This is a genomic window from Nostoc sp. NMS2 (assembly GCF_017115105.1).
In the GTDB taxonomy this organism is placed as follows: Bacteria; Cyanobacteriota; Cyanobacteriia; order Cyanobacteriales; family Nostocaceae; genus Nostoc.
In genome coordinates, this window is record NZ_JABXKH010000105.1 from 1 (window position 1) to 57,671 (window position 57,671).

At 40.1% G+C, this 57,671-nt stretch carries 55 protein-coding genes, 1 tRNA gene and 1 pseudogene (1 of these 57 running past the window's edge); 14 read left to right on the plus strand and 43 right to left on the minus strand.

Translation table 11 applies throughout. From position 1 onward, the window contains the following. Window positions 1–408: 408 nt before the first annotated feature. The 5 genes from HWQ36_RS19000 (at window position 409) to HWQ36_RS19020 (ending at window position 5,825) form a co-directional block, all read left to right on the plus strand. A complete protein-coding gene (locus HWQ36_RS19000) occupies window positions 409–681 on the plus strand; it encodes a hypothetical protein (protein WP_012410874.1) in 273 nt (90 codons plus the stop codon). A 13-nt stretch (window positions 682–694) separates the two neighbouring features. After that, window positions 695–1,372, plus strand: a complete 678-nt coding sequence (locus tag HWQ36_RS19005; RefSeq protein WP_292705234.1) for an ABC transporter ATP-binding protein — start codon at window positions 695–697, stop codon at window positions 1,370–1,372. 340 nt (window positions 1,373–1,712) lie between these two features. Continuing rightward, window positions 1,713–2,264, plus strand: coding sequence for an NYN domain-containing protein (locus HWQ36_RS19010; RefSeq protein ID WP_114082779.1), 552 nt, complete (start codon window positions 1,713–1,715; stop codon window positions 2,262–2,264). A 144-nt stretch (window positions 2,265–2,408) separates the two neighbouring features. Continuing rightward, window positions 2,409–2,480: transfer RNA gene (locus HWQ36_RS19015), tRNA-Asn, on the plus strand. 351 nt (window positions 2,481–2,831) lie between these two features. Then, window positions 2,832–5,825: a C2 family cysteine protease gene (locus HWQ36_RS19020; protein WP_292705235.1), complete on the plus strand. Its 2,994-nt coding sequence runs from the start codon at window positions 2,832–2,834 to the stop codon at window positions 5,823–5,825. A 199-nt stretch (window positions 5,826–6,024) separates the two neighbouring features. On the opposite strand, the gene HWQ36_RS19025 is transcribed toward HWQ36_RS19020, so the two are convergent. Further along, a complete protein-coding gene (locus HWQ36_RS19025; RefSeq protein WP_292705315.1) occupies window positions 6,025–6,864 on the minus strand; it encodes a M56 family metallopeptidase in 840 nt (279 codons plus the stop codon). Next, window positions 6,864–7,283: a BlaI/MecI/CopY family transcriptional regulator gene (locus HWQ36_RS19030; RefSeq protein WP_292705236.1), complete on the minus strand. Its 420-nt coding sequence runs from the start codon at window positions 7,281–7,283 to the stop codon at window positions 6,864–6,866. Before HWQ36_RS19030 ends, HWQ36_RS19025 begins: the two co-directional genes overlap by 1 nt. A gap of 335 nt (window positions 7,284–7,618) precedes the next feature. Between HWQ36_RS19030 and HWQ36_RS19035 the strand changes: the two genes are divergently transcribed. Further along, window positions 7,619–8,353 (plus strand): 2-phosphosulfolactate phosphatase family protein, encoded by a 735-nt coding sequence (locus HWQ36_RS19035; RefSeq protein WP_292705237.1) that lies wholly within the window; start codon window positions 7,619–7,621, stop codon window positions 8,351–8,353. A 186-nt stretch (window positions 8,354–8,539) separates the two neighbouring features. On the opposite strand, the gene rfbD is transcribed toward HWQ36_RS19035, so the two are convergent. The 26 genes from rfbD to HWQ36_RS19165 all read right to left on the minus strand — a co-directional run bounded on the left by rfbD (window position 8,540) and on the right by HWQ36_RS19165 (window position 37,015). Beyond that, window positions 8,540–9,430, minus strand: coding sequence for a dTDP-4-dehydrorhamnose reductase (gene rfbD, locus HWQ36_RS19040; RefSeq protein ID WP_292705238.1), 891 nt, complete (start codon window positions 9,428–9,430; stop codon window positions 8,540–8,542). A 120-nt stretch (window positions 9,431–9,550) separates the two neighbouring features. Continuing rightward, entirely contained in the window at window positions 9,551–10,096 is a 546-nt protein-coding gene (gene rfbC, locus HWQ36_RS19045; protein WP_292705239.1) for a dTDP-4-dehydrorhamnose 3,5-epimerase, read from the minus strand. Between the two features lie 116 nt (window positions 10,097–10,212). Next, entirely contained in the window at window positions 10,213–11,289 is a 1,077-nt protein-coding gene (locus HWQ36_RS19050) for a glucose-1-phosphate thymidylyltransferase (RefSeq protein WP_292705240.1), read from the minus strand. A 312-nt stretch (window positions 11,290–11,601) separates the two neighbouring features. After that, window positions 11,602–12,672 carry a glycosyltransferase family 1 protein gene (locus tag HWQ36_RS19055; protein WP_292705241.1) on the minus strand — a complete coding sequence of 357 codons (1,071 nt, stop codon included), beginning with the start codon at window positions 12,670–12,672 and terminating at the stop codon, window positions 11,602–11,604. An 18-nt stretch (window positions 12,673–12,690) separates the two neighbouring features. Then, window positions 12,691–13,608 (minus strand): glycosyltransferase family 2 protein, encoded by a 918-nt coding sequence (locus HWQ36_RS19060; protein ID WP_292705242.1) that lies wholly within the window; start codon window positions 13,606–13,608, stop codon window positions 12,691–12,693. Beyond that, window positions 13,605–14,633 carry a glycosyltransferase gene (locus HWQ36_RS19065; protein ID WP_292705243.1) on the minus strand — a complete coding sequence of 343 codons (1,029 nt, stop codon included), beginning with the start codon at window positions 14,631–14,633 and terminating at the stop codon, window positions 13,605–13,607. The genes HWQ36_RS19060 and HWQ36_RS19065 overlap by 4 nt, the downstream gene beginning before the upstream one ends. 55 nt (window positions 14,634–14,688) lie before the next feature. Then, window positions 14,689–15,603: an NAD-dependent epimerase/dehydratase family protein gene (locus HWQ36_RS19070; RefSeq protein WP_292705244.1), complete on the minus strand. Its 915-nt coding sequence runs from the start codon at window positions 15,601–15,603 to the stop codon at window positions 14,689–14,691. A gap of 28 nt (window positions 15,604–15,631) precedes the next feature. Next, on the minus strand, window positions 15,632–17,077 hold the full coding sequence (locus HWQ36_RS19075) for a glycosyltransferase (RefSeq protein WP_292705245.1): 1,446 nt from the start codon (window positions 17,075–17,077) through the stop codon (window positions 15,632–15,634). A gap of 13 nt (window positions 17,078–17,090) precedes the next feature. Further along, window positions 17,091–17,282: a hypothetical protein gene (locus HWQ36_RS19080; RefSeq protein WP_292705246.1), complete on the minus strand. Its 192-nt coding sequence runs from the start codon at window positions 17,280–17,282 to the stop codon at window positions 17,091–17,093. A 168-nt stretch (window positions 17,283–17,450) separates the two neighbouring features. Continuing rightward, window positions 17,451–18,209 (minus strand): class I SAM-dependent methyltransferase, encoded by a 759-nt coding sequence (locus HWQ36_RS19085; RefSeq protein WP_292705247.1) that lies wholly within the window; start codon window positions 18,207–18,209, stop codon window positions 17,451–17,453. 29 nt (window positions 18,210–18,238) lie between these two features. Further along, window positions 18,239–20,488: a hypothetical protein gene (locus HWQ36_RS19090; protein ID WP_292705248.1), complete on the minus strand. Its 2,250-nt coding sequence runs from the start codon at window positions 20,486–20,488 to the stop codon at window positions 18,239–18,241. A gap of 98 nt (window positions 20,489–20,586) precedes the next feature. Beyond that, window positions 20,587–21,408, minus strand: a complete 822-nt coding sequence (locus HWQ36_RS19095; protein WP_292705249.1) for a class I SAM-dependent methyltransferase — start codon at window positions 21,406–21,408, stop codon at window positions 20,587–20,589. 312 nt (window positions 21,409–21,720) lie between these two features. Further along, the gene (locus HWQ36_RS19100) at window positions 21,721–23,061 is read right to left on the minus strand and encodes a glycosyltransferase (protein ID WP_292705250.1); all 1,341 of its coding nucleotides are present in this window, start codon (window positions 23,059–23,061) and stop codon (window positions 21,721–21,723) included. Next, window positions 23,052–24,401 carry a glycosyltransferase family 4 protein gene (locus HWQ36_RS19105; protein ID WP_292705251.1) on the minus strand — a complete coding sequence of 450 codons (1,350 nt, stop codon included), beginning with the start codon at window positions 24,399–24,401 and terminating at the stop codon, window positions 23,052–23,054. Before HWQ36_RS19105 ends, HWQ36_RS19100 begins: the two co-directional genes overlap by 10 nt. Then, window positions 24,398–27,532 (minus strand): glycosyltransferase, encoded by a 3,135-nt coding sequence (locus tag HWQ36_RS19110; RefSeq protein WP_292705252.1) that lies wholly within the window; start codon window positions 27,530–27,532, stop codon window positions 24,398–24,400. The genes HWQ36_RS19105 and HWQ36_RS19110 overlap by 4 nt, the downstream gene beginning before the upstream one ends. Before the next feature lie 5 nt (window positions 27,533–27,537). Then, on the minus strand, window positions 27,538–27,999 hold the full coding sequence (locus HWQ36_RS19115; protein WP_292705253.1) for a hypothetical protein: 462 nt from the start codon (window positions 27,997–27,999) through the stop codon (window positions 27,538–27,540). A 1-nt stretch (window position 28,000) separates the two neighbouring features. Further along, window positions 28,001–29,101, minus strand: coding sequence for a DegT/DnrJ/EryC1/StrS family aminotransferase (locus tag HWQ36_RS19120; protein ID WP_292705254.1), 1,101 nt, complete (start codon window positions 29,099–29,101; stop codon window positions 28,001–28,003). After that, entirely contained in the window at window positions 29,101–29,514 is a 414-nt protein-coding gene (locus HWQ36_RS19125; protein WP_292705255.1) for an FdtA/QdtA family cupin domain-containing protein, read from the minus strand. Before HWQ36_RS19125 ends, HWQ36_RS19120 begins: the two co-directional genes overlap by 1 nt. After that, a complete protein-coding gene (locus tag HWQ36_RS19130) occupies window positions 29,511–30,557 on the minus strand; it encodes a GNAT family N-acetyltransferase (protein WP_292705256.1) in 1,047 nt (348 codons plus the stop codon). Before HWQ36_RS19130 ends, HWQ36_RS19125 begins: the two co-directional genes overlap by 4 nt. Further along, the gene (locus tag HWQ36_RS19135; RefSeq protein ID WP_292705257.1) at window positions 30,535–31,446 is read right to left on the minus strand and encodes a hypothetical protein; all 912 of its coding nucleotides are present in this window, start codon (window positions 31,444–31,446) and stop codon (window positions 30,535–30,537) included. The genes HWQ36_RS19130 and HWQ36_RS19135 overlap by 23 nt, the downstream gene beginning before the upstream one ends. Window positions 31,447–31,450: 4 nt before the next feature. Further along, a complete protein-coding gene (locus tag HWQ36_RS19140) occupies window positions 31,451–32,128 on the minus strand; it encodes an acetyltransferase (RefSeq protein WP_292705258.1) in 678 nt (225 codons plus the stop codon). A gap of 8 nt (window positions 32,129–32,136) precedes the next feature. After that, window positions 32,137–32,835: a class I SAM-dependent methyltransferase gene (locus HWQ36_RS19145; RefSeq protein WP_292705259.1), complete on the minus strand. Its 699-nt coding sequence runs from the start codon at window positions 32,833–32,835 to the stop codon at window positions 32,137–32,139. 91 nt (window positions 32,836–32,926) lie between these two features. Continuing rightward, entirely contained in the window at window positions 32,927–34,291 is a 1,365-nt protein-coding gene (locus HWQ36_RS19150) for an ABC transporter ATP-binding protein (RefSeq protein ID WP_292705260.1), read from the minus strand. A gap of 46 nt (window positions 34,292–34,337) precedes the next feature. After that, the gene (locus HWQ36_RS19155; RefSeq protein ID WP_292705261.1) at window positions 34,338–35,183 is read right to left on the minus strand and encodes an ABC transporter permease; all 846 of its coding nucleotides are present in this window, start codon (window positions 35,181–35,183) and stop codon (window positions 34,338–34,340) included. A 161-nt stretch (window positions 35,184–35,344) separates the two neighbouring features. Then, window positions 35,345–36,205 (minus strand): Uma2 family endonuclease, encoded by an 861-nt coding sequence (locus tag HWQ36_RS19160; RefSeq protein WP_292705262.1) that lies wholly within the window; start codon window positions 36,203–36,205, stop codon window positions 35,345–35,347. An 18-nt stretch (window positions 36,206–36,223) separates the two neighbouring features. Continuing rightward, window positions 36,224–37,015, minus strand: a complete 792-nt coding sequence (locus tag HWQ36_RS19165) for a Uma2 family endonuclease (protein WP_292705264.1) — start codon at window positions 37,013–37,015, stop codon at window positions 36,224–36,226. 171 nt (window positions 37,016–37,186) lie between these two features. Here HWQ36_RS19165 and HWQ36_RS19170 point away from each other — a divergent pair, with 171 nt between their 5' ends. From HWQ36_RS19170 to HWQ36_RS19185, 4 genes are all read left to right on the plus strand, one after another. Then, on the plus strand, window positions 37,187–37,375 hold the full coding sequence (locus HWQ36_RS19170; RefSeq protein WP_292705266.1) for a DUF2862 domain-containing protein: 189 nt from the start codon (window positions 37,187–37,189) through the stop codon (window positions 37,373–37,375). Window positions 37,376–37,496: 121 nt separating this feature from the next. Then, window positions 37,497–38,597 (plus strand): ArsA family ATPase, encoded by a 1,101-nt coding sequence (locus HWQ36_RS19175; RefSeq protein WP_292705268.1) that lies wholly within the window; start codon window positions 37,497–37,499, stop codon window positions 38,595–38,597. Between the two features lie 262 nt (window positions 38,598–38,859). Beyond that, entirely contained in the window at window positions 38,860–39,906 is a 1,047-nt protein-coding gene (gene chlG / locus HWQ36_RS19180) for a chlorophyll synthase ChlG (RefSeq protein WP_292705317.1), read from the plus strand. Between the two features lie 335 nt (window positions 39,907–40,241). Continuing rightward, window positions 40,242–40,529: a hypothetical protein gene (locus HWQ36_RS19185; RefSeq protein WP_292705270.1), complete on the plus strand. Its 288-nt coding sequence runs from the start codon at window positions 40,242–40,244 to the stop codon at window positions 40,527–40,529. A gap of 98 nt (window positions 40,530–40,627) precedes the next feature. Here HWQ36_RS19185 and HWQ36_RS19190 read toward each other — a convergent pair whose 3' ends face one another. From HWQ36_RS19190 to HWQ36_RS34400, 5 genes are all read right to left on the minus strand, one after another. Continuing rightward, on the minus strand, window positions 40,628–41,584 hold the full coding sequence (locus HWQ36_RS19190; protein ID WP_292705271.1) for an alcohol dehydrogenase catalytic domain-containing protein: 957 nt from the start codon (window positions 41,582–41,584) through the stop codon (window positions 40,628–40,630). 39 nt (window positions 41,585–41,623) lie between these two features. Then, window positions 41,624–42,196: a hypothetical protein gene (locus HWQ36_RS19195; RefSeq protein WP_292705273.1), complete on the minus strand. Its 573-nt coding sequence runs from the start codon at window positions 42,194–42,196 to the stop codon at window positions 41,624–41,626. 220 nt (window positions 42,197–42,416) lie between these two features. Continuing rightward, window positions 42,417–43,223 carry an inositol monophosphatase family protein gene (locus tag HWQ36_RS19200; RefSeq protein WP_292705274.1) on the minus strand — a complete coding sequence of 269 codons (807 nt, stop codon included), beginning with the start codon at window positions 43,221–43,223 and terminating at the stop codon, window positions 42,417–42,419. 69 nt (window positions 43,224–43,292) lie between these two features. After that, a complete protein-coding gene (locus tag HWQ36_RS19205; protein WP_292705276.1) occupies window positions 43,293–44,777 on the minus strand; it encodes a BCD family MFS transporter in 1,485 nt (494 codons plus the stop codon). A 156-nt stretch (window positions 44,778–44,933) separates the two neighbouring features. After that, window positions 44,934–45,020: a tetratricopeptide repeat protein gene (locus tag HWQ36_RS34400; protein ID WP_366829300.1), complete on the minus strand. Its 87-nt coding sequence runs from the start codon at window positions 45,018–45,020 to the stop codon at window positions 44,934–44,936. Between HWQ36_RS34400 and HWQ36_RS19210 the strand changes: the two are divergent. Continuing rightward, window positions 44,988–45,251: pseudogene (locus HWQ36_RS19210) on the plus strand (hypothetical protein); the annotation flags it as partial. The gene HWQ36_RS34400 and the pseudogene HWQ36_RS19210 sit on opposite strands and share 33 nt — an antisense overlap. 459 nt (window positions 45,252–45,710) lie before the next feature. On the opposite strand, the gene HWQ36_RS19215 reads toward HWQ36_RS19210, so the two are convergent. From HWQ36_RS19215 to HWQ36_RS19225, 3 genes are all read right to left on the minus strand, one after another. Further along, a complete protein-coding gene (locus HWQ36_RS19215; RefSeq protein WP_292705321.1) occupies window positions 45,711–45,890 on the minus strand; it encodes a hypothetical protein in 180 nt (59 codons plus the stop codon). Window positions 45,891–45,932: 42 nt separating this feature from the next. Beyond that, entirely contained in the window at window positions 45,933–48,785 is a 2,853-nt protein-coding gene (gene leuS / locus HWQ36_RS19220; protein ID WP_292705278.1) for a leucine--tRNA ligase, read from the minus strand. Between the two features lie 360 nt (window positions 48,786–49,145). Continuing rightward, the gene (locus tag HWQ36_RS19225) at window positions 49,146–49,523 is read right to left on the minus strand and encodes a hypothetical protein (protein WP_292705280.1); all 378 of its coding nucleotides are present in this window, start codon (window positions 49,521–49,523) and stop codon (window positions 49,146–49,148) included. Between the two features lie 128 nt (window positions 49,524–49,651). Here HWQ36_RS19225 and HWQ36_RS19230 point away from each other — a divergent pair, with 128 nt between their 5' ends. Together HWQ36_RS19230 and HWQ36_RS19235 are read left to right on the plus strand one after the other, a co-directional pair. Next, the gene (locus HWQ36_RS19230) at window positions 49,652–49,840 is read left to right on the plus strand and encodes a hypothetical protein (protein WP_292705282.1); all 189 of its coding nucleotides are present in this window, start codon (window positions 49,652–49,654) and stop codon (window positions 49,838–49,840) included. Between the two features lie 217 nt (window positions 49,841–50,057). Beyond that, the gene (locus HWQ36_RS19235; protein ID WP_292705284.1) at window positions 50,058–50,513 is read left to right on the plus strand and encodes a gamma-glutamylcyclotransferase; all 456 of its coding nucleotides are present in this window, start codon (window positions 50,058–50,060) and stop codon (window positions 50,511–50,513) included. 16 nt (window positions 50,514–50,529) lie between these two features. On the opposite strand, the gene HWQ36_RS19240 is transcribed toward HWQ36_RS19235, so the two are convergent. From HWQ36_RS19240 to HWQ36_RS19250, 3 genes are all read right to left on the minus strand, one after another. Beyond that, complete coding sequence (locus HWQ36_RS19240) at window positions 50,530–51,144, minus strand: transcriptional regulator (protein ID WP_292705286.1); 615 nt, start codon at window positions 51,142–51,144, stop codon at window positions 50,530–50,532. A 157-nt stretch (window positions 51,145–51,301) separates the two neighbouring features. After that, complete coding sequence (locus HWQ36_RS19245; RefSeq protein ID WP_292705288.1) at window positions 51,302–51,958, minus strand: sigma-70 family RNA polymerase sigma factor; 657 nt, start codon at window positions 51,956–51,958, stop codon at window positions 51,302–51,304. A 369-nt stretch (window positions 51,959–52,327) separates the two neighbouring features. Continuing rightward, on the minus strand, window positions 52,328–52,480 hold the full coding sequence (locus HWQ36_RS19250) for a hypothetical protein (RefSeq protein ID WP_167306191.1): 153 nt from the start codon (window positions 52,478–52,480) through the stop codon (window positions 52,328–52,330). Between the two features lie 678 nt (window positions 52,481–53,158). On the opposite strand from HWQ36_RS19250, the gene HWQ36_RS19255 reads away from it, so the two are divergent. Beyond that, complete coding sequence (locus HWQ36_RS19255) at window positions 53,159–53,797, plus strand: L,D-transpeptidase (protein WP_292705319.1); 639 nt, start codon at window positions 53,159–53,161, stop codon at window positions 53,795–53,797. 94 nt (window positions 53,798–53,891) lie between these two features. On the opposite strand, the gene HWQ36_RS19260 is transcribed toward HWQ36_RS19255, so the two are convergent. The 4 genes from HWQ36_RS19260 to devC form a co-directional block, all read right to left on the minus strand. Beyond that, window positions 53,892–54,431, minus strand: coding sequence for a late competence development ComFB family protein (locus HWQ36_RS19260; protein ID WP_292705292.1), 540 nt, complete (start codon window positions 54,429–54,431; stop codon window positions 53,892–53,894). Between the two features lie 122 nt (window positions 54,432–54,553). Then, window positions 54,554–55,489, minus strand: a complete 936-nt coding sequence (locus HWQ36_RS19265; protein WP_292705294.1) for a M23 family metallopeptidase — start codon at window positions 55,487–55,489, stop codon at window positions 54,554–54,556. A 711-nt stretch (window positions 55,490–56,200) separates the two neighbouring features. Then, window positions 56,201–56,899: a DevA family ABC transporter ATP-binding protein gene (locus HWQ36_RS19270; RefSeq protein WP_292705296.1), complete on the minus strand. Its 699-nt coding sequence runs from the start codon at window positions 56,897–56,899 to the stop codon at window positions 56,201–56,203. 88 nt (window positions 56,900–56,987) lie between these two features. Then, window positions 56,988–57,671, minus strand: the 3' portion of a protein-coding gene (devC, locus tag HWQ36_RS19275; protein WP_292705298.1) for an ABC transporter permease DevC. It continues 489 nt past the right edge of the window; 684 of the gene's 1,173 nt are visible here — the last part of the coding sequence; the start codon falls outside the window, past its right edge; its stop codon occupies window positions 56,988–56,990.

Here is a 57,671-nt window from a genome sequence, read left to right on the forward strand (position 1 = left end):
CGTCTAGAACGTCAAACCACCCTCTACTGGGCGCACGTCCAACTGCGATGGTCATTAGAGCAAATCTCCAAATGTTTATAAGTACAGGTTGTATCTGTATTATAGATGGCTATATAAAAGCCTTCCATAAGCAGAAAGTTAACCGGGTTGTTAACCAAGTTTACAATTTTTTACACACCTTTAATCATATTAGGTGTAAATCGCTAATTTTTCTAGGGGTTTTGTCATAAAAATTAATTTTTGACTCAGATGAGGTAGATAAAGCAGGGGAGCAGAGGGGAAAGAGGTAATTTGAATTCTCCCCCTTGCTCTCTGCACCCTGCCCCTCTGCCTCTTCCAATGCCCATTTCCCTAGAATCAGTCAGCTGACGCTAAAATGAGTCCACAGTTAAATTTGATTATTGCTAAATGTTTACCATCGATTTAAGCATCAGAAACACTGCTTTCCCTATCTCGGTACAACGTAAGTCAGCAGAGGATGCTGAGGCTGTCTATCAGCTAATTTTGGCAGCAATCCGTTCTGGGAACCCTGACATTGTGGAACTCAAGTGTGAGGGCAAGACAGAGAAAAAAATTGCTGTCCGCGCTAGTGAAATTTCTGGGGTGCAGATTGTTCAAAAAGATGGTACAACCCCTGGTGGTGGCAGACCACCTGGATTTTTCGCTGTAGCTGCTGAGTAACCAAGGTTGACAAATGGCTCAAGTGGGCATTGAGGTCAAGGATTTAAATTTCAGTTGGCCAAATGGAGAGAAAGTTATCAAATCTTGCTCTTTAGAAGTACCCAAGGGTGAGTTTTGGATGCTCTTGGGGACAAATGGCAGTGGAAAATCAACGTTACTTAGACTGCTGGCGGGGTTATTGGCTCCTGAATCTGGCGAAATTAGGGTTTTGCACCCCGTTGGCTTTGTCTTCCAAAATCCAGATCATCAACTGGTGATGCCAACGGTTGGTGCTGATGTGGCTTTTGGATTGGTGGAAGAAAAGTTGCCACCTGCTGCTACTAGAGCCAGAGTTGAGGAGGCGCTTGGAGCGGTGAATTTGCTTACCCTCCAACGACGACCGATTTATGCACTCTCTGGGGGACAGAAACAACGAGTGGCGATCGCAGGTGCGATCGCCCGTCGCTGTGAAGTCTTATTATTAGATGAACCCACTGCCTTATTAGATCCAGATAGCCAGCTGGATTTAGTTGCTAGTGTCCGTCGCCTTGTCAAAAGTAGAGGAATCACAGCCCTGTGGGTAACACATCGATTAGACGAGTTAAATTACTGTGACGGCGCTTTTTTGCTAGAAAAAGGCTCTCTGGTAGATAGAGGTGAAGCCCAACGCCTCAAACAACGTCTAATGGAGGTACACAGCGAAACCTATTAATTTAGGGCTGAGTGCTGTACATGGATAGCGGGGCATTTAACCCGTGCTAAGTGCTGAGTAAAATAAAAAGTAGTTAGCACTTTCATACTCGATACGTGCTGTGTTCTTGATATGTAGTTTTTTGACTCAGCACTCTTCATTTTCACCACTACTAAAAAAGAACTGCAACGCGCCTTTTAAACAAAGGCGCGTTTTCAGTTGGTACGTCTATCTTAGGTTGTAGTTTTATGAGGCTGCCGTATTTTTTATTCTGTGTAGCATAGTGTTACAGACAATGCATCAATTATTATAAAACTTATGAATGAATTTTGTTAACTCTAGAAAATTGTGATTAAAAACCATGCCCCGTTCCTTACTCCAAGCCGTTTTGTTAGTGGACGGCTACAATATAATAGGCGCTTGGCCTTGCCTTAAAAAAACACGTGATAGCGTTGGGTTAGAGGCCGCACGGGGCGAACTTGTCGAAGCAATGACTGGTTATAGTGCGTTTCAAGGTTATACAACTCAGATAGTTTTTGATGCCCAATATCAGAATTCTTCTAGCAATAAAGAAATCATTACTGAGCTTTTATCAGTTTATTACACTGATTTTGGGCAGACAGCAGATACTTATATTGAAAAATCCTGTGCTTCTTTTCGTCACCAAATAGCCCAATCTTTAATTTCTCGTGTGATTGTTGCTACATCAGATCGGGCGCAGCAGTTGATGATACAGGGGTATGGGGCTGAATGGTTGTCGGCGCAACAACTTTGTGGGGAAGTGGAAGCTACTGTCTGCCGGATGCGACAGAAATATCATACGCGCAAGCAATCTAAGAGTAGGTTTTTAGCTAATGCTATTGATGCTAAAGCACGGCAACGTCTGGCTGAATTACGAATGGGATTACAGTAGATATCTAGTATTTAAGAGTCTCTGCTTAAGTTTTTAAATGGATTTTAGCTGCAAAAATTATCTAAATCAAACATCTAAAAAAAATATTGGCGAAAGTACTTGCCAAATACTATTTTTAGCCCTAAGATTATAAATCGTGAGTGGTCCTCAGTAGCTCAGTGGTAGAGCGATCGACTGTTAATCGATTGGTCGCTGGTTCGAATCCAGCCTGGGGAGTTTTACAATTTTGGATTTTAAATTTTGGATTCTAGATTATCCTTCAGTAATCTATGGCCGCTTGATCTATCTGTGACATTTTTGAATCATAGGTCTTTTGGTGATTGTCCTCAACAAGTGCTGGGACTCTAACAGCTTTTGCGTAAACGCAACTGCAATAAGTTGGGGTCTTTGAAAGTAAGTAGTGGCGTTTTGTAAAAATATTTGAGCAAAAATCCGAAAAGTAGCAATTTCATTTTGTAGATTCAGTATGTTTGAGAGTTGACAACGTTCATTATAAAGATTTTTGATACTGAACGTCCTATGCTCAAATGCTCGGATTTTCCCTAATTAGTATCGAAGCAAAGCTCTATGTCTGTTAATTTGTTCGACGCAAATTTTTATCGCACTGCCAACCCAGACTTGGGAGCAGGAGGATTAACAACAGATACACAATTACTATCGCACTTTCAAAATTATGGTTTGAACGAAGGACGTTCCTTCTCGCCGTTTGTCAATCTCAATTTCTATCGCTCTAGTAACCCTGACCTAGCAGCAGCTGGGTTAACCAACCAGCAATTATTTAACCATCTGGAAAACTATGGCGTAGCTGAGGGACGGCGCTTCTCACCGTTTGCCGATATTAACTTTTACTTAAATGCTAACCCCGACGTAAATCAAGCATTTGGAGGTAACAGGGAACAAGCATTTAATCATCTCAGCAGCTATGGTGTGGGAGAAGGACGCAGATTTTCACAGTTTTTCGATATTAATCGGTATGCAAATAATAACCCAGACTTGGTAACGGGATATGCTAATTCCGTAGGTAGACGACCAGATCAATTGGCAGCAGATCCAGGCTTCAGACAGTTTCTACTGAATCACTTTGAGTTAGCTGGGGTGAATGAAGGACGGAATTTTTCATCTACCTTTGACGTTAATTACTATCGGAATGTCTACTCGGACTTGGCAGCAGCAGGTCTTAATAATCAACAGTTATATCAACACTTTGAACTGAATGGTCTGGGTGAGGGACGAGCATCTTCATCATCGTTTAATGTTAGTTACTACCTTGCCAATAACGCTGACTTGAGAGCAGCTGGCTTCAACAACTCCCAGTCCTACGATCACTTCGTACTCTATGGTCAGAGAGAAGGACGTCGTGGTACCCAATATGGAAGTTTCTTGACTGGTGCAGAAGTATCAGCTGGGACGATTAATCTGCAAACTGGAAGCCAAACAATTAGTGTTAGCTTATCTGCTAGCGATCGCGCTAACCCCACCCGTTTAGGGAGCTACGGTGATGACTATCGTTTGACAGGTATTGCTGTTGGTCAGCAAATCCAGTTGAAGATGAATGCTGGTTTTGATACTTACCTGCAATTGGTTAATGCGTCAACGGGGCAAGTGATTAACGAGGACGATGACTCAGGTTCCGGCACCAACTCAGAACTGAGCTTTACAGTTGAATCTGGAATTGATTACATTATTCGTTGCAGCAGTTATGATGCCCAGTCTATAGGAAATTACACCCTTACTGCTGTCCCTACCAGCACAAGTGCAGGCTCTATTGGTGCGAACCAGTCGCTTAATGGTGATTTGAGTTTTAATGACTTTGATAACCCCACTCGGTCGGGTAGTTACCGCGATGACTATAGTTTGACTGGGGTTTCTGCTGGTCAACAGGTGCAGATCAATCTGGAAGCCGATTTTGACACTTACCTGCAACTGGTGAATGCCTCAACAGGGGAACTCATTGATTACAACGATGACTCTGATGGGAACACGACTAATTCAGAACTAAGCTTTACAGTCCAATCTGGAACTAATTACATCATCCGTGTTGCTAGTTATTATGCTAATGGAACTGGCTACTACAATCTTTCGACGACGACATCGGGTGAGGCAAGTATTGGTGATAATCAGACAGTGGCTGGTTCCTTAGATAGCAGTGATACATTCAGCAGTAATTATTATTATGACTACTATCAATTAACAGGAGTGAGTGCTGGTCAGCAGATTCGGATCAATTTAAACTCTTCTGCATTTGACAGTTATCTCTATTTGGTCAATGCAGATAATGGTTCGACAATTCTTTTTAATGATAATTCAAACTCAAACACTACTAACTCTGAGTTGACTTTTACTGTCCAGTCTGGAATCAACTACGGCATTTGGGCTAGTAGTTTCTCCACTAATCTGACAGGCTCCTATACCCTGACTACCACATCTGGCTCATCAAACCAGGACTGGTTCACCCAAAACATTACTGATGCAGCATTGCAAACCATAGTCCGTAGCCGATCTGCTGACGGAACACTCGATCGCAATGATATGTTGGCGATCTTTCGTAACGCAGAAGATAATTCTGTAATTGATGGCACTGAGGTAACAGATTTAAGGGCATTAGTCGCTAATAGTACACGTTTTAGAATGCCAGACTATGTAGGTTATCTATCTACCAGGGTATCTGAAGCTGCATCCGCGAACTTATCTGCTAATCAGTTTGAGTCTGATGTCCTTGGTAATTGGTTCTTAGGAACATTTGCTGCAACAGCTCAGTTTTCAGAGCAACAAGGGGGTAGTTCTTACGGGTTCACGTATGCAGAAGCCCAAGGTAATCTATTTGGTAGCTCTGGATATGCTCAGATTGGCGATATTGATCAAGGCGGCCTTGGAGACTGTGCTTTTTTGTCAGCATTAGGCGCTACTTTTGGGCCGCAATCCAATGATTTTGGTAATCAGCGTAGTTCAGTTATTGACAGTATGATAATTGACAATGGTGATAATACATACACTATTCGCTTCTATGATAGCGGTACTCCTAACTGGGTAACTGTTAATAGTTACTTGGCAACCTACAATGATCAGTTATTTGGTGCCAGTGCTAATGGTAGTAGAAACCTGAGCGACTCCTCTAATGTACTTTGGGCGCCGCTAGTTGAGCGGGCCTATGCTCAGTGGCGCGAATGGCGAGAAGGTGCTGCTGGCTATAATCTGATTGGTAATGGCGATCATCCCTACCGTCCCCTTGGGTTCGTTACAGGACGCACGGCAACGCAATACGGTGCAGGAGGTACAGGTGATTTTAGTAGTGTCACTTTCACCCAAATAGTTAATTCCCTTCAGAATGGTCAGGCTATAGAGCTAGGCCGATACACACAATCGAACACATCCTATATTGTTGGTGGTCATGCCTATGCAGTCACAAATGCCTATGTTTCTACCAGTGGTGAGCAGCGAATTACAGTCCGTAATCCTTGGGGTATAGATGGTCTTTCACCGAACGGAGATGCAAATGATGGGTTTGTTGATTTGTCCTTCTCCGAATTTAGGAGTAGTTTTGATTCGATCGCTTTCGCTTAAAGCTGGATTGGAGGAGGCAGGAGGCAGAGGGTTGTTTTCCTGCTGCCTCCTGCCTTCTTTGATAATTTCAGGCTGATTAATTGGGATACTTAGCGTGACTTTCGTTAGCAAAAATCCCCGACTTATCAAAAAAGTCGGGGATCTATGGCTTTCAATTCTCACAAATAAAATAGGATTGCTACAGCTTTTTCAATTCAACTTAACTATGAAATATCACAGTTAGTAGAGGCAGGAACGCCAACAGAAAGCCATGCCAGGATTGCAATTTAGCTTCTGGGGTTGGTTCTGGTGGTGCTAATAGAGCTTCTACTCTTTGTTCTAAGCGATCTGTACCAGAGGAGCCTAATGCAGCACAGCAAATTTCTGATAAGACGGGGCTGCTACTAACTACTAATAAAAGTGATTCCGCTAACACCAGAGGGTCTACTTTCAATGCTGCATAACCGTCGGCACGGAGTTCGCGCAAAGCTAAAAGTTCTTCCCACAAAGGCTCTGTATTTGGCAACCATGCAGTGCAGGAACGTACCCAACCCAGCCAGAAAAACCAGAATGTATCCCTGTAATAGTGATGGCCTTGCTCATGGGCTAAGACGCTTTCTAAATGAGCCGGTGAGAGAGTTTGCACTAATCCTTGGCTAACCACTAGTTCTGGTTGCCAAAAACCAATTTGACCTGCGAACAGTGCCCCCGTTTGCAGCAATCTGGCTCGTCTATCGCCAACATTCACTAGGGGGCAGTTCCGGGCAGATTCTACAGACTGCCAACCCTGAAAGGCAAGTCTAATGCATGAAATGGCAAAAAATGCTAAATAAATTAATGCTAGTAAATAGCTGACTGAACCTGTATACATTCCACCCATTTGTCCTTGAGGCCCCATGAACAGCACAGCGATCGCTGTCATGAAAATTAGCAAGGGTGGGAAGAGGAACAAAAATAGCGATCGCTGCCATCGCAGATTCCAATTGCCTTGGAGTTGATTCCAAGGGGATCTTAAGCACCAGGCAACTGCCAAAGCAGTCAAAATCATCATCAGATGCATCATTGTTCCTCCCTGGCTTGGCGTGCTGATTGAATGCGTTTGGCGATCGCTGCTATTTGCTCACTAGCTGCTTCATCCAGGCTATCAGCAAAGGCTGCAATAACATCGGGGTTCCCCACCGCCAGAAATCGCTGTAACTGCTCGTGAGCTTTGATCACATCTGATTGCTGCTTACTTAGCATTGGCCGCCAATAGAATGCCCGTTCTTTCTTGTCGCAGGTTAACCAACCTTTATCAGTGAGGCGACGTAAAACGGTGGTGACAGAAGTATACGCTAATTCGCGGTTGGGATCGGTCAAAATGCGATCGTGTACATCCTTGACTGTGGCTGAACCAAGTTCCCAGATGATATTTAAAATTTCCGCTTCCAATGGGCCTAAAGATAGTTGTTTAGGGCGGTAGTCGGGTAAAGGTGCCATAGCGATTTCGATTTGAGATTTTGGATAAGCGAAGTGGAGGTGAAAATTTCGGTTTTTGTTTGGCAAGGTTAGTCAGTATGCGTAGTGGTGCTAACTTGGAATGCCAAATACAGCTTTAGAAAGTCTGTTCTTGTTTTACATTACAGGATAATGCAGCAAGTCTAAAAGTCCATAAGCATAAAAATCGACTTTTTGAGTATTCATGTATTGAATAGGTTACATAATGCATTCTGATGCTAGAAAAATCTTTAGGAGTAATTGTAATTATAGTTAGTGACACCAACTGGGTAGAATGTTATTTGCGGCAGTTGTATTAAAGCAGGTGTATCCAGCGCGTGAAGCTATTCGTATACCACACTCCTGAATTGACTCCAACGGGTAAAGCGCCAGAATGTGCGATCGCAGTCGATGTCTTGCGAGCCACTAGCACAATTGCGACAGTTTTGGCAGCTGGAGGCGAAGCTGTACAAGTATTCAGCGATTTAGATCAGTTAATTGAAGTTAGCGAAAAATGGCCATCTGAAAAACGGCTACGGGCTGGAGAACGCGGCGGCGCGAAAGTACCTGGCTTTGAGTTGGGTAACTCTCCCCTCGACTGCACACCAGAATTAGTGCATGGGCGGCGGTTATTTATTAGTACCACTAATGGCACTCGTGCCTTACAACGGGTACAAGACTCCCCAAATCTATTAGCAGCAGCCTTGATTAACCGGGCGGCGGTGGTGCAATTTCTCCTGGATAAACAACCAGAGACAGTGTGGATTGTCGGTTCCGGTTGGGAAGGTAGCTTTTCTTTAGAGGATACAGTTTGTGCAGGTGCGATCGCTCATAGTCTTTTACAACAAACACAGTTGTCACAAGAGGAATTAGCTGGGAATGATGAAGTAATTAGTGCGATCGCTCTTTACTCTCAATGGCAAGATAATTTATTAGGATTACTTCACCAAGCTAGTCATGGCCAACGATTGTTGCGTCTTGACTGTCTAGATGATTTAAAATATTGTTCCCAAACAGATATTTTAGATGTCTTACCCATCCAGCATGAAACGGGAGTATTGAAAAGGGGATAGGGAGTGGGGAATGGGGAATGGGGAATGGGGAGATGAGGGAGCAGGGGAGCAGGGGAGCAGGGGGACAAGGGGGACAAGGGGGACAAGGGGGAATTATTGAACAAGTCTCTCCCTTGTCTCCCCCCTCTTCCTTGTCCCCCTTATCTCTTCTTCATGCCCAATGCCCAATGCCCCATTCCCCATTCCCTATTCCCCATTCCCTATTCTTAATTCTGTGAGCATTTGCCGAAGTCTTTGTCGCCAATGAGGGGCATAAGTACCTATAATTGCAGAAATTTTCCCACAAGCAAGCACAGAATAAGCTGGGCGAATTGCTGGTGTGGGATATTCGGCAGTTGTAATGGGGACAATACGTTCAACTTTTAAAGGAAAGCCTAGCTGTTGAGCTTCTTCAAAAATGGCAACTGCAAAGTCATACCAGCTAGCAACGCCGCTATTAGTATAGTGATAAGTGCCGCTAATTTCTGGGGTTAACTGGGGAATCATCTGGGCAATGACTGCGGCTATATCTTGCGCCCAAGTCGGGCTACCAATTTGATCGGCGACAATACGAAGTTCTTGGCGTTCTGAACCTAGTCGCAGCATGGTTTTGACAAAATTACTTTTGCCAAAGGTTCCATAAACCCAAGCAGTGCGGAGGATGAGGTGATGGGCGCAAGTTTGCCGAATTGCTTCTTCTCCAGCAAGTTTGGTTTTACCATAAACACTTAAGGGATTAGTTACATCGGTTTCCTGGTAAGGGCGATACCCATTACCATTAAAAACATAATCGGTTGAAATATGAATTAGAAAAGCTCCTAATTTTTGGCTTTCTTGGGCAATAATTAGGGGTGCAATAGTATTAATAGCGCTAGCAAGTTCGGGTTCGCTTTCGGCTTTGTCTACAGCAGTGTAAGCAGCAGCATTAATGATGATTTGCGGCTGTTTTGCTCTGATAAAGTTGCGGAGGTTATCGGGTTGGGCAAGGTCTACTATTGGGCGTGTTACTGAGATAATATCGCCATAGCTTGGGAGGATTTGTTCTAGTTCCTTACCCACTTGACCGTTGCTACCAATCAGCAAAATTGATTTACTCATTTGTCATTTGTCATTTGTCCTTTGTCCTTTGTCTGTTATTCACTTAATGCCCAATGCCCAATTCCCAATGCCCAATACTTCGACTTCGCTCAGTACAAGTGCCCAATGACCAATGAGCAATTAATCAAATACTTCAGCAGTTCTCAATGATTTACCCGCTTGGTCTTTAGCTGATAAAATCGGTGTAGCACTCACCGGCCAATCTATCGCTAAATCTGGATCGTTCCATAGAATTGTGCGATCGCCTTGGGGTGCGTAATAATCTGTAGCTTTATAGAGAACTTCGGCTATTTCTGAAAGCACAATAAATCCGTGAGCAAAGCCTGGTGGTATCCACAGTAGGCGTTTATTCTCAGCACTGAGTTCATAACCTACCCATTTACCGAAGGTAGCCGAACTTTTTCTAATATCTACGGCTACGTCAAAGATAGTACCAACAATAACCCGAACAAGTTTACCTTGGGGTTGTTGAATTTGGTAGTGCAATCCCCGCAGAACATTTTGTTTAGAGCAAGAGTGGTTATCCTGGACGAAGTTGGTAACAATACCAGTCTCTTGAGCAAATTTTCGGTCGTTGTAGGCTTCAAAAAAGAATCCGCGATCGTCTGCAAATACTTTGGGTTCGAGTTGTATAACTTCGGGAAGTTTGGTATGTACAATACTCATCAATATTATTTCGAGTAACCCACTATAGTGTTAATTGTGAGAGTAATTTAATGCTTGTATTTTACAGCTTGCAGGTAAAACTTCGACCGTGGCTTTTCCTCTTTTCAACAAGTAAATCAGGTTAGTTCAATTTGACAGTCATCACCAATTAGAAATCGCAAGGCTTTGGGACGGCGAGGTGCAAGAGTCAATTGTGCCCGTTGCCCAATCACACTATCAATAATGCGCTGATGAATTCCGGCAATTTTAGCGCCTTCTAAAATCACACTGTGTTCTAAATCAGTATCAATGAGTGTCGCATTGTTAGCAATACTACTATAAGGGCCAATAAAGCAGTTTTCTAAATGACAATTACTACCAATGACTACTGGCCCCCGAATTGTGCAGTTAATTACTTTAGATTTTGTACCGATTTGGACTCGCCCAATAATCTGACTTTGGGCATCAACTTCGCCAAGAACTGATGCTGTTAGATAGGTGTCGAGAATCAATCGGTTAGCTTCTAATAGGTCATCTTTTTTACCCGTGTCAAGCCACCAACCTTGGAGATTGTGCGCTACAACCTGCTTTTTCTGATTAATTAGGTATTGAATAGCATCCGTAATTTCTAGTTCGCCTCTGCTGGAAGGTTGGATATTTGCGATCGCATCATAGATGAGGTGAGAAAAGAAATAAACCCCTACCAATGCCAGATTTGAAGGAGGAACTTTCGGTTTTTCAATTAACTGTAATACCCGTCCAGTATCATCTACCTCAGCCACACCGAAGGCGCTAGGATTGGCAACCGAACGCAAGAGAATCAGAGCATCTGGCTGTTGTTGACTAAATTGTTGCAGAAAATAACGTAACTCCCCTAGCTGAATTAGGTTATCGCCCAAGTACATGACAAAGGGAGAATCTCCTAAAAAGGGATGGGCAATTTGGACGGCGTGAGCAAGTCCGAGTGGCTGCTTTTGTACGATATAGGTGATGTTTGCTCCAAAGTATTCTCCATTTCCGGTTTTCCCTTGGACTTCTGCTCCAGTTTCCGGGCTGATGATGATGCCAATATCAGTAATCCCAGCCGCGACCATTTCTTCAATGCCATACCATAAAACAGGTTTATTAGCAACTGGTACGAGTTGTTTGGCTCCGCTATAAGTGAGGGGACGTAGGCGTGTACCTTTACCACCAGAGAGAATTAGTGCTTTCATCAGGATTTTTTATTGGGCATGGGGCATTGGGCACTTGTACTGAGCGACTTGTGCCGAGCGAAGTCGAGGTAAGTCGAAGTATTGGGCATTGGGTATTAGGGACTGGGTATTGGGTATTAGCCTAAGGGACTTCCAAATAAAAAAATATCCCATCGCTTTAAGGGCAGGGGGCAGGGAGCAGGGGGCAGGGGGAGGGAAAATCGCAGTGAAGTACAGAAATTAGATAATTTATTTTTTGGAGTTCCCTAAGAGTTGTTTTCCAGTCCGCAGTCCCTAGTCCCTCATCTCTCTGGTTTACTCAACGGTAATATTCTACACGTAGCGGGATAAGACTTCGGCGGTCGCTTGTCCAGTTTTTTCCCAACTGAATTGTTGGGAGTGAATGATGCCTTGGCTAGAAAGGTGCGATCGCAATGCTGAATCAGTTGCAACAGCCTGCATTGCCTCTGTAATTTCTTCGGTGTCGTAGGGATCGATCAAAATCGCCGCATCTCCAGCGACTTCTGGTAAGGAGGAGAGATTGGAGGTAATAACGGGAGTACCACAAGCCATTGCTTCCAGAACGGGTAAACCAAAGCCTTCCCAGAGACTGGGGAAGACTAGAGCGATCGCTTCATTGATGATTTTTGGCAATTCGCTGTCAGGAACATAATCTAGGAATTTCACTTGATTAGTTATGCCGAGTTGTGCAACTTGCGCTTTTAAACTTGGGGTGTAACGGCGATCGCTTGGCCCTGCTAACCACAGTTCGTAATCTTTGCAGTTAGGTAACGCAGCAAAAGCAGTAATTAAACGTTCAGGATTTTTGTGAGGATTATGCCGTCCTAAATAAAGGAAATAATTTCGGGTTGGCAAGTCTAAAAAACGAAAATTTTCGCTGTCATATCCTAGTGCGATCGCAGTTATTTTGTCTTCCGTAACTCCCAAAAACTTGCTTAAATCTTCAGCCGTTGCCGTGGAATTACAAATAACGTGTTTTGATTGTTGTATTACAGCCCGAACATAATAACTACAATAAAGTTGCTGCGTTATAGAAAACCATTGTGGAAATCTTAAAGGAATTAAATCATGAACAGTAATTACATAAGAACAGGAAGAAAATAAAGGAGCCTCTGGGATAGGAGAAAATAGTAATGTAGACTTTATTTTATGATATCTACTTGGCAGTTTAAATTGTGTCCATAGCAGGCGTTTTAAATGTCCATTTATGCCAAAATCTGTAGTTATATCTGATGGAGAATCATAACATTTAATACCAGAAATTTCTCTTGGACTTAATACATCAATATCTAAATATTTTAGCTCTTTTAATAAATTCAAACTATAACTTAACCAACCGGTGGGTTGAGTTGGAGCAAAAGATAAATTTGCTAGAATAGACATAATAAAATTACTGTATTATTAATTAGATACAGATACTTGAACCGCAGCTTTTTTAACCGTAAATAACAAAATAATGATTTTTAAACTGTTAGGATTAGCTGTGGTGAGAAATTCGCCAAAGAATTTATAAAAAAGATATAGATATAAAAGCAATTGCTCCCACAAAGGACGATGTTTTTGATAATAATAAATCTGGCTGCGTCTATATTCTATAGCCATTGTATTTGCAGCCTTTTGAATTGAATATCCTTTCAAATGAATCAAAGATACATGAGGCGTATAAATAATTTTATATCCTTGATACTGCGCTCTTTGACATAAATCTGATTCTTCAAAATACATGAAAAAGGTTTCGTCAAATCCGCCTAATTTATGAAATAAACTTGAACGAATAAAAAAAGCAGCCCCAACAACAATATCCACTTCTTGAATTTCTTGAAATTTCTGCTCAATCAAATTTTGCTGAGAGATATTTAGATAATCTCGATGCATCTGACGAGCTTGATATTCTCCTTTAATTCCTAAAGCTGGTGAAACAGAAATTTGTAAACTACCATCTGGATTGAGCAATTTTGGCCCGATAATTCCGACTTTTGGGTCTGCTTGCATCAATTCAATTAAATGGAATATAATATTACTAGTAAGTACAGTATCAGTATTTAACAAAAATAAGAATTCTCCACTAGCAACTTTTGCACCTGCATTATTTCCCGCTCCAAATCCGCAATTTTTAGCTTGTTTAAGTAAACTAACTTCTGGAAATTTTTCTGCAACCAATTCAACACTACCATCCGTAGATGCATTATCTACAACGATAATTTCATGGTTAGGTATATCAATAAATTTTTCTATAGAGTTTAAGCAATCTGGTAAAATTTCTGCTCCATTATAGTTAACTAAAATAAAGGATACTGAGATAGGTTGTTTCTGGTTCATTTGTTTTGGATATTGCTCTTAGTTGCTGGAAATATAGGCAACACCTTGAAGATATAATTTTGAACTCGTTGAATATCGAATAAAATTTTAAAAATCAAAATTCTTAGTGCTATGCCTTCAGAACGATATCCCGCTTTTAAACTTTGGTAACAAAGCTTAAGAATAGCCCAACCAAAATCTAACCGCTCATCCTCAAAGGGATTATACCAGCTTGAGTTTAACTCGTGGTAGAATCTAGCCTGAAATGCTTTACTCAAGTTACAATGAATTAAATAACTTTTACCTCTAATTCGATATTTTTTCGTTAACCACAGCAGAAGTTCAGTGTAAAAATCTCCAGCATTTTGCATTGCTCCTACTGTATTAGAACTATGGAGTCTATACCGGACTAATGATTGCCGAATATAACCAATTTTACCTTTTTGAATTGCAACCAATGCTACCCACCAATCATGATGCCAACCAATTTCATTTTGTTGGGGAAACGGTAAAATATATGTGAGTAGAGAAGTACAAAATAACAACGAGCATCCCGTTACCACATTGCGAAGCAGTAATAATTCCACCGTAGCTTTTTCAGGATTACGTCCTTCAAAATTGCAGGTAGAAGAATTTATAGTTTCGTCCTGACTGTTAATAAGTTCCAGATCAGAATGAACTAAAAGTAATTGTTCTGAGCGCAGTTTTGCGATCAATATTTCTAATTTTTCTGGTTGCCAAATATCATCTTGATCTGAAAATGCGATCGCTGTAATTGTAGAGTCCGCAGCACAGTATTTCAAACCACGTTCAAAATTGTAATAATGCTTAACGTTCTCACTATGAAAATGACCGATAAATCGTAAATCATTGTCAACAATTTTTTTAATTTCAGCTTGATATTGAGGTTGTGAGCAGTCATCGACAATATGACAAATCCAGTTTTTCCAAGTCTGGTTTTGAATAGATTGAATTTGTTTTTGAAAATATTCAAGTTGAGGATTATACGTCGCTAAAACAACACCAATTTTTTCTTTACCATGCATTTGAGTTAAATTTATAAGGTTTAGGTTGAAGATAAATTTAAAAAGATAAAGATTATTATAGACTTTTTAACCATTGCCAAGTTTCTTTAATACCAGTTTCTAGTTGAACAGTAGGCCGCCATTGAAGAACAGCCTTTGCTTTGGTAATATCAAGAACATTTGTAGGAATGTCAACTTTTCTTCCCTGTATATACTCGACTTTAAAGTCGTCTTGAATCACCTGACGAATTTTTTCAAGTAACTCATTGAGAGAAATTCCTTGGCCGCTGCCAATATTAAATAATCTTTCAGTTAAATTAGGATTTTGGACATCATAGAGAGCTTGAACAACATCTAAGATATATAAATAATCCCTAACTACTTCTCCATTTCCCCAAATTTGAATTGGGAGATGCTGAAGTATACGATTAAGAAATACAGTTACTGCACCAAGCTTACCTGTAGGATTTTGTCCAGGGCCATAAGGGTTAGCAATACGGAGAATACTATAGTCAAGACCATATAAATAGTTATACAAATAAAGATATTTTTCAATAGTTAATTTAGTAATACCATAAGAGCAAATTGGTTCAGTAGGATGTGTTTCTAAAATAGGAAGCTGTTGAGGCAATCCATATACTGTGCCACCAGAGGAAGGAAAGATAATTTTTTGTACGGAAGCATTAACACAATTTTCTAAAAATTTTAGTGTATTAATTATATTTAAATTCACATCTCCAATGGGATTATCATTTGATGTACTTGGAATAGTGTAACTAACCAATTGGTAAACAATATCAACATTTTTTAAAGCTATTTTTAACAAATCTTGATCGCCAAAATCACCATAAATATACTCCACTTCATCCAAAGGTTTTAGATAAGGGTTAAGTGAATGATTATAAACTCGTACTGACTGGTTTTTTGCAACTAATAAGTTAGTAAGATGTGAACCAATAAAACCATGTCCTCCAATAATTAGAGTCCGCATAAATTAATCTAAAAATTTACTATGTGGTTCAATAAAACTTAATTTTTTTGGCTGCGTATAAACACATTTTTAACAGCAACAAACCTTCTTGAAAGTGTTTAATATTAGATTGCCCATAGGTTCTAGGGTAATAACGGACAGGAATATCAGAAATATGCAGATTCAGTTTGGATGCTCCAAACAATAAGTCAAAGTCTCCAAAAGGATCGAAATCACCAAAATATTTGCGATTGTCAGCAATTTTTTGATAATTAATTTTGGATATAGCTTTCGTTCCACATAAGGAATCCTTAATCCGGTTATCAATCAGATAAGAAAGTAAAAATGCAAAAAAACGATTTGCTGAAAGATTTAATAAGGGCATAGCCTCCTTGGAACAAGGATAGATCAAACGACACCCATTAGCAAATTCACATCGATTTGAGGCTAAGGCATCAAAAAAATGTGGTAGGTCTTCTGGGCGTACAGTCAGATCAGAATCTAGAATGATTAAGATATCCCCAGTAGCGATCGCAAATCCTTCTCTAACAGCATTCCCTTTTCCTCTTTTTGTTTGTTGAAGGATTTTAATATCAATTTTTTCGCCATATTTAGCTTGTACTTTTTGAATTTCTTCCCAAGTATTATCCTGAGAGTGACCTTCAATAAAGATAATTTCGGTATGCTCACCCATTTTAGGAAGACGAGTAACACAGCTTTCTATATTTCCCGCTTCATTACGTGCTGGAATGATGACAGAACAAGTTTTGAGTCGGTTTTGATATTTAATTCTGGACTCATAAGGACTTAATCGAGCCACAATAAAGTTTACTAAACCCAGTTGGTTAAATCCTGGCAAAGGACTAATAAAACGGTTCAAGAATGGCGCTATTATCGGAACTTTTTTAGGTAAAAGTACCTTGGAACCATGCTGAATTACCTCAAAACCGGATAATTCTAAGAGGTTACTTGTATCCTCATAACTTAACCAGTTAAGAGGAACAGTTGGCATTTTTTGTTTTAGAAAAACGGCAAGTTGGAGAATAGGATTCCAGACAGGGTTATGAAAGCTAATAATTAAGCGTGTTGAATCCGTACAAACTGAGCGAATTCGCTCAAAAGCTTTTTGAATATCCTCAAAATAGCAAATAGTATCTGACAAAATTACATAGTCAAAAGTTTCCTCTATTTCTATTTCCTCTATATCAGCCGTTTTGAAGTATAGATGAGGAAACATCTCTTGTGCAGACTGACACACTTCCGGGACAATCTCAATACCTACCCCATAACTTGGTCGAACCGCATTTAACAATGAACCCGTACCTGCACCAATCTCTAAAACTCGTTGTCCTTCCGGTACTAAAAAGCGATACAGAGACTCAATACTATCATAGTAGTAACGATTTTTTCTGTGCCAATATTCAAGATCGTAATTATTTGTTTGAAGGGATGCTTTAATTAAAGTCTTGTGATAAGTTGAAGATGAAAAATTCATTGATAGTCAATTGTTAATTTTTTGATTGATTCGGATTAGTTTTGAGCATATATTTGGAGATAATCTCCAAGACCTTGCGAAAGTCAACTAAGTGTTGGTTAGCGATCGCCACTTGATTAGGTAAAATCTCAACCCCAACGATAGTAGCACCAGAGGTAGCCAAATGTTTTATAAACTCAGCATTGTTAGCATCAGGCTCAATCACAACTTTACCAGAGCTTAGACTACCATACCGGATAAATAACTTGGCTCGTTCATCTAGGTGAAGTCGTCTCGCTTTTGTAATTAATCCTCACCAAACACTGCCTGAACCTGTCGTTAAAGCATTACAATGTCCTTTTTCGCGATCGCTCCGACTATTCACGCTCATAATTTAGTCTTTCCTAACCATTGTGAAAACCATATAAGCCCACCGATGAGAGGGGGTTATTTTGCTAAACAAACTAACCATCTGTGTGAGCAAACTACAAACTATCTGACTCTCAGCCAGCTTTGGTAAGCCGAAATTATAATGTAGTATAAACCGAAAGAAGTTCCAAGGTTCTACAAATTTAGGTGCAAGCCCAAAAGTTTCTAAATTGTCTATTTGTTTAATTAACCTAATAATATACTTTGGAGTAGACTTTACCAGATATTTTTCAGCTTTAACTAACTTGCCAAAAACCCAAACGACAAAATTTAGACCGTTTGATTCAATAACAACAACCTGTCCCCCTACTCTGGTGAGCCTAGTCATCTCCTGAATCAGTTTAACTTGCTCAGATGGATTAATATGATGAATTACATCTCGACAAAAAACCAAATCAAAAGATTCATCAGGAAGCTGAACATTAGTCGCATCACCTACCATAAAATTAGCATCTAAAAATTTCTGTTGAGCTAATTCAATTTCCTCATAGTTAATATCAATACCAGTAAAAGAAAAAGTTTTACCAATAGCTTTCAAGTTAAATAAATTGCTACCAGTGCCGCATCCTAATTCTAAAACTTGAGAACCTGAGACAATGGGCAAATAGTTCAACAGTTCTCGTTCTGACTTAGAAATAAATGGGTTTTCAGTTTGCCATTTAAACCGTTGCTGACAAGACTGAGCAAAATAATCATCTTGATTTCTTGTAAAAAACTTAGACATAGTTAATTTGTTGTATATTTTTAGTCTAGCTATTGGCTTTGATTCATATCTAGGTTAAGGAGTAAACGATGCTTGTTCCAATCACTGGGGCCACGATCAGTAACCAAGAATGTGGACGATGGTGAATAAATACCAAAACCAATAGCTTTTGCACCATTAAGTTTATTAGCTTGAATTTTTACTATGTCATGCCATAGTGTGCCTTTGTTGACTATCCGCTTGCCAGTATCTTGCTCATAATCTGCCTGAGCTATGATATTTTTTGATGCGTCAAGAATATGAACAAAATTCAAATATTTTAGAGGTTGATCCTTAAGGCTTTGCCAAACAAGTTCAACTGTTAAGCCATCCTCTGTGTCGTTAGTGAAAGCCCCCAAGAGAGTAAACTGGTTTCCAAAACGAATACCTTGAAATGCAGGATAGCTCTTAGCTACTAGCGCCTTTTCTGTTTCGGCATCTATCCATTTGACCGGGTTGGCTTCAAGAAAAACCTTTCTCAATTTATATTTGCCTCTTAATAGATTCAGAGCGGTTTCAAATTTTACTTTGTCAATAATTTTTAACAACCTCAAAGATGTCTCAGATTCAACTGATAAACCAGCATCATCATAATTGATAGTGCTTAACCAAGCATGAAAAAGATTAGTTTCAGCAGCAAAGTTCGGCACTTCTATATTTTTAAGAATGTTAATTGCTTGAAGTTTATTTTTAATTGGTTGAAACAGCAGCAAATAATCGCTCGAAAGCATCTGATAGAATCTAAAAGTAGATTCCGTAGTCCAACTGATTGCAGATTTAACAGCAAAAGAGGTTAGATTTGGGTGCAAGATTTTTTCATATTGTCCAACACCTGCAAACATACCAGCAATATTATCCATAACTATAGAGTAAAGAATCAAATCACGTTTGATTTTTCTAGAATCATCTATCAATAATTTAGCTTGCTGTATCTCATGGGTTAAAGAACCGGATGTGAGGTTTACACCCAAAATGCGCTGTAAATAAATTGATGGACTAGAAATAAGCAAAAGAAGCGATAACAACAACATTGGAAAAACCAATGAAGCCATCATTATCTTTAAATACCTATCAGGAACTTTACTATATAAACTTCTTATCCTTGGAAATAATAAGACAATACAAATTAGAGCAAATGGGAAAAAATAGCGAATCTGTGACTGATCAGTTGCTACTAACCAAAACCATAAACCAATTAACAAAACACCTAATGTACCGATTAAATCTACTGGCAATGATTTGATAGAGTTTATATTAGCCTGTTTGCTTATATAAACAAAACTAAATACCCCTGTAAAAAAAATGAATGTCAGCCAATGCCAACCAAAAGAAATATGTATTTGTGTAATTAAAAATTGCAAAGAATCTTTACTAATGCCCATACTGAAGTCTTGCTTTAGTACTTTCATGGCATCTTTGCCATATACCATGTTTTCAATAGAGAAATAATTAGATTTAAAAGCCAACAATAACCCAATTCCATAGATAGATATAAATGTAATGGAACTTAGAATTAAATACTTACGAATAAAAAGATTTTGTTGCCATTTATATCGCACAATTCCATGTGTTGACCAAATCAATAAAATTGCAGCCATAACCAAACCACCTGATGGCTTGATAAATAAACAGAATGTACTGGTAATAATTCCGGTAAATGTTAAACGGATAGAGGCTTCCTGAACACCCCGTATAACTAAGGCTGTTGCTAGGGCTGCTACAGAGGCAATAAAGTTATCTACGAGTCCCCAGTATGTAGGCGAAGCTAGTCTGCTGTCTATACTGGGTTCAAAATGATAAAATAAGGGTAGAGTAGCAAATGCCAGACATAAAGTAACTAATATCCATTGATCTTTTAAAGTTGCACAATATGGTCTGGCAATTATCCATAGTGCTGCTACAAATAAAATAATAGGTAAAAAAATGGATCTGAATAAAAATCCATGAGGATTATCTGAAAATCCAAGCGGATAGGACATCAAAATAGTTCCAGGAGGTCTTACTGTCGGCTGAATATTTAGGGGAGAAACCCAAGCTTGAGGTTCCAACCAACGAAATTGGTGAATAGTATTCCAGAAATTTTTAGCCTTGGTTATATAATCTAGTGCGTCAAAAAAAGGAATCTGCTGACTTAAAGAAACATGGAGAAATAGTATAGTTCCTAATGTTGTTAAAGCTAGAATTAAGATTGCTAAAGGTAAATATTCTTTTTTCATTTTTAAATACATGGTGGAGAAGTATAAAGAGATATTAGCAATCACTATTTTTTAGCATTATTCCCATTTAAAGAAATGCCATTTATTTTAGTTACACCGCTCTATATTAACTAGTAATTTATATTTAATAACAGTTTGAGTATCTATTTTAGAGGCTTGAGAACTACAATATCTTGCCATGAGTGGATTGCACCTTTACAATAATCAACTATTTTAAACCAACGGCTCCAATGATTCCGAATATATAATTCTGGAATGAAAGTGATCCCATATTCAAAAAAAGAAGTAGTTAAATGACCTTGCTGTAAAATAAAAGCATATTGATTTTGAGCAAAAGCACTACGTGCCTTTTGGAAGAGTTTTTCTTCAACAGAAATCATATCGCGGATTGTTGTTTCATTGATAGAACGTTCCAACGCATGCTCCCCATGAATAGACAGCAATAAATATCCATTAGGAATACAAATGCGTTGAAGCTCACTCAAAAATTCATCTTGGCTATTTTCATTCAAGTGAGTAAATACAGAATTGGCAATTATTCCATCAAATTGATTATCATAAAATGGTAGGGGAGGATGAGCAGATGTTACTACTGATGTCATGTAAGTAAGATTGTCGTTAATCCACTTTATATGACGTGAATCGATATCACATCCAGTCACTTTATGAGGATGTCCTTTGAACATTCTCGCCAATCTACCACAACCACAGCCAAAATCTAGAAGATTTTGATACTCAGTCAGTGGGATAGGTGAAGCTTGTGAATATGCTTGAAATAAATCAACACCGTGGGATGCAAAATCTTTTTTATTCTGTAAACCAGAAACGTTATACATCAGTTCTTGAGGGGGAAAAGGAGCAACGTAAGATGTTAAATCTGGCTTTTCAAAAACACCTACACGATTTAACCCAGCCCACTCCTCAGCAGAAATACAACAGCCTAAGCTATAATCAGTCTCATTCATAATTTATGATCGTGAATTTTGCAAATATTGTGTATATAATTTAATATACTAAACGATTGTGTTTGGTAAAAAAATCAACTAAAACCACACAGATTGTTTCCTAGTTTGGTTGATAAAAATTATGAGCAACATTAAATTTAACTGAACTTAAAGTTTGTTTTTATGTAAAGTAATCGGTGCATTCCCCTCTAAATTATCAAAATAGCCAAGATATTTTAATATATGCTACTTACTTATCTTAATAATTTGCTATGGAAGCAGTACTAGAAGTATTTATTGTTGTAACTATGCGGCGGATGAATTTATTTAAGCCTAAAATAGGCTTTGATAAACATACTCCAGATCATTAATATATTGAAACATTGTTTTGCTAGGATGTAGTTGAATATTACGTTGTAGATTATTAACTAACACTGGCTCGTCTAAGCATCGCTGCATCTGTCGAGCAAGATGATAATAGTCACCCAGGGCAAATAGTAATCCATTGTGTTCATCTTTTACTAGCTCAGACATACCTCCCAAATCTGTCGCAATTACTGGTAAACCTACTTGCAATGCAGCATGCATAACTAAAGGAGTGTTTTCATACCATCTGGATGGTACTACTAAAAAGTCTACCTCTGCAAGCACATTGGCCATTTGTGGTGCTGGAAATGTGCCAGCAAAAAATATGTTAGGATCATTACCTGCTAAATCCTGAAGATGCTTACTGTAGCCAGGGAAATGGCTTAGGTTTCCATAAATGATTAGTTTAGCTTTTGATGAATGTTGAAGGCGTTGAAATGCTTGAATCAGCAAATCTGCACCTTTGTGTGGAGAGAGAGTGCCAATAAAACCGAAATTTACCGTATCTTTTGGTTGCGATCGCTCTATTTTCGGTAAGGGTTCAATACCGTAAGGTAATTTGATTAATTTATCACAAGGTAGACCATTACGAGAAAATATTTCCCGCATCAAATCAGTAGGAACGATAATCAAGTCTGCAAAATTTACATGCTCAAGTATCCTCTGTTGGCGCTCTGGAAAAGCTTTTAAAGCATTCACAGCCTTAGATGTTGCTAATTTTGAGTGTAAACTAGAAGCGATCGCCATTCCTGCTTTCAGCACCTCATCTGGCAAATGGCGACTCCACTTGATAATCTCTGGTTGAGAACTGTTACTCAGATAGCAGCGCAAGCATTCAATACCATCTGCATCTGGCCCCTGACATAACTGATTATTATGTTTAAGTAACTGAATGGTTGGACAAACTAGCCAAAAGTCTGTAGCAGAATAAACTACAGGCATTCCTATAGATTTAATTGCTGGAATCACCTTAGTGGAGAGAAGCAAGCAATGATTAATATGTACTAAATCTGCTTGCCAAGTTTGTAAAAAACTCAAAATTATCTCCACTTGTCCTACAGATTTAAAGTCACTTACAATCGGATACTTCTTTTGAAGAGTTGTGCAAATCCTAAAAACAGTTATACCTTCATATTCATCTTCAACGCTAAACTTATCTGAAGTTCTTACTTTCAAAGATGCCTCACTACAAACAACTGCAACTTCATGTCCTCTCTGCATTAACTCTCGTGCCATCTGCAAAGTTAAAATTTCTGTACCACCAGAGTATTTAGGAAGAAATTGATGCACCAAGATAGCTATACGCATGATTGCAATACATCTTGATAAACTTTGATAACTTCTTGAGTCATTATCTCCGTTGTTCGCGGGTATTCAGTTGTTTGCGACATTTTTAATGATGTCTCTGGATTCTCAATAATTTTTTGCATTATTTGTTCTAATTCCTGGACATTACCCATTTTAAAGGTGTATCCATTTTTGCCTTCTTCAACAAATTCTGTCATTCCTTCTACATCTGAAACTATCACAGGTGTATGACTTGCCAAAGAATTTAATAGAACGAGCGGACTGTTTTCATACCAACGAGATGGAATTACTAGGAAATCTAGATTAGAAAATATTTTTAACATTTCTTCTTTCGGAAAAGTCCCGCAAAATTTTACAGTATAACCATTTGCTTTTTTGTGTAAATTAAGCGAGTAATCTGGATCTTGCTTTTCTGAACCGAATAAATATAATTCTGCTGCTCCATAAGGAAGACGACAGAAAGCATCAACTAATATATCTACTCCTTTATGAACTGTCATCTGTCCGATAAAACCAAATCTTATCGGTGCATTTATTGGTCTAGCTGATTTTGTCAATATTGGCAAATCAATACCAAATTTAATGTCATAAATGGGCACCGTTAATCCATTCCGCACATAAGCTTTACGGAGAAATACAGTGGGAGCAATTACAGCTCGATAATAACGATAGTAGTAGCTTAAAAGGTCAGGTCTACAAGTTACATCTAGTACAGATCCAGCAATTACCCCCCGCTGAAATCCAGGAATTTTAATCAATAAGTTCAGTGCTTCTGCTGTTATGCGAGACTGAGGATATTGCCCGACATAACGTTCTGCTAAAGTTGCCGTTGGGAAACTACTCCTTGCTTTCAGCAAACACGCCAAGCAATTTGTTCTTTTGCGATTAGGACCAAGACATAGAGAACCATCCGCTGCTTCTAATTTATTATTAAAGCAGAAACCATAAAAATCTGTTAATGTTGCAACTGTAGAAATTTGCAGTTCGTTAATTACTTCTAAAAGAATAGCAGTATGATTAATCAGGTGGGTAACATGAACAATATCTGGCTGAATATCAACTAATATTTGTCGTAATAATTTACGTATTTCTGGCTGATAGTAAGTATCTTTAATTCGCGTATTGGGAATATAGTTTTTATCTATACAATAAACTGGAAGACCCTTGTATTCATAATATCTAAGTACACTATCAGTCTGCGGTTCACCTGGAAACATTGCAGAAACTACTATTGGTTGATGTCCTAGTTTTTGCAGGTTTATTGCCAAATCTAAAGTGTAAGTCTCTGTGCCATAGAAATGCTCTGGAAAAAAGCAATGAACAAATATTGCAACCTTCATAAATTCTCCTGTAAAAGCTCACTGTAGAGGCTGCTATAGCTTCTAATCATTGCTTGTACAGAAAACAATGCCTGTGCCCTTTGGCGATTTACAGAACCAATTTGTAGTCGTTTCTCACGATTATCTAATAAATCAATAATAATTTCGGCTAGTTTGCTGCTGTCCCCAGGAGGAGCCAGTAATTGATTATTATTAATAATTTCTGCTATTCCTCCAACGTTGTAACCAACAACTGGAATACCCATATTCATTGCAAAAGGGCTGACCTGTCCAAAGCTTTCTTGCCATACTGGTGCAACAAAAATACTCATTTGTTCGTAAAATGAAGGTAATTTATCGTAGGCAACATAGCCTGTGAAAGTGAATCTATCAGCAATTTTTGCTTTGTTAACAGCCTCTTTATAAACTTCTAAAAAAAGCCCACCACCAACAATTAATATTTTTGTTTTTGGTCTTTGTTGAGCTACCTTAATAAATACATCAATAGAATTTTCATTTAGCTTATCTGCTTCCAGACGATAAACCATGCCAATGCAATCTTTTGGGATACTTCTCTGGTTATCTCTCGAAAACATATCAAAATTAGAACCAGGATAAATTGTTAAATGTTGAGGATGCTCCAGTCCAAATGTATTTTTAACATAATTACTTACATAAACATATTTATGACAATTTTTGCTTAAATAAGGTTTTACAGGGGTATTAATATTTTCTACGACTATGCACTTATTGTATTTTTGAACGGCATTAAATACATTTTCATACCAAGGAGTATCACAATCTCCCCAAAAATGTATATGCACTATTTCAGGACTAAACTGATTTAAATATGACAGTATATCTTGTTCTACAGTAAAATGATGGATAGTTAATCCAGTATAGCTTGGAGGATTAGGAATATAACTTGTAACTACTTCCTGTTCATAAATATGACCAAGATGTTCAATTAAATCAATTACAAGACGTGAAGAGCCTCCAGTCATAAAATTTGCGATCGCATGAACTATACGAGGTCGATTTGACTGAGGAGTCTGCAATATTTTAACTTGATAGGCTGTTGATGAGACAGTGGAATTTATAAGATTTACAACAATACCAGGGTCTTTCACAAAACCCAAAAATTTTTTTAGCTTAAACCATTGGGTTCGGATTGTCCAAAATTTGCTAGTTTGTATTGCGGCAATAGTAGCTTTTAGATGTTCTACTTCGGCTTGAGATTGTTGCAACTTAGACAACATAGTAGATTTTAAGTACTCTACATCCGGTTGAGTTTGTTGTAGAGAAGAAATCGTAGCTTTTAAGTAATCTACATCCGGTTGAGTTTGTTGTATAGAAGAAATCGTAGCTTTTAATTGCTCTACCTCTATTTGAGTTTGTTGTAATTTAGATAATATGGTAGCTTTTAATTGCTCTACCTCTACTTGAGTTTGTTGCAAAGACAGCATCGTAGCTTTTAATTGCTCTACCTCTGCTTGAGTTTGTTGCAACTGAGGTTGTTGCAATTGAGACAGCATTGTAGCTTTTAATTGTTCTACCTCTGCTTGAGTTTGTTGCAATTGAGACAGCATTGCGACTTTTAAATTTTCTACTTCTGTTTTAGCGTGTTCTAATTTAGACATCAAGCTTACTTCTCCATACCGAGAGATAGTCAATCTGTAAAGAAATTCTGACATCTTGCTTTTGTCAAGCTCAAGTTGTTCTGTGTCCCAAATAGGATACATCGCATCTACTATATCGATAAATTGTTTTGTTAAATCTGAATTTACGCTATCAAGAAAATTTTGTAGCCCATCTGTAACATAATCTCTGAGTGGTGGTGGAAACAGACCTTCTTCAGAATTAAAATCTTGTAAACATTGTTGTAAAACTTTTGGTGTGTGGTAAAGTTCATAATGTCTTCTAGAACAAGTAGCTTGTTCTGCCAAAATTTCAGGAGTCAATGCCTGCAAATAACTATACAATTCTTCAGGCTTTTGCCAAAAATAAGCTTCTGGATAAACGATATCAATCCCACTAAGTACACGAGAATTATAGTTTTGATGACCAATAAATGGCGTACCTGATCCCATGACTTCAATCGATGCTCTCCCACCACCTAAAGGGAAAGAATTAAGGTATATATCTATTTTTTGCTCACTTATTGTCCACCATAAACTTTTTACCCAAGGAATGTAAATAAATGATTCTTGGGTAATACCTCTTTGTTCTAAGCCTTGCCTAATTCTTTCTAAACTGTAATGTGATAGTTCCCCAATGTGTATATGTACTCCTTGCGTCACATCCAGAATTTTTGGAACTTCTTCTATATAACTGTAAGGATAGATTTGCTCAAACTTATTACCACTACCTGAAGAGCAAGTTCTCAGTTTGCCATTTGCAATGAATGGTAATTCGGGTGAACGTGTACCTAAATCTTCAACTATCAAAGGTATGTATCTAGTATTGGCAACACCCAAATTATGGCGGCAGTTGTAAAAACCAAAAGCGTGTGGATCAATATGTTTTGCGTGAGATAAATATAAGCCTAAACAAAGTTGATGATCGCAGTGATGGTAAAAAATTAATTCTTGGGCGAGATGAGGTTGTACAGCTGCAATAGCTACAGCATCTTGCCAGTGATTAAACAAAAAAACCTGACTTAATTGCCTCTCTATTAACTGAGATTGCAACCAAAAAAGTTTATCTAGTAAAGTACTTTGGGGTGCCCACTCTATTTGTACATTGGGGGATGCAAACCTACTTAAAATAATTTCACGATTAACTGTGTTAAATATATCTGTAATTAAAATTATGTGTTTTCTATGCGGTTGCGCTTTAATTAAATCTTCTAATACTGCAGTGTGTCCACCTGTTTTATAAAGTTCAGTAGCAATATAGATAATATTTCCGTTTTCATGATTAGGGTATGAGTCGATTGTCAATAATGGCTTTTGATGTTCTAAAGCTTTAGCACCAATCTGCTGACAGAGTTTATCTAAGGTTGCCGAACCAAATACTTTCGCTGTGGCTCGATTATCTCTAATAATTTTTTCGACAAAGTTAACAAGTAAATCTAGAGGACTTTCTAAATCACCCGATTTCATATATTCAGCTATTTGAGATTCTATATTCAAAATATAATTGTTATACATAACTACTACAAAATTGCTAAAACCAATTGACTGCTAAATTTAATACAAATATCATCCCCAATAAAAGGATTTTGGAAAACAAAATAAGGATCGTAACCACATACCATCCAAGTCTCTTTATTTTTAAGTTCTATATGTATCTGATGGCGTTCAATTGAGTTATCTTCTGGATTGCAGTTTATTTTTTCCACTGCTTCTATTTCTTGAATACGGATAATTTCAAAGTTAGGATTTTTATGGAGGGAAAATAAAAATCCAGGGTCTATCCGTAAATATTGTGGTGATTTTAATAAATTAATTTTGATGTCAATAACCTCACCAAATCCAGCAATAGTTGAAACTAATAAGCTGTGAGATTCCTGAAAATCTAATGTATTTGCATAGAATAATTGTAAAGTAAATTGAACGCTGTTTCGCTGTTTTTGAGATAAAATATTAGTAACTAATGATGACGAGTAAAGATTCACTTTAAAAACCCTTGTTGAAATAATTTACAATTATTGATATTTGCTCCTCTGTGATATGGGGATGTAAGGGTAAACTTAGGACTTCCTTAGCTAGTTGTTCTGCGATCGCAAAACTTCCTTCATGCCATCCACTGCCGATATAAGCACCTGATAGATGGGGAGGAATTGGATAGTGAATTAGTGTACCAATCCCAGATTGGTGCAAATCTTGCTCTAGGCTGTGCCTTTTGGGGTAACGTACAACAAATAAATGCCACACTGACTCAGCCCAGTTAGGTACAAAAGGCAAGGCTACGTTAGCAGTTCTGACTAGTCCTTGCAAGTATTGTTCCGCTATGTGAGCGCGGCGAGAATTCCATTCATCTAGTTTAGTTAGCTTCACTCTTAAAAATGCTGCTTGTAATTCATCCAGTCGGCTATTGTAACCCTGAATTTCATTTTCATACTTTATACGAGAACCATAGTTACGCAGTAGGCGAACTTTATCGGCTAAGTCTACATCGTTAGTTGTTACCGCTCCTCCATCGCCGATCGCTCCAAGGTTTTTGGTGGGATAAAAACTGAAACCTGCTGCATCCCCCAAACTACCTACACGACGATTCTTAAATCGTGCGCCATGAGCTTGAGCAGCATCTTCAATCACTTTGAGATTATATCGCTTTGCAATTACATTGATAGCATCCATGTCCGCTGGTTGACCATAAAGATGCACTACCAAAATCGCTTTTGTGCGTTCCGTAATTGCAGCTTCAATAAGTTGAGGATTTATATTATACGTTCTCTCATCTGGTTCTACTGGTACGGGTGTTCCTCCAGCGTAGGAAACTGCCAGCCAGGTAGCAATGTAAGTATTTGCTGGTACAATTATCTCATCACCAGTAACAATTTCCATAGCTCTTAGAATTAGATGCAAAGCATCTAAACCATTACCTACACCAATGCAGTATTTTGTTTGGCAATAAGCAGCAAATTCAGCTTCAAAAGCCTCGACTTCTCTACCAAGAATATACCAGCCAGCTTTCATCACCCGTTGGTAGGCTGAATCAAGTTCTTCTTGAAGTTCAAGATAGGAAGCCTCAAAATTGAGAAATGGAACTTTCATTATTCCTTACCCCGAACAGATGCTAAAAATCCTTGGTAATCTCTATAATAGTCCGCCTCATCATAAACTCTAGAAGCTAAAACCATACATACAGAACCAGAAGAAAAATTATCAATTTCTCGCCATACTAGTGCAGGAATATATAGCCCATAATAAGAGCGATTTAAATTATAGCATTTTTGCTCATATCCATCATTTAAGATAACATCAAAGCTACCTGACATAGCTATTATAAATTGATTGCAATTTTTCAGAGCGTGCCCAGCCCGATTAGCACCACCAGGTACATCATATAAATAAAAAACCCTTTTGAACTCAAAGGGAATATGTCTATTTTCTTCAATAAATGTGAGATTTCCACGGGGATCAGTAATTTTTGGCAATTCGATTAATTTACAGTTTTCAAGGCTCATATAACTTCTTGACCTATGAGAGGAATTTCATAAAACTCCTGTACCACTCCACCACCTCCAAATTCTGATTTAAATTGGTAAAGGCTAGCTTTCAGATCCTGACCCTCATTTTGGTTGCTGGTTCCAAAATCAAAATAATGCGCACTTTGCAATTGCGCTTTTTTCAGGCAATGTTCAAAAAGCAGGTCTAAGGCACATATTTGATTGCCCAACTGACTCGAACCAATATACTGTGCGCGTAAAACTTTAGGCCCAGAAAACAAAACTATACCTGCTACAACCTCATGCTCATATAATCCCACGACAAACTCGATATTATTGGGAAACATAGAGTAAAGGTAAATGATTTCATTGAGAGAATGAACTGGTAATGCACCAATTTTTCTCGCAAGATTATCTTCGAGTAATTTCCAAAAATCTTTAACAAATTCAACCCCTTCTTTGATTTGAACTCCATATTTTAGTGCTTTCTCTAGTCCTCTTCTACGCCTTTTAGTTGATATTGGTCGATTTAGTAGGTCAATAGCACAGGAGAGATCGCAACGATAGCGTACCGCACCTATACGAAAAAGTGCATACAAATCATCAGCAGCGGGTACTTGATGGTAAATGTTTGGCACTACCTTATATCGAAGTGATTCAAATCCATGATTGGCATAGTAATCACGCAGTGCTTTAAAAGCCTCAATCATATTTGCGCCACGCAAATTACCTGTATGCAACAACCCGCCGTAAGTGATACCTGGATGACTAACTACTCTTTTACTATTAGATGGATCTATAGCTGCTGGAAATAAACCAACTAGTCGATTTTTCTCATCCTTAATCATTAAGGATACATCCTGAAATCGATCGGCATGGTAGGAAAGATAGCGACGAGTATGGAGAAATGTAGCCATCGGTGTGCTAACTAAAAATTCATCCCAGATCGCAGAATTTTTTTCAGAGTAGGGAAGAATTTTTAGAGAATTATTTTGTTCAACATACTCTTCATCTGTATTTATAGTATTGTGACTTTGATTACTGTAAGATTGCAACTCCAAATCCTGTTTCTCCGTAGTTATTTCCGTTGTAAAACATATAAGTGCCGTATTTTGTTTTTTGGATGCAAGAGCAGTGTATCATCTGAGAGTCCCAACCAGTTTTAGATACATCAAGACTAACTTTTTGATCTTGACGTAGCCAGTTTTGACCATCCAAAGATTCAGCATAGCCTATTCTATAGCCCATACTTATAGTACGGATCGAATACCACATTTTGTATAAATTATATTCTTTAGTTACAAAGGGTCTACCAAATCCGTATTCATCATCGTTGGCAAGTTCTAAGCAAACGACACCTTGCTTTCCCCAAGTAATTCCATCAGCTGACTCAATATAGCGAACATTATAGGTAGGAACTTGCTTACCATTAACATTTATCCATTGATCGCCAGCTACATACCACATTCTCCAGTAGTCTTCTTCACGATGAACATAAGCAGCTGAACGTACAAAAAGTTCGCGATCGCTTCTCTCCAATATTGGTACCTGGGAATATCTTTGAAAACTTTCACCATTATCCTCACTAATTGCTAAACCCATCAACAAGAAGTAGCGAACCTTTACACCTAACTGCCAGCCTACATAATATAAATACAAACGCTCTTGATATTTTAATAAGCAAATAGGTGTGACACCATTATCATCAAAGGTTCCTGGATGACCAATATCTAACACAGGTTTATCAGAAACTTTTAATATCTGAAGTGGATTTTTTGCTTCCAGATCAACAAATCCAATGCGCCCGACTTTGTGACTATCTAAAAATGCTACATAAACTCTGATGCGTTCCTCATCTAGCATCATGGAAGTAGGAATATAAGCATGAGAAATAGCCCAGTCCTTTTCCCCGTTAGCTACATAGACTAATCCCAGTTTTTTCCAAATCATTAACCTACTCCGGTAGTTTGAAGAAGCGATAAGTGGTTAGCTTTGCAGGTTCTATATGTGGTATGCGGTAAATTTCTCCTACTTTTGTATCCTTGGTTATAGTCACACTAGGCCCAATCCAGCAATCTCTCTCAATTTTGAGATTGTTGCTAATAGTTGAATTTACACCGAAAAAACAATTTTTTTCCACCTCAACAAAACCAGAAATCACGACATGGGATGAAAAAAAACAATTGTCTTGAATAATTGAATGATGACCAATATGATTTCCACTCCATAGAATAACATTATTTCCTAATTGCACAAATGCCTGAACAACATTGTTTTCAAATATAAAACAATGCTCTCCTAATTTGACATTTCTCCAGACAAAAGCTTTACTACTGATGTAGCTTGCTAGCCTATATCCTTTATCTTTAGCCTGATTGCATAGCCTAGTTCTTAAGCGATTCAACTGCGTATAGACAATGGCTACAAATATCTCATGTTCACGAGGATTATAAACTTCTTCTAGGGATTCAAAGGTAACTACAGGTATTCCAAATAAACTATTTTTCTTGAGATAATCTTTTTCTACACTAAATGCTACTACTTCGTATTCTGAATCATAAGTAAAATACTCATAAGCAATTTCAGCAAAAGCACTATCACCCACAATTACTAACTTGCGATTTTTATTCATAACTTTCATCAAGGTTTTCTAATAAGAATATCTTCTCGCCTATTTGCCATCGGTAAATCTGATTTCTGAGGTAAGATATATGCATCAAAGCCTTGATTTCTCGCTCTAGTAACTAAAGATAAAACTACGGAGTCGTCAATCAGATGGTGCTCAATATTATTGAAGGATACTTCTGGTAATTCTTCTTTGCCTGTAAAATTCTGATGAAATTTAATTCCATTTTTACTGCTAAAAAAACGCTTTCTTTTAGAGACATTAGGGATATCTCCTATCAGCATTTCCCCGCCATCAGACATTAATTCCAGGGAGCTATCCAAAAAGTTCCATATATTTGACTCAACAAATATATAGTGTAATACACTATAAGTTAATATGACATCTACTTCACCTCTATACTTATTAAATAAATCATTACAATCAGGGTAATAACCAATAATTTTTTTAATAAATGGTTCATTTGGTAAATGAGATAGCATTTCCTCTGAATCAATGAGAATCAGAGTATGTTCATTTTTTCGACACAAATCAATCAGCATGAGGGGTAGTTCACTACAACCACAGCCAATATCAAGAACCACTTTATTCTGCGTACATAACAGAGGCAACTTGCCGATAATATCCTCAAATATTAAATGTTCTTTGTTTTGGCGGTAAGAGTTGGGAAAACCTATTTTTTCGTAGCAGCTTAATGAATCATCTTTTGCCATCTTCCGAAAATCATCAAATGACAAATTGGCAAATCTACTGTAATCATTCATATTTAAGTAATTTAATATTTATCTCAAGGTGAGTGTAATTTTAAGAATTTGTTATTTTTAAAAAATCGACTTCTACATTTGCATAAACCATACCTGGAAAACGATCTAGCGGATCTTGCGCTAAATTAGATTGAAAAACAACAGCATTTTCTAGAATATCTAGAAAAATATGTTGTTGGTTTATAACAACAGGTAATTCTATGCCGATCGTAATTGTATAAACTCCGTAGTTTAAAATATTTGTACCTTTTATTTCTATTACATAAACTTCTCCTGCTTTCGCTGAAGGCATTTCTATTCTCTTTGCGGTGGTCATATAAGCAATCAGCATTTGCCCTTTTAAATCTCTAAATGAATACCCAATACAAAACGACGGCAGGTCTTGTTTAAAGAGAATAGAAACCTGAATAGTAAAATCTTCTTTAAAATCAAGTTGGTCAGTAGGACGATGCTGGCTATTTAGTAGCTTAATATCTAATATTTTTGCACTATCATCACCGTAGCGATGAGCGCCTTCAGCAAACTTCGCTTCTTTAACAGTAGAAACAAATATTTTCGATATAGTAGATTGCCCATCTAAATTATTATCTTGTGTTGCTTTTTCATGTTGACTAATAGTTGGGATATTTTCATTTATTAGTTCAACTTGTTGCTTTAACTCCTGATTCATTTCACTGTGAACAATACTTATATAAGTATCTACTACCTCTGAAGCTTTACCAATTTTCAGCAGTTTTCCTTTTTCGAGGAAAGCACATCGCTGACAAAGACTTTTAACTGAACTTGTATCATGGCTAACAAACAGCACTGTCACACCTGTTTCCATCATTTGCCGCATTCGTGCCATACACTTCGCCTGAAAAAACATATCCCCTACAGCCAAAGCCTCATCCACAATTAGGATATCTGGGTCAATATGAATCGCTGAGGCAAAAGCCAACCGGACATACATACCACTGGAATAAGTTTTAACAGCTTGGTCAATAAAATCTCCAATATCGGCAAAAGCGGCAATCTGATGGAAGCGCTTATCCACATCATGTCTGGAAAGCCCCATGATTGCCCCATTCATATACACGTTTTCTCGCCCGGTGAATTCTGGGTTGAACCCAGCGCCCAATTCCAGGAGGGCGGCAACACGTCCATTCACTTGAACTACACCACTGGTCGGGGTCAAAGTACCGCAAATCATTTGCAGGAGAGTGGATTTACCTGCACCATTACGCCCAATGATGCCTATAGTTTCACCCTTCATTACCTGGAAGGAAACATCTTGTAATGCCCAAAATTCTTGAGCGTAGGTTCTTTCTGGTAATAAAATCTCTTTTAGCCGATCGGCTGGTCGAGTATATCGCTTGTAGCATTTCGAGACATTTTTGAGGGAAATTGCAATTTCTTCTCCCATACTGTTACTATCAATCCTCAAAACTTCTAGTTATTAAAGCACCAATTCACAATACATCAGCAAATGCTGTTCGTAAACGTTTATACACATAAAATCCGCTACAAAACATCACTAATGCAATTATTGAGGATACTCCCCATTCACCCCAATGTTCAACCTTTCCAACTAAAATTAAATCACGATACACTTCAACGATCGCAGTCATGGGATTTAACCAAAATACTACACTTCGCCATTCCTCTGGAATTGCTGATGCCGGATAAATAATCGGTGTCAAATACATCCAAATGTTTAAAATCACTGCTAAAGTCTGGGGAATATCTCGCAAAAAAACCGTTAGTCCTGAAGCTAAATAGCCTAAACCTGTTGTTAACAACAACTGTGTTAGCCAAACTAAGGGTAATAATGCTAATGTAGGATGTAAAATATGAGTATTAACTGCTACAAAAAAAATCAACATTATTAAACCAAAAGAACTTTCAATAAATGTTGATAAAATTGGTACTAGTGGTAGCAATGCTAAAGGAAATACGACCTTTTTAACTAAATTATTCTGTGCTACTACTGAGCTAGCGGACTGGATTAACCCCCCTGAAAAAGCAAGCCAAGGAAGTAAACCTGCAAACAGCCACAACCCAAAGGTGAAGTTATTTTCTGGTAAGCTTTTGAGGCTTAACTTCACTTTCAGCACAACCGAAAATACATAAGTGTAAATTAATAATTGTGAGAGCTGATTTAGCAAAGGCCACAAATTTCCTAAAATAGAACCCTTATACCGTGCTTCTAAATCTCGCCTAACCAAAGTTCTCAGCAAGTCAAATTTTGTCCACCAGTTTGCATTGACTGGCAGTATGCGCCTCAGTCTGGCTGCTTTACGTACAAATCCTTGCATTGTTTGTAATCAATCCTGTTTCCTTGTTCACTACTCATACACCCAATTTCTCTTTATAAGGCTTCATAGCCATAAGAGTAACGTTGTATTCTTTGGAGAATACATCATTAACTATCAAATCGTACCTAAATTAGGTTGGCAATACTGCTTTCTTTTTTTGCTTAACTCAAGGTATCTGGATCAATTCCTTGCGATCGCAAATACTCTGCTAATCGATCAGCCCGTTGGCGTTCCTGTTCAGCCCGTTGGCGTTCCTGTTCAGCCCGTTGATGTTCCTGTTCAGCCCGTTGATGTTCCTGTTCAGCCCGTTGACGTTCCTGTTCAGCCCGTTGGCGTTCCTGTTCAGCCCGTTGACGTTCCTGTTCTGCTTGTTCTCTTCGGGTTGGAACCCAACCCGCAGAACTATACCAACGCAACCACAAACCTGTTGTCTGCTGATAAGTACCTTGCCAAAGACCCAATCCTAGTTCTAACTCTTCCAACCATAAGCGATTCTCTGGTAAAGATATTGCCTCATAGTGATTACCACTGACTTGAAAGGCACGCAAATGATTTTCGTAGCGATCGTAGATAACGTAGTAGGGAACCCGTAAAATCTGTTCATATACTTCCCACTTCGTTGGGGGTCGGTTTACTTCCCGCAGTGTTTTTCCTAAGTCTTCTTGTTCTGTACCAGGTGAAAGTAATTCAACTACTAAAAATGGATCAATTCCTTCTTGCCAAATGACGTAACTTAAGCGTAGGTCTTGCTGTTGGCTACCACTAGGTAATCCTAAAACCATGTACCAATCAGGACGCTTGTACCACAAAGGATGCCGGGGATCGTAGTAAAGATTTAAGTCGCTAGCAAGCAAAATTTCCTCAGATGGATAAGTGAGAGGCTGACAAGTCTCACTGAGCAAATCTGCCTGAATCCGGTGAAATTCATCTGGCAAACCTGATTCCCCCACTAATTCACTGGGTAAATCATACATCGTAGGCATTGTTTCTTGTGGCGGACGGGGTGGATCTGTTTGATACATGACTACTACCTTGGTTGCTTAACTCAAGCTATCTGGATTAACTCCGAGCGATCGCAAATGTTCCGCTAACCGTTGCGATCGCAGCTGTTCTTCTTCCAACCGTAATTCTACTTCTGACACCTGTTGCTGTGCTTCTGACGCTTGTTGCTGCGCTTCTGACGCTTGTTGCTGCGCTGCTAACGCTTGTTGCTGCGCTGTAATAGCCACTTGTTGCGCTGCAATAGCAGCCTCCTCTGGTGTTGGAACTAAATCACCATCGGATGTAAAGTAGCGCAATTTACCTGCTTCTACACCTAAATACAGCCTAAGCACATCGCTCCAACGCCATCCCCGCGCATTTGGTGTAATTTCTTGATACTTGTTACCTACCAATTCAAAACCCATAAATTCCAGATTCTCCGGCGAAAACCAAAAATATTCTGGTGTGTGAAATCGATTTTCATAGAGATTCTTCTTCAAATTCCGGTCAATATCAGCCGTACTTTCAGAAAGTAATTCAATAATCAAATCTGGATAACGACCATCTTCTTCCCAGACTACCCAGGAATTACGCGATCGCTTTTCGGTATCTTTGACCAAAAAAAAGTCTGGGCCGCGAAAATCTCGATTTCGCAACTGCTGACGGCTAAAATAGATTGTTAGATTTGCACCTATAAAGAAATCATTACAGTCACGCCACAGCCACTCAAGGGAAGTTACTAGCAGCAATAGCTGCATATAGTGCAATGAAGTTTCCATTTCCGGCTCATCACTTAACAACCGAGTTGCATCGGGCATTTGCTGTTCTAGCTGCTGCGCTGTGACAAACATTGGGTGTGTACCTGTTTGGTTGTTGATTTAATTTTAAGCTTTTTGTGATTTGTTATTTTTTATTTGTCATTGATTATTCGCCGCGTCTCCCTCATCTCCCACTGAATTTATGAGAGCAGAGTCACGGATTCCGCTACACTGAGACGAAGGTTTGTTGCATTGTAATCAGGCATGGAAATCGGACAAAAGGTTAAAGTCTTTCGTTTGCGCGATCGCGTTTCTCCCCCAATTGTAAAAAAATTAGGACAAGTGGGTATCATCCAAGGCTACAAAGTCATTGATGGTGGGATCGGTGTAGTAGTGCTGTTTGAGGACAATACTTCTACTTGGTTTTTTGAAGATGAAATTAAACCTGTGTAGTGGTAAAGAGATCAGATCCGGGTTTTTCTCGGCATCTGAAAATTTCCAGCACAGGTTGAGAATCTTTATTGAGTGCTAAGTTGGAATTGAAAAGACCGGCGGTGAAAATAGGAATCAAGTAATGGCTCTAATATTGACATTTTTGGGCAAAGGCGGCACCGCTCGTACCAAAATTGCGATCGCCGCCGCCAAATTATTGGCAAGTCAAGGCAAGCGTGTACTTCTAGCAGGACAAGCAGAACCAACATTGTCAATCCTGTTGGGTACTCCCATTTCTGCCGATCCTCAAGAAATCGCTCCCAAGCTACAGGCGGTACAGTTTCAAGCATCTGTACTGCTTGAGCGCAACTGGGACGAAGTGAAAAAACTGGAGGCGCAATATCTCCGCACGCCCATCTTCAAAGACGTTTTTGGTCAAGAACTGGTAGTATTACCAGGGATGGACAACGCCCTAGCCCTCAATGCTATCCGCGAATATGATGCCAGTGGCAAATATGATGCGATCGTCTACGATGGCACGGGTGACTCTTTAACGTTGCGAATGTTGGGTTTGCCAGAATCTCTCAGTTGGTATGTCCGGCGATTTCGGCAATTGTTTGTCAACTCCGATTTGGGGAAAACTATTACTGAATCGCCTTTAATTCAACCGCTAATTAGCAGCTTTTTCAATATCAACTGGACAGCAGATAACTTTGCAGGGCCTACCAACCAAGTCAATAATTTCTTGGAAAAAGGGAGAGCCGCTCTTGCCGATCCTAAGCGTCTCGCTGCTTTCTTAGTGACCACAGGAGATCCCATTGAGGTAGCAAATGCTCGTTATTTATGGGGTAGCGCTCAACAAATTGGTTTAACAGTCGGTGGTGTTTTGTTTGTGTCTCCTGAGACAAACGTCAATCTGTCAGAGGAATTTATACCCTTACCTGTGAGCGTCGTTCCTGACTCGCCAACAGGTGACTGGCAACCACTGATAGATGCACTGCCCAACTTTGAAGCACAAGCTCTGCAAGCTCCTAAACCAATTGAAATAGACATCCACAATCGTCAAGTACGCTTATTCTTGCCAGGATTTGACAAAAAGCAAGTCAAGCTGACCCAATATGGGCCAGAAGTCACGGTAGAAGCAGGAGATCAGCGACGGAATATTCCCCTACCCCCGGCTCTCAGTGGCAGACCCGTTGCTGGAGCAAAGTTTCAGAATAATTATTTGATAATTTCGTTTTAAGTTATGGGAATGGGGAGTGGGGAATGGGGGATGAGGAAGATGGGGAGCAGGGAGCAGGGAGCAGGGAGCAGGGAGCAGGGAGCAAGGGAGAAGAGTTTTCCCCCTGCCCTCTGCCCCCCGCCCCTCTGCCTCTTTTCAATTCCCAATGCCCAATACTTCGACTTACCTCGGCTTCGCCCTTCGGCTACGCTCAGGACAGGCTCGGCACAAGTCGCTCAGTACAAGTGCCCAATTCCCAATTCCCTATTTATCAGTAAAAATTATGTCAGAATCAACTCCCATTAACCCAGAACCCAATCCAACTGAGGCTATAGACTCAGTAGCAATTAATCCCAGTGAGCAAGCGATCGCAACGAGCGATCGCAATGCGAAAACTAGGCAGTTGCTGGGGATGAAAGGTGCAGCTGCTGGGGAAACTTCTATTTGGAAAATTCGTTTGCAGCTAATGAAGCCGATTACCTGGATTCCCCTAATTTGGGGCGTAGTCTGTGGTGCAGCTTCTTCGGGTAACTATACTTGGACGCTGGAAAATGTGTTGAAAGTATTAACCTGTATGTTGCTGGCTGGGCCATTGATGACAGGTTACACTCAAATCCTCAATGATTACTACGATCGCGAAATCGATGCCATCAATGAACCCTATCGCCCGATTCCCTCTGGCGCAATTCCCCTAACCCAGGTAATTATTCAGATTTGGGTACTACTGATTGCTGGTATTGGTTTGGCATTTGTGTTAGATGTGTGGTCTGGTCATGAATTCCCGACAATTACAGCGATCGCAATTATCGGTTCTTTCATCGCCTATATTTATTCTGCACCTCCCCTGAAACTCAAACAAAACGGCTGGCTAGGTAGCTACGCCTTGGGTGCAAGCTATATCACCCTACCTTGGTCTACAGGACACGCTTTGTTTGGCGAACTGAATTCCACAATTGTGATTTTGACAATGTTCTACAGCTTGGCTGGATTGGGTATTGCCATTGTCAATGATTTTAAGAGTGTAGAAGGCGATCGCCAGCTAGGATTACAGTCACTACCTGTAATGTTTGGCATCACCACTGCGGCATGGATTTGTGTAGTCACAATTGATGTATTTCAAGGATTTATCGCAGCTTATCTCGTCAGCATCCATGAGAATTTGTATGCAGCAATCCTAGTACTGTTAATCATCCCGCAAATCACCTTGCAAGATATGTATTTCTTGCGCGATCCCATCAAGAATGATGTTAAATACCAAGCCAGCGCCCAACCGTTCCTTGTACTGGGAATGCTGGTAACAGGTTTAGCACTAGGTCATGCTGGCATTTAACTTATAAGTAGGTTGGCGCAATTAAAGCTAACTGGCAAGGACTGTTTTTTGTCCTTTGTCAACTAGAGGAAAAGGGGCAGTTCTTGCAGGGAGCAAGGGGGAAGACCGGGACGGAGCTTGGACTCCGCCCCGTATAAGCGTCCTTTATGACGGGGCTTGTACTCATGTTCCGCTCCGCTATCGCGTTGGGGGAAAGGGCTTGTTCCCCCTGCCCCCTGCTCCCTTTCCCCCTGCCTCTTCCGGTCAGAAGTTAGGAATTAGGAGCAAAGCCAGAGACGCTCACCTCCGGTTAGGAGTTAATATACTTCTAATTCCTAATTTGTACAGGACATAGTGTGTTAGAACTGATATTTTTCTTACTTCATGGGATTCAACCTTTATTAGTCCCAATTTGCTTTGTCGTTGCTTGGACTGTAACTATTCTCGTTGTTTGGAGTCTCTGTGCGGCGGCGCGAGATAGTGTGACTACAGCCAAGCAAATGCATCAAATCCCCTGTACTGGTTGCCAATTTTTTACCGATAATTACCGTCTTAAATGTACTGTACGCCCATCTATTGCCAATACAGAAGAAGCGATCAATTGTTCTGACTATCAACCGAAGACTAATCCTTATCTGTATTAGGGAGTGGGGAGTGGGGAGTGGGGAGTGGAGGGCAGGGGAGGCAGGGGCAGAAATAACAAATGACTAATGACAAATGACAAATGACAAATGACTAATGACTAATGACTAATGACTAACAATATTTTTAAAACACCCCGACTCTGGGCGTGTTCAAAAGCTGCAAGCCCTTCAATTAGAGGGTAAGTGGCATGAATCAGGGGTTGCACGTCAACTTGTCCTGTGGCTAGTAGCTGGAGGGCTGGGAGAAAGGGGCCACAACGGGAGCCGATGAGGGTGATTTCATCCACTACTAACGAAGAAGCATCTAGGCTGAGGTTGCCAGCATAAGTACTTTTGAGTACAAGGGTACCACGAGGACGGAGGGCGCGACGGGCGATCGCAAATCCTTCTGGGTTGCCAGTACATTCTACTGAAATATCGAAATATCCATCTGTAACAGCATTAGCTAAACCAGTTTTAATCCCCCGTGCCTCTAAGTTAGCCAGTTTGTCTTGATGTCGCCCCACAGCCAAGAGTTCACAGCCAGTTAAGGCTAGTGTCTGTGCTACCAACTGCCCTAGTTTGCCATCTCCAACCACTAGCACTCTGTCGTTTGGACGCAATGGCACTTGCTGCTGAATTTCCAAAGCTGCTGCTATCGGTTCAGTAAATGTTGCTACTTCTGTCGGCACATTATCGGGTACTAAATGCAGGTTCTCCACCGGCAAACAGAGATATTCACCAAAGGCTCCATTCCGATTGACAATACCTAAAACTGTGCGATTTTCACAATGAGTTGGTTGTCCACTCCGACAAAACCGACAATGCCCACACACAGCGTTAATTTCTCCAACTACACGTTGGTTAACTAAGTGTTCTGGCCCTTTTTCAACCACGCCGACAAATTCATGCCCCAAAATACCAGTGTATGGATAGTAGCCTCTAAGTAGTTCCAAATCAGTGTTACAGATACCTGCACGCAAGATGCGTACCAAAGCTTCTCCCGGTGGTGGTTCAGGAATGGGAATATCTGTACGTAGTTGCAACTGGTTATTTTCGAGCCAAAGTCCTTTCATTTTTCTTCACGTCCTTTGCCTAATATCCTGAATTCTTCTTCAAGTCTCTGTACTAGGTATTTCTTTAATTTTGGTTATATCAATTTTGCTTAACCAAGTAACTAAGTCTTCTGAATCGAGTGCGATCTCGCTTCCTAATGTTTTGATATAAAGAAGTCCATCACTAATAATTAAATCTCGGATTGGATACCATGAATCCCGTGTCCTGATCAGAAGTTCCAACGGAATTCCTGGTCTTGAAGTATACTTACGATACCTCCACCAAGCTCGCCATAGAAGCACAGATTTAGTACAGTGCATCTGATAGCCTTTGGGAACTTCGGTGTATTGATACTGATAGAAACCCCGACTATCTACTTCTCCTTTGAGGAGATAACTATATTCTGCTAATGCCTGATTTATCAATTCCCACTGGGATGATTTTGGAGAAATAGAGAATTCAGGTAGTGTGTTAGATAGTTGGACTGTGGCAATCACGCCTTCAGCTTTTGCTGTCAGTTGGTTAGTCTTATATACTGTTTGCGCTGTCAAAGCCGGATTTGACAACAAAACTTCTTTTTTCTGGATAGAGTTTTGCACAAACTCTCGAATTAAATCTAGATTAGATAACATAAAATTTTTTATACTAAATTAAGCAGTGTGATTAAAGCCACAACGGTACTTAAATTAGTAACTACACTGGTTTTGCACTTAAATCAGGATTATTATCAGTCTTATTTATACTCAATTCTCTGTCTGACTAGGGCTTTATTAACTTTGATGTCGGGTATTTCGTCGCTCACTAGTTTGGTTGACAAAATCACTGTTTTCATATAGAAAAGTGGCGGATTAATTAAATTTTTACGCCATCTAGAAAAGGTTGAAATACCGGAACTAATTCGGGACGACTGACAACAAGGGTGGGAAAAGAGCGATCGCTATAATCTTCTCCCGGTGACAATGGAAATGGTTCTGACTTCAGCGATAACCATACCCCACCAGCAGCCTGGACAATCACCCAAGCCCCCGCTATATCCCAAACTTTTGGTGTCGCCTCAATACCGCCCAGAGTAGCCCCAGTTGCAACCGTCAAAAAGTTATAGCTAGCCACACCCAACATCCGAATTTTACAGGGAAAGCCCTTTTGGATAACTGCGGTGCTACGGGAACAGAGGTTAAAAAAGTGATTATTGCTAGGACTATCAGCACTGGTGTGGATAGGGTGGTGATTGAGAAATGCTCCTGTTGGCGTTGCTAAACCAGATGAACCCGCCCAAAAACCATGAAAAGCTTGATTCAAGGTTGGTGCGTAAACATAACCGAAAATGGGCGTGCCTCGATACAGTAAACCCAGAGATATTGTCCAGAGGGGAATACCGCGTGTGAAGTTGGTTGTACCATCGAGAGGATCAATTACCCAGCACCACTCAGTACCGGGAAATGACTGATCGCTCTCTTCGCTCAAAATGCCGTAACCAGAGAAATTAGAAGCGATCGCATCCCGAATTTCCTGATCTGCCCATTTATCTGCTTGCGTCACCAAACTTCCATCAGCTTTTTGAGAAGCCTGTACTTGCCCAAAATCTTGCATTAGCTGCTTACCCACTCTGGTAGTGGTAGTTTGGGCAAACTCAAGAATTGTTGTCCAAAAATCATTCATTGGTTAATTCTCGCGCAAAGGCGTAAAGAAGCAAAGCGTTTTCGGCATCTTTGCTTGAGAAGGTGAAGTTCAATCTAGTTCCCTTTCCAAAATAGATGCGATCGCAGTCTTGGCATTCATCTGAAATTCTTTTACATTCACCCGCCACAGTAACGAAACAGCAACAAGCATCCCTATTGCTTGCACAGCAAATACCATGCTGTATGCTAACACTGGTGACGGAAACAGCATTTTACCTAAATTTAATACTGCTCCACCAAGTATTGTAGCCAATCCCCTAGCCATTGCCTGAGATAATCCCCAAGCCCCAATAAATGTACCCGCCGTTTCAGCAGCAGTTAAATCCAACATCAAACTGGTAGCACCAGCTGTAATGACTCCAGATGACAGACCGAAACAAAGTAGGCTACCCATCAGTAAAGCTGAGTTGGCGCTAAACCCTGACATGATGATTAAGGCAAAGCTCACAGCTGCACCGATACACCCAATTTTAGTAGTTTGTTTCTTGTCTATGCGGGGCAAAAGCAAAAAACCAGTAGAGCTAATTCCGATGAGGGTACCGATCCCAAAAGGAATGTTTAGTCTAGTAGTTTGGGAAATACACATCCCGAAAACCTCTCCACCATAGGGTTCTAAAATTGCATCCTGCATAAAAATACTAATAGTCAACACCAACAAAAAGCCAAAAAATATTCCTGTTTGGCGATTAGCAGTTAGCACTCGTAAGGCTGTACCCAAAGTTATTTGGTCTTCTCTGCCTACCAAAGAAGAACGGGAAGTGTAACGGGAATACTTCTTTTCCACGCCGAAGGTTGCCAATATTGATAGTCCAAAGACGATCGCAGGCATAATTATAAAAACGGGGTTGATTGTAGATTGTAGTTTGGCTATATCAACGACTTTGTTTGTCTGAGAGGGGTTATAGGCTAAAAGAGCCGTCCCACAAATTTCTGGTCTTTCTAGCAACTTAGAGCTAACTACTGCTCCAATCACAATGCCAATCATCAGCATTGACCACACAATCCCAATTAATTTAGAGCGGTTATCTTCATCAGTAACATCTACCAAAAGAGCAGTAAAAGGTGTGGAACTGGCACTCAGAGCTAAACCATATCCTGCAAAAGTTAATGCCAGCACTCCTGCCCAGCCATAGGTTTGGAAACTCCAGCCAGTGGTTTGCAAACTGCTACCTAGTTGCCAGACTACTTGCAGAGCCAAGAAAGATACAGTTGTAAATAAGATTGCACCAATCCAAACATAGCTACTGCGATGATAGCCCAGCAATGGCTTGGCATCAGACATCTGCCCAAACCAAATTCGTGCTGGGCTAACAAATTGGTGCATGGCAATAGTAGCAGCCGTAATTAATGGCAAGACTTTCAACTCATCAATCATCACTCGATTCAGTACACCCAAGGTGAGAAGCGACATGATGCCTAATCCCATCTGAAACAAACCCAGTCGGAACATTGTCAGTAAATTAATTCTCGGCAATGATTCCAAACGTACTGATGAATTTGATTCCGGATTGGGTGAAACATCGCTGGTGGCCATAGCTACTTTTTCGTCTGGTTTATAGGATTTAATCTCTGTCTCTTTAAATAAAGATAAACTCTACCCACTCTAAATCAGCGAACAAAAAGTGGAAGTTGCGATCGCATTTCGCCCGCCAGAGGCGATCGCACTTATTTTAGCAAGTAATTATACACCTCAATTAGCATAAACTTCAGCCAAGTTAGGATTAATCTTTAAAGCTTGGTTGTAATTTGCGATCGCATAACCACAATCGCCGTTTATAAGTTTTCTTCATTGAGTAGAGAGGAAGTTGAAGCTATGCTGGGACTGACTTTAGAGCAAACAAGGGTTTATCAAGAAGCGAAAGCCGAAGGTCGAGAAGAACGGGAAGCTGAAATGTTGAAACTTACCGTGCCTCTGTTATTACAAACAGGGATGAGTGTGGAGCAGATTGCTCAACAACTCAATGTTGATATAGAGGCTGTCCAGATTGCCATACAGCAAAACACATAGAATGAACATTTCATGTCTGTTGTCATATTTTTGCAAAATGAGGAGAGCTTGATTAAAATCCTCAATTGCCCTTTTATGGTATCTAGAGCGATCGCACCAAAATGTGACAGATTAAGATGCTCATAACTTCATCGGAGTTGGAACCTAAAGTTTGCATAGCACTTCTACACTCACTCCTCCGAAAAATTATTATGCTGCGTCGCTACCCCTCTTTTATTACTCCGAAAAAATAAAATATTCGTAGGTTGGGGAGCCACTGCGTTGTCCGGGTTTCCCGGCTTGAAGCAAGTGGCGTTTGAACTTTAGTGAAACCCAACAAAACCAGGGATTTTTGGTGTTGGGTTTCGTTCCTCAACCCAACCTACACCTAAATTCATCAAAGTCCTTAAAAATAAGAGTGGATGATTTTTATCCGACGAGAGTCATAAAAGAGCGCTACTCCACACTTCTCGCCGAAGGTTATAGAATTTCATCCACCAGAACCGTACCACCCTCACAAAAATCTATGCTGAGATGATAATCTTCAAGCAACGCAGTTCCAATGAGTGGACGACGACCTATTAATCGAGATAATTTTGCCAATGTTCTCCTGTGTCTCAACTTTGGCACGGATACTTCTTTCATAGAGTTCCTTTCCACGTCGGGCGACTTCTTGGCTACTGAGCGTAGGGTGGGACATACTTAGCTAACGACAAAATTCACTAATTTTCCAGGCACCACAATTACCTTTTTAATCTCTTTGCCTTCGATGTAACGCTGGGCAATTTCTGATTCACGGGCATATTTCTCCAACGCTGCTTTATCTGCTTGTGCTGGTACTTGAATCGCGCCGCGAGTTTTGCCCATAACTTGAATCACTAAAGTGATTTCATCAGCTACCAAAGCAACAGGGTCAAATGATGGCCAAGTTTGAGTATGAACAGAATCACTTTCACCCAACAAATGCCACAATTCATCAGCAATGTGTGGTGCAAAAGGTGCGAGTAATATCACCAAAGTCCGAATACCTTCTGCGTAAATTGGTGAATTTTTACCGTCAGCATCACTTAAGGCATTACTCAACTTCATCAATTCGGAAATAGCTGTGTTGAATTGATATTCGTCTTCCACGTCTTCCGTCACCGCTTGAATAGCCGTGTGAATCGCCCGCCGCAATTCCTTTTCTGCCTTAGTTAAATCAGATAGTTGAGCTTTCTTACGAGATACCCCAGCCGCAACATAATCTGTCACCAAAGGCCAAACCCGATTTAAAAAGCGAAATTGTCCTTGCACATCGGCTTCATCCCATTCCAGGTCTTTTTCTGGCGGCGCTTTGAACAAAATGAACATCCGCGCTGTGTCTATACCGTATTTGGAAATTACATCTTCTGGCGCGACACCATTGCCCTTTGATTTAGACATAGTGGCGTAGAGACGTTGCAAAGGTTCGCCTGTCTGAGGGTCGCGGGGGTCGGCAGAATTGACCAGATTAGAAGGAATCCATTTATCCTTACCTCCCTTGTTAGGATTTAGGTAAGTTAAACCCTGTACCATTCCTTGAGTTAACAGGCGTTGGAAGGGTTCATCAAAGTTCAGTAACCCTCTATCCCGCAAAACCTTAGTAAAGAACCGCGAATACAACAAATGTAAAATCGCGTGTTCAATCCCACCCACATACTGATTCACTGGCATCCAGTCATTAACTTTACTGGAATCGAAAACCTGTTGTTCATTTTTAGCGTCAGGGAAGCGCAAGAAATACCACGAGGAATCAATAAAAGTATCCATCGTGTCGGTTTCCCGCTTCGCTGGAGTGCCGCAAGTTGGACAAGGGACATTTACCCAGCTTTCTAACTGAGTTAAAGGTGAACCACCACGTCCAGTAAATTCCACCTCTTCTGGCAACTGGACTGGCAAATCTTTGTCAGGTACTGGCACTATCCCACAGTTGGGACAGTGAATTACAGGTATCGGTGCGCCCCAATAACGCTGCCGGGAAATTAACCAATCCCGCAAGCGATATTGCACCCGCACTTTCCCAAAACCTTGTTGTTCGGCGTATGCAATTATCGCTTGTTTAGCATCTACGGAAGCCATACCAGTAAACTGACCAGAGTTCACGAGAATACCAGCTTCCAGGTAGGCTGTATTCAAGATTGCTGTGCTTCTTTGTTGAAACTCCTTCTCAAGTTCACGTTTGGCTTGGAAGTAGTTGGTTTGTGAATCTTGATTACCTGTGTTTTGCCAAATCTCATAGGCGCGTTGCTTCACATCTTCTTCAGTGAAGCACATATCAAGTTCACGTTTGGCTTGGAAGTAGTTGATTTGTGAATCTTGATTACCTGTGTTTTGCCAAATTTCATAGGCGCGTTGCCTCACATCTTCTTCAGTGACACCCTCTTGCACAGTATGCATCTTGCCTATTTTTTCTTCAGGCACAATCACCACTTTAATAGGCAAATTTTGTTCTTTAGCAAACTTAAAATCTCGGACATCGTGTGCTGGCACACCCATCACTGCCCCAGTACCATACTCATACAGTACATAGTCAGCAATCCAAATCGGCACTTCTTCCCCTGTAAACGGGTTAATTGCCACCCCACCTGTAGGGATACCCCGCTTAGGTTTGTCTTCAGAAGTACGTTCCAACTCACTTTGATTGGAAACCTCTTTAATAAAGACTTCTACTGCCGCTTGTTGTTCTTTTGTAGTAACGCGCTTTGTTAAGGGATGTTCTGGTGCTAATACTAAGTAACTGACACCATAAACTGTATCTGGGCGCGTGGTATACACGGCGATTTTTTCATCTATCCCGATGATGGGAAATTCTAAATAAGCGCCTGTAGATTTACCAATCCAGTTTGCCTGCATCAATTTGACCCGTTCCGGCCAACCTGTCAACTTATCCAAGTCATTGAGCAATTCTTCGGCGTAGTCGGTAATCTTAAAAAACCACTGCCGTAACAATTTACGCTCAACTATTGCGCCACTGCGCCAGGAACGTCCTTCGTTATCAACTTGCTCATTTGCTAATACAGTTTGGTCTATTGGGTCCCAGTTTACGGCTGCTTCTTTTTGGTAAGCTAACCCCGCTTGCAAAAACTGCAAGAAAATCCATTGTGTCCACTTATAGTAATCTGGTGAACAGGTAGCAAGTTCACATTCCCAGTCGATGGATAAACCAAGACGCTGCAATTGCTGCCGCATCTGGGCAATATTCTGATAAGTCCACTTTGCTGGCGGTACACCACGGTCAATGGCAGCATTTTCTGCTGGCAAGCCAAAGGCATCCCAACCCATTGGGTGGATTACCCGATACCCTTGCATTCGCTTGAGGCGGGCAATTACGTCGGTAATCGTATAGTTACGGACGTGACCCATGTGTAGGCTGCCCGATGGATAAGGGAACATGGATAAAGCGTAGAATTTTGGCTTGTTGCTAGCTGTAGGTGTTTTATCTAAGCCAAGTTCTACCCATGTTTTCTGCCATTTTTCCTCAATCGCTGCTGGGTTATATCGAGAATCAACAGAATCACGTATTTCCAATGGTTTCATGCCTGTTACACTTTACTTCTACTAATTTTCTAGTATTTGACCCTTACTAGTACCGCAAGGCGGAATTCGTAATTCGTAATTCGTAATTCGTAATTAACTGTTCGCAAGAGTTTCAGACATTCCAAATGGTAGGTTTATTTCCGCCGTTACGTACTAGTACATTTGAACCACTATATTAAGGGAATTATCTGTCTAGTAATTTTCTAATTTAATTTACAAAATTAATTTACTATTTCTTTCTACCCCCTATTTCTATCTATCTTATATCCCTAAAGTTCAACAAGTTTAGGTATATAGGACATAAAAAAGTCCCTAAGCTGAGGATGCTGGGGACTAGATGTGTTATGGTTCTAAACTGATTTACTGGGTTAGTAATGCGATCGCCATTTCAAGGTGTATCTTAGCCTTATGCAAGTTAAGCAAATTCTCTTGGTCGTATCTGTCAGGATAGCTCATAGCTTTGCCTTCCATCGTCAGCTTGATCAGTGCTGCTTGCTCATCAGTAGGTGAATTCATCTCATCTACCGCCCCTTCAAGGAATTGAATAACGCTAAAACCTGGTGACTTCAATCCTCTTCCTTGCCTTAATTGAGCGAGTGCTATCTGTGGGAATGCCATCAAGGTGACAATCCAACTAGTTTTGTAGCCTCCATTCCCAGTAGGTTTTAGTCCGTAACGCCTACATAAGTCTTTTAACTCAGCAGTGGTTTTGATTTCGAGTTCTGACCTTGTGAACATAAAATAGAATTACCCATTTGTAAAAGTGGTATCGGTGGTGAACCATTTACCAGGATGAAAGCACCACCGATTTAAAACTCTATTTGAATGTTAACCTTCCAATCAAGCTATATTTACTTTTCGCAATAATGCCTAATCCTAAAGGTAATCCTCAGAATTTAGAACCTGCACCATCAGATAGAGAAATTAAGTTAACCGAACAATTAAATTTTCGTGTCACCAAGGAAATGAAGGAAGAAGTGAAGGCACAAGAAGATCCTCCAGAATTTTGTAGAGAAGCAATTCAGAAAGCACTGGATGAGAAAAAAGGAAAGTAGTAAGCTAATCGGTATTCAAGTTGCATAATTAGGGCGGGCAAGATGCCCACCCCACAAGATATTGAGAAAACTTTAATATGCAAATTAGATGTTTTTTAGTTTATTTAATTGTTTAACTATTAATCGCAGTAAATAAAAATCCCTCTAGAACTGATATATAGAGGGATTCACTATGATGGGTTTTTATTGCTGTCGATTCAGATGGTAAAAATAAGCGATGGTTGAATCAAATATAAAACTTTCTGATTTGGTGCGGGTTTTTGTTTACGGCACGCTAAAACCAAGTGAAGCTAACTATAAAAGATACTGTGCTGGCAAGGTAGTTGATATTAAAAGAGCTTTTGTAGAAGGTAAATTGTTTGCTTTGCCAATGGGCTACCCAGCAATGACGCTGGGGGATAGCAAAGTTTACGGATATTTACTTTCTTTTACTAACCCAAGAATTTTAAATGAGCTAGATGTGCTAGAAAATTACCAGCCCACTAGACAAGCGCCAAAAAACCTCTATAATCGGCAAATTATCGAGGTTTATGAACCACAGTCGCTCTCTCTAGGTTCGGCTTGGGTTTATTTAATGACTCTAGAGCAAGTTGACCAATTAGGAGGATTACTCCAACCTGACGGCTGGTGGAGTGGCTGTGGTTTAACCGCAAAGCACAATTACGATCTGTGATCTGTTAACTTTGCGATTAGTTTATGTCCTGTTTGGAGTCGTGCCGTTGCGGCTGTACCGGATAGATTGGATTTTCTGGAGAAGCTACTGCTGCTTTCGGAATTTCAATTACCGGGTTATTTAGTCCCACCATCAGAGGGGAAGGTGGAATTATAGACGCTGAGGACGTTTGAATCGGTTCTTTTTGTGGTCGTTGCGCCAGCTGCGGCACACTCAAACCACCAGGTACTAAGCTAGATACTGCACCGATTACGCAAGCAGCAACGGCTGCACCTCCCGCCATCCAGTTTAAACGGGAACGGCGGCGCAAACGTGTCAATACTTGCTGAACTGTTGCTTCTGGTGACTCTTGGGCTGTGGGGACTGGGAGAGTCCGCAAGCCTTGACGCAGCTTTAACAGTCGGGCATACAAGCATTGAACCGAGGCATCATTTGCCAGCCATTCTTCTACTTGCCTGCGTTCTATAGCCGTGACTTCACCATCGAGGTAAGCACTCAATAACTCGAAGCGATCGCGCTTCACCATATCCATAAGACCCGTTGATTCATTGGTATGCTTGGCCATTCCATCTGACAAATCTTGAGGAAGTTGCAAAGAAGAACGGTCGTAAAACTGAGAATCAGTAGTCATCTTAACATTATTACCAATTCATACACGGGTAAACTGGGCGGGAATTTCGGGAAAATTAGCCATTTTTCCTTCTTAGGACAGAAGCGATCTATGTCTTTCTGGTAATTCTTAATCTATGCTTAAATTCTGTCATTGGGCAGAGGCAAGATCCTGTAAATTAGGAGTCTAGATAATTCTGCAAGTGGGCTTGCAGTCTCGATCTAGCTCTGGCTATTCTTGACTTTACAGTTCCTAAAGAAACTCCAGTGATTTCAGCAATTTCTTCATAAGCCATGCCCTCGATTTCTCTCAGGACAATGGTAGTACGAAAAACTTCTGGTAAATCCGCGATCGCTTCTCGCAATTGCTCGTAAAATTCTCTAGTTGTCAGTTCTTCTTCAGGCCCGGGAGTATCGCCAGCGATTTCCCAATCCATCTCGCCGTCCTCTAACGAGCGAGGAGCATCCAGTGATAAAGGGCTAACAACCCGCTTGCGTTTCCGTAACTCATCGTAAAACAAGTTGGTGGCAATGCGGCTTAACCAGCCCCGAAATTTAGCAGGCTCTTGTAATCGGTTAATATTCCGATACACTCGAATCCAAACTTCTTGAGCTAAATCGGCTCTGTCAGCCCAATCTGGAGCTAGGTGGTAGAGAACTCTATCAACCTGACTTTGATAGCGGCGTAATAGTTCTGAAAACGCAACACGATCTGGTCGCAGTCCTACTTGACAGCGCAAAATTAAATCGTGGTTAGGGAGTTTGTCAACTTGCACTGATGCTTCTGGATACTTTGCATCAACAGTTGACCAGGATACAGTAATCGACTGACTCATAGATCGTACTGGCTCTAAATCATCCCTATCTATTAGACCTGCTAATGGGACAGAAGTTCCATGCTAAGGTGACGGATTTATGACTGGAACACGGAGGCAGACAATTTTGGATACATTTATAGCAATAAGGTAAGCCACTTTTTCCTTATACTGCTCGCATAGTTGCCCTTACACCCATCAACTCACAAAAGCGCAGCAATATGCACATTTTAGTACTTTTAGCAACTGGGTATATACGCTTGATAAAAATAATTAAATCTGGTTATTAAAGATGAAGAGAAAAATTTTGTAATTCTAACTTCTCGATCGCTTTAAAATTCAGGTAATAATTTCTGGGAATTGGGTTGCTGTGGTTACTATAATGGTGATTTATTTTTTTGATTTTGTTACCAGAATAGTTGCTGATTGTTCTAGTTGTGACCCGTAGATAGCGCCAGAGTTATGTTGCTCTGGTACACGAACTTGAAAAAATAAATTGAGGGAAAATGTAATTGTGACTGCTAGCAATAGTTTTTCAAACATGGTTTTTCTCACACCGACACCACTAATCATTGATTGCTACATTGCAAAAGTTCCACTAGAAAGTCTAAGTATTGGCTTACAACCCCCAGAACTTTGGAGAAATGAGGTTAGTTACTTGAAGTTTTGCTACTGGGACAATTTGCATAGTCTTAGTTTGCCCAAAGGTGTTGGCAGATTTATAGCGGAAATGATAAGTATTGATAAATTTTTGATAATCGGATGATGAACACATCCAATTTCTCGGCTGGATATGTCAGGGATAAACAATAGGCGATGGCAATGGTAAGAAACGAATCTGTAGGGCGGATGGTAATGTTGCTCTGTTTTGGCACAGCATTTTTATCTTTAGCTGTCCATTGGCGGATTACTACGGCAGAACGGCAGTCTGATAAGTCTGCATCTACTTCGATGCGGCGAGATTCTACCCTAACCAATCCGAAGAGAAGCCGCTCAGAGGGAGTCTACAAGAATCTGTCACAAGTGAGTTTAGGGGAAATTACCGTGGGTGCATCTGTGACACCTGGTGAAGTTGCCCAAGGCTCAACTGTCCAGAGGGCGGTTACACCAAAGTCCTCTGCTATTAAGCCTCGAACTAAGTCGAAAATAATTAAGAAGAATGTAGCTCAAGCAACGACTCGCAAGACTTCTACACTCAAATATTCTGCTATTAAGTCGAAAATAATTAAGAAGAATGTAGCTCAAGCAACGACTCGCAAGGCTTCTACACCAAAATCTTCTACTATTAAGCCTCAAACTCAGCCAAAAACAATTAGGAATAATGTAGCTCAAGCAACTGAACCACCAATTAAGATGCAGCTGGTGGCGCAAACAGAAAGACAAAATCCAGTTGCGGATAGTTGGCCAAAAGGTCTATGGTCTCAGGCTTCAGCCCAACAAGTACCATCTGCATCTGATCGGCTGGCAGATGGCAAGACGCAAGTCGTGGTTGATTTAAGTGATCGCCGCACTTATGTATATGCAGGAGATGAGGTAATAGCTAGCTACCCAATCGCTGTAGGTAAGAAAGGTTGGGAAACGCCCACAGGTTCTTTCCAGGTGATCCACATGCGACACTATCCAATCTGGCGTCACCCAATTACGGGCAAAGTATTTCAGGCTGGTACGGACAGTCCCTTGGGAGACAGATGGATTGGTTTTTGGTCAGATGGACGCAATGAAATTGGCTTTCATGGCACACCCGATATTGACCTGGTAGGAACGGCTGTATCCCACGGCTGTTTAAGAATGCGTAATTCTGATGTCAGAATGCTTTATGAGCAAGTGAGTATAGGGACAGAGGTAGTAGTACGTAATTAATTTAAGAGTCATTTGTCATTTGTCCTTTGTCTTTTCTCTAAAACAAATGACCAATGACTAATGACTAATGACTAATGACTAATGACTCTTAGAATTATAATTTTTGCTCAAAATTAGGTGCGTATGTCTGGAGTAAGGCGCTAACTTGGCGCACAACCTCATTACCAGTGTTTTTGCCTAAAGCTTGCCGTTCTGGGAAGAAATCGGGTCGATCTAGATAACGATTAATCGCCTCACTTACTTGCTGAGAAATTAAGTCTTGCAGTTGTGCCTGAGCTGTTTGGCGCTGGAAGCTAGCACCCTCTTCCGTAGTAGCATACAAAGGTGGTAGTCGATTCAGAGCATAAGCAGCAATATCTCCGACATCTAGAGAACTTTCGCTGGTGGCTTCAATTTCCGCGACTCTGGCGATCGCTTCTGTCAGTACTAATTCTTCCATGACGTTAATGAATTGTTTGCGAGGTACCGCCACTACCTCACCAGTCAATAGCGCTCCCATGAGCCGATCCAGCGCCATATACTCTTCAATTGAGAGTTCCGAAGCGTTATCACAGATTCTACCGACTTCTGCTTCCATTGCTGGTGTCAAATAACCATCCTGGAGAGCTTGTTCTACAATTTTTTCGATACTCATAACACTTATCATCATTTACGTTAGCCAAGTAAGGTAGGGACGGTATCAATCCAATTGATTTTGCCTAATCTTTCAGCAAAAAAAACACAAATTATGCACAGACGCGATCCACTCCGCCTCTACTAATTAACGACCTTAGTTCGCCAAGGTGTTGGATCAACAGATTGTCCGTTGACATACAGACCCCAGTGCAAATGTGGCCCCGTGGCAGCACCTGTTGAACCAACTGCGCCAATTACTTGACCAGCTTTCACAAAATCACCTTCTTTGACGTTAATACGACTCAGGTGCATGAAAATACTGGTTACTCCTTGACCGTGGTCAATGCCAACTACGTTACCGTGTATCCGAAACCCTTGGGATACCCTACCTACCAAAGCAACTCGCCCAGGGGCTGGGGCAATCACCGGAGATCCGGCAGCACCAGCGTAGTCAAGACCACGATGATAGTAGTCCTTTGCAAATGTACCATTATAGTAGCGGCGTACACCATAGTTTGTACTCATCCGCCCTGCATTTGGCTTCAAAAATACCCCATTCCAATACTTTTCTGGTGTTTGTAGTGCCTTGAAAGCCGCTACACGCTTAAGTTCATATTCTGTAGCATCCACTCCGGCTTTGCCAGGTGGCAAAGTAATACGTTGTACGGGGAACTTGCGATTAAGCACATTCACAGCTAAGTTTTGTACTTGACCATCCCCTGCAACCTTAAGTGTTCTAGTTCCAGCTTTTTCTAGTGGAGTTGTGGGAACAAAAGCCCGATACTGATTGGGGGCAATTTGAAAGGCTGGGTATGTATTATTGCCATTTGATACTGTTGGATTTTTAACATTCTCAGGATTATCTAGATTAATCTCTACCGAGAGTGTATCCCCTAATTTAGGACTAGTTGGAGTCACCTTTACTTGTAAAGCATCTACAGGCAATGCCAAGGTGATAGGGAGAACAGCAAATATTCCCTTTAACACATTTATTGCCAGGCGATTGGCTGTCAAACTTTTGACATCAAAACCGAGCAAATTGTTGTTTGAACTACTAGTGCTATTCTCAATAATCATAGAGCTACAAAAATTCCTTGCTTGTGTTGGAAAATAGACTAGCTTATTTTTACTCGTGTTTCCTCTTTAATGTAGATGTTTTTGAAACCCTCCAGAGACTTATGGGCAGTACACTGGCATGAGGTAGGAGATAAGAGAGAATGATTTGTAACTGTAATTTAGTTAGTTGGTATTAAATTTATGTATTACATTGGCATTGGCAATGATCTTAAAATTTAACTAGATTGAAGGCAAAGACTCTATAGTGGTTTGCCAAGGTATCATTTATTAGGCAACAAAAGAAACCCGTTGTGATTATACCCATTACATAATAATACTTGAAGAAAATTTTGTAATCAACTGGACACTTGTTCAACTGGACACTCGTACTGCATTGTTAAGTTAAAATTGGTGCAAGTAAATCACGCAAACCAGGTAAACCAAGGGGAAGGTGTTAGAAATAACCCTATTAAATTTAGGCAAAGCTCGATTTAGTAAGTTATTGAGCATTTAATTTGCAAAAATAGGGTAGTCATCTTGCCTACCCTACAATAATTTTTAGTAAAATATAGTGTGAAATTATTGGATTTTTGATTTATCTAATTCTTAATCACCGTTTATATACTAATAACAAATATTATTAGTGTTGATATAAGGTTTAAAACAACAGTGATTTTACTTAAAATTTTCTGGTTTCGATTTCTGAGCTTGAGGAATGAAAGCTGATTAACTTTAGGTTGAGAGTGTCAATTCTGACTTGAGCTTACCATCTTCCATGTCAACGATGCGATCGGCAATGTCAAGGATACGGTTGTCATGAGTAACCATCAAGATGGTACAGCTTTGTTCTTTTGCCAGTTTTTGCATAAGATTGACTACATCCCGACCCGATTGACTGTCAAGGGCGGCGGTGGGTTCATCCGCTAGGATTATTTGAGGATAACTGACTAAGGCACGAGCGATCGCTACTCGTTGTTTTTGTCCTCCAGATAGTTTTTCAGGATAGTAATGTAAATGATTTCCTAATCCTACCTGCTCTAACATCTGGGCTGACCTAGCTAGCATCTTTTTTAACCCAAGATATTTGTGCAATTCCAAAGCCATTTTGACGTTTTGGAGTGCCGTTAAACTCCCATGCAAGTTATGTGCTTGGAAAATATAACCGTTATGCCGTCGCGCTTGGATTAATTGTTCACTACTAGCACCACAAAGTTCTCGCCCCAACACCTGCAAACTACCAGATTGGGCAGAACGCAATCCACCAACTAAGGTTAGCAAGGTAGTCTTTCCAGAACCAGAGGGGCCGGTCATAATAATAATTTCACCGACGTTAATCTCTAAGTTGATGTTAGATAAAACTTGCTTGCGGAGTGAACTATGACCAAAGTAGTGGTCGAGATTTTTAATAGAGATAACAGATTGACTAGTCATAAATAGCTCGATTACTCGTGACGATTGTCATTGGTCATTTGTCCTTTGTTTTTTGCAAATGACCAATGACAAATGACAAATGACAAATTTAAAACATATCAGCAGGATCGGTGGCTTGGAGTTTGCGGGTGGCGATCGCACCGGAAATTGTACACATAATGATAGTCAGCACTAATACTTGCAATGCCCGAATCGCAGTCATGTACATGGGTAAATTTGTGGCACTGCGAGTCAGTTGGTAAAGTGCTAAGGACACTCCCAATCCGGGAAGGAAGCCCAGTGCTGCCAATATCAACGATTCTTCAAGCACCACACCCAGCAGGTAGTAATTGCGATATCCCATTGCTTTAAAGGTGGCGTATTCCCGAATATGGGCATTAACATCGGTGGAAAGGACTTGATAGACGATAATCACGCCCACCACAAAGCCCATTGATACACCCAGGCTGAAAATAAAGCCTATTGGGGAATTGGTTCTCCAGAAGTTGTTTTCAAATTCAATAAATTCGGCGTGGGTTAAGACTCTGACATCATCTCTCAGGTAGGCTTTCAAGCTTGTTGCGACTTTTTTCGGGTCATAGCCTGGTTTTACCTTAATCAAACCTAGACTGATGCTACTTGACTGTCGCCCTGAAAATAGCCGCAAAAAGTTTTGATCGCTGGTAATCAGGTTGCCATCGGAACCAAAGGAAGCCCCGACTTGAAATAAGCCACTAATGGTAATCGTGCGCCGTTCTATTTCGGTGGTTAGGGTTTTACCTTGGTCAATTTG

Excerpts from the sequence above, each read along its gene's own strand:
- HWQ36_RS19000 (WP_012410874.1), top strand. The coding sequence starts at position 409 with ATGTTTACCATCGATTTAAGCATCAGAAACACTGCTTTCCCTATCTCG.
- HWQ36_RS19005 (WP_292705234.1), top strand. The coding sequence starts at position 695 with ATGGCTCAAGTGGGCATTGAGGTCAAGGATTTAAATTTCAGTTGGCCA.
- HWQ36_RS19010 (WP_114082779.1), top strand. The coding sequence starts at position 1,713 with ATGCCCCGTTCCTTACTCCAAGCCGTTTTGTTAGTGGACGGCTACAAT.
- HWQ36_RS19020 (WP_292705235.1), top strand. The coding sequence starts at position 2,832 with ATGTCTGTTAATTTGTTCGACGCAAATTTTTATCGCACTGCCAACCCA.
- HWQ36_RS19025 (WP_292705315.1), bottom strand. The coding sequence starts at position 6,864 with ATGCATCTGATGATGATTTTGACTGCTTTGGCAGTTGCCTGGTGCTTA.
- HWQ36_RS19030 (WP_292705236.1), bottom strand. The coding sequence starts at position 7,283 with ATGGCACCTTTACCCGACTACCGCCCTAAACAACTATCTTTAGGCCCA.
- rfbD (WP_292705238.1), bottom strand. The coding sequence starts at position 9,430 with ATGAGTAAATCAATTTTGCTGATTGGTAGCAACGGTCAAGTGGGTAAG.
- rfbC (WP_292705239.1), bottom strand. The coding sequence starts at position 10,096 with ATGAGTATTGTACATACCAAACTTCCCGAAGTTATACAACTCGAACCC.
- HWQ36_RS19050 (WP_292705240.1), bottom strand. The coding sequence starts at position 11,289 with ATGAAAGCACTAATTCTCTCTGGTGGTAAAGGTACACGCCTACGTCCC.
- HWQ36_RS19055 (WP_292705241.1), bottom strand. The coding sequence starts at position 12,672 with ATGTCTATTCTAGCAAATTTATCTTTTGCTCCAACTCAACCCACCGGT.
- HWQ36_RS19060 (WP_292705242.1), bottom strand. The coding sequence starts at position 13,608 with ATGAACCAGAAACAACCTATCTCAGTATCCTTTATTTTAGTTAACTAT.
- HWQ36_RS19065 (WP_292705243.1), bottom strand. The coding sequence starts at position 14,633 with ATGCATGGTAAAGAAAAAATTGGTGTTGTTTTAGCGACGTATAATCCT.
- HWQ36_RS19070 (WP_292705244.1), bottom strand. The coding sequence starts at position 15,603 with ATGCGGACTCTAATTATTGGAGGACATGGTTTTATTGGTTCACATCTT.
- HWQ36_RS19075 (WP_292705245.1), bottom strand. The coding sequence starts at position 17,077 with ATGAATTTTTCATCTTCAACTTATCACAAGACTTTAATTAAAGCATCC.
- HWQ36_RS19085 (WP_292705247.1), bottom strand. The coding sequence starts at position 18,209 with ATGTCTAAGTTTTTTACAAGAAATCAAGATGATTATTTTGCTCAGTCT.
- HWQ36_RS19095 (WP_292705249.1), bottom strand. The coding sequence starts at position 21,408 with ATGAATGAGACTGATTATAGCTTAGGCTGTTGTATTTCTGCTGAGGAG.
- HWQ36_RS19100 (WP_292705250.1), bottom strand. The coding sequence starts at position 23,061 with ATGCGTATAGCTATCTTGGTGCATCAATTTCTTCCTAAATACTCTGGT.
- HWQ36_RS19105 (WP_292705251.1), bottom strand. The coding sequence starts at position 24,401 with ATGAAGGTTGCAATATTTGTTCATTGCTTTTTTCCAGAGCATTTCTAT.
- HWQ36_RS19110 (WP_292705252.1), bottom strand. The coding sequence starts at position 27,532 with ATGTATAACAATTATATTTTGAATATAGAATCTCAAATAGCTGAATAT.
- HWQ36_RS19120 (WP_292705254.1), bottom strand. The coding sequence starts at position 29,101 with ATGAAAGTTCCATTTCTCAATTTTGAGGCTTCCTATCTTGAACTTCAA.
- HWQ36_RS19125 (WP_292705255.1), bottom strand. The coding sequence starts at position 29,514 with ATGAGCCTTGAAAACTGTAAATTAATCGAATTGCCAAAAATTACTGAT.
- HWQ36_RS19135 (WP_292705257.1), bottom strand. The coding sequence starts at position 31,446 with ATGATTTGGAAAAAACTGGGATTAGTCTATGTAGCTAACGGGGAAAAG.
- HWQ36_RS19140 (WP_292705258.1), bottom strand. The coding sequence starts at position 32,128 with ATGAATAAAAATCGCAAGTTAGTAATTGTGGGTGATAGTGCTTTTGCT.
- HWQ36_RS19145 (WP_292705259.1), bottom strand. The coding sequence starts at position 32,835 with ATGGCAAAAGATGATTCATTAAGCTGCTACGAAAAAATAGGTTTTCCC.
- HWQ36_RS19150 (WP_292705260.1), bottom strand. The coding sequence starts at position 34,291 with ATGGGAGAAGAAATTGCAATTTCCCTCAAAAATGTCTCGAAATGCTAC.
- HWQ36_RS19155 (WP_292705261.1), bottom strand. The coding sequence starts at position 35,183 with ATGCAAGGATTTGTACGTAAAGCAGCCAGACTGAGGCGCATACTGCCA.
- HWQ36_RS19160 (WP_292705262.1), bottom strand. The coding sequence starts at position 36,205 with ATGTATCAAACAGATCCACCCCGTCCGCCACAAGAAACAATGCCTACG.
- HWQ36_RS19165 (WP_292705264.1), bottom strand. The coding sequence starts at position 37,015 with ATGTTTGTCACAGCGCAGCAGCTAGAACAGCAAATGCCCGATGCAACT.
- HWQ36_RS19170 (WP_292705266.1), top strand. The coding sequence starts at position 37,187 with ATGGAAATCGGACAAAAGGTTAAAGTCTTTCGTTTGCGCGATCGCGTT.
- HWQ36_RS19175 (WP_292705268.1), top strand. The coding sequence starts at position 37,497 with ATGGCTCTAATATTGACATTTTTGGGCAAAGGCGGCACCGCTCGTACC.
- chlG (WP_292705317.1), top strand. The coding sequence starts at position 38,860 with ATGTCAGAATCAACTCCCATTAACCCAGAACCCAATCCAACTGAGGCT.
- HWQ36_RS19190 (WP_292705271.1), bottom strand. The coding sequence starts at position 41,584 with ATGAAAGGACTTTGGCTCGAAAATAACCAGTTGCAACTACGTACAGAT.
- HWQ36_RS19195 (WP_292705273.1), bottom strand. The coding sequence starts at position 42,196 with ATGTTATCTAATCTAGATTTAATTCGAGAGTTTGTGCAAAACTCTATC.
- HWQ36_RS19200 (WP_292705274.1), bottom strand. The coding sequence starts at position 43,223 with ATGAATGATTTTTGGACAACAATTCTTGAGTTTGCCCAAACTACCACT.
- HWQ36_RS19205 (WP_292705276.1), bottom strand. The coding sequence starts at position 44,777 with ATGGCCACCAGCGATGTTTCACCCAATCCGGAATCAAATTCATCAGTA.
- leuS (WP_292705278.1), bottom strand. The coding sequence starts at position 48,785 with ATGAAACCATTGGAAATACGTGATTCTGTTGATTCTCGATATAACCCA.
- HWQ36_RS19225 (WP_292705280.1), bottom strand. The coding sequence starts at position 49,523 with ATGTTCACAAGGTCAGAACTCGAAATCAAAACCACTGCTGAGTTAAAA.
- HWQ36_RS19230 (WP_292705282.1), top strand. The coding sequence starts at position 49,652 with ATGCCTAATCCTAAAGGTAATCCTCAGAATTTAGAACCTGCACCATCA.
- HWQ36_RS19235 (WP_292705284.1), top strand. The coding sequence starts at position 50,058 with ATGGTTGAATCAAATATAAAACTTTCTGATTTGGTGCGGGTTTTTGTT.
- HWQ36_RS19240 (WP_292705286.1), bottom strand. The coding sequence starts at position 51,144 with ATGACTACTGATTCTCAGTTTTACGACCGTTCTTCTTTGCAACTTCCT.
- HWQ36_RS19245 (WP_292705288.1), bottom strand. The coding sequence starts at position 51,958 with ATGAGTCAGTCGATTACTGTATCCTGGTCAACTGTTGATGCAAAGTAT.
- HWQ36_RS19250 (WP_167306191.1), bottom strand. The coding sequence starts at position 52,480 with ATGTTTGAAAAACTATTGCTAGCAGTCACAATTACATTTTCCCTCAAT.
- HWQ36_RS19260 (WP_292705292.1), bottom strand. The coding sequence starts at position 54,431 with ATGAGTATCGAAAAAATTGTAGAACAAGCTCTCCAGGATGGTTATTTG.
- HWQ36_RS19265 (WP_292705294.1), bottom strand. The coding sequence starts at position 55,489 with ATGATTATTGAGAATAGCACTAGTAGTTCAAACAACAATTTGCTCGGT.
- HWQ36_RS19270 (WP_292705296.1), bottom strand. The coding sequence starts at position 56,899 with ATGACTAGTCAATCTGTTATCTCTATTAAAAATCTCGACCACTACTTT.